Annotated in this window: 50 protein-coding genes, 3 tRNA genes and 1 pseudogene (1 of these 54 running past the window's edge); 32 read left to right on the forward strand and 22 right to left on the reverse strand. The window is 42.8% G+C overall.

What is annotated here, in order from left to right; translation table 11 throughout:
* Nucleotides 1-220, reverse strand: a 220-nt coding sequence (locus C4S61_RS03680; protein WP_146064337.1) for a DUF4372 domain-containing protein, incomplete at its 3' end; no start/stop codon positions are given.
* Here C4S61_RS03680 and C4S61_RS22250 point away from each other — a divergent pair.
* The 4 genes and pseudogenes from C4S61_RS22250 to C4S61_RS03700 form a co-directional block, all read left to right on the forward strand.
* Nucleotides 213-536: pseudogene (locus C4S61_RS22250) on the forward strand (transposase); the annotation flags it as partial. The gene C4S61_RS03680 and the pseudogene C4S61_RS22250 sit on opposite strands and share 8 nt — an antisense overlap.
* A gap of 824 nt (nucleotides 537-1,360) precedes the next feature.
* The gene (locus tag C4S61_RS03690) at nucleotides 1,361-1,948 is read left to right on the forward strand and encodes a putative periplasmic lipoprotein (RefSeq protein WP_103923453.1); all 588 of its coding nucleotides are present in this window, start codon (nucleotides 1,361-1,363) and stop codon (nucleotides 1,946-1,948) included.
* 410 nt (nucleotides 1,949-2,358) lie between these two features.
* Entirely contained in the window at nucleotides 2,359-2,502 is a 144-nt protein-coding gene (locus tag C4S61_RS03695; protein WP_103923454.1) for a LuxR C-terminal-related transcriptional regulator, read from the forward strand.
* Nucleotides 2,503-2,804: 302 nt separating this feature from the next.
* The gene (locus tag C4S61_RS03700) at nucleotides 2,805-4,481 is read left to right on the forward strand and encodes an amidohydrolase family protein (protein ID WP_103923455.1); all 1,677 of its coding nucleotides are present in this window, start codon (nucleotides 2,805-2,807) and stop codon (nucleotides 4,479-4,481) included.
* A gap of 1,036 nt (nucleotides 4,482-5,517) precedes the next feature.
* Here C4S61_RS03700 and C4S61_RS03710 read toward each other — a convergent pair.
* From C4S61_RS03710 to C4S61_RS03720, 3 genes are read right to left on the reverse strand one after another with little or no spacing between them, the layout of a single operon-like run.
* A complete protein-coding gene (locus C4S61_RS03710) occupies nucleotides 5,518-6,036 on the reverse strand; it encodes an acyl-CoA thioesterase (protein ID WP_103923457.1) in 519 nt (172 codons plus the stop codon).
* 3 nt (nucleotides 6,037-6,039) lie between these two features.
* Nucleotides 6,040-6,669, reverse strand: coding sequence for a bifunctional nicotinamidase/pyrazinamidase (gene pncA, locus C4S61_RS03715; protein ID WP_103923458.1), 630 nt, complete (start codon nucleotides 6,667-6,669; stop codon nucleotides 6,040-6,042).
* Complete coding sequence (locus C4S61_RS03720) at nucleotides 6,656-8,143, reverse strand: nicotinate phosphoribosyltransferase (RefSeq protein WP_103923459.1); 1,488 nt, start codon at nucleotides 8,141-8,143, stop codon at nucleotides 6,656-6,658. The genes pncA and C4S61_RS03720 overlap by 14 nt, the downstream gene beginning before the upstream one ends.
* A gap of 313 nt (nucleotides 8,144-8,456) precedes the next feature.
* Here C4S61_RS03720 and C4S61_RS03725 point away from each other — a divergent pair, with 313 nt between their 5' ends.
* Complete coding sequence (locus tag C4S61_RS03725) at nucleotides 8,457-9,200, forward strand: hypothetical protein (protein WP_103923460.1); 744 nt, start codon at nucleotides 8,457-8,459, stop codon at nucleotides 9,198-9,200.
* A gap of 142 nt (nucleotides 9,201-9,342) precedes the next feature.
* Here C4S61_RS03725 and C4S61_RS03730 read toward each other — a convergent pair whose 3' ends face one another.
* Complete coding sequence (locus C4S61_RS03730) at nucleotides 9,343-10,146, reverse strand: DMT family transporter (RefSeq protein WP_103923461.1); 804 nt, start codon at nucleotides 10,144-10,146, stop codon at nucleotides 9,343-9,345.
* A 145-nt stretch (nucleotides 10,147-10,291) separates the two neighbouring features.
* Here C4S61_RS03730 and C4S61_RS03735 point away from each other — a divergent pair, with 145 nt between their 5' ends.
* Complete coding sequence (locus C4S61_RS03735) at nucleotides 10,292-10,741, forward strand: peroxiredoxin (protein ID WP_103923462.1); 450 nt, start codon at nucleotides 10,292-10,294, stop codon at nucleotides 10,739-10,741.
* On the opposite strand, the gene C4S61_RS03740 is transcribed toward C4S61_RS03735, so the two are convergent.
* Nucleotides 10,742-11,398, reverse strand: coding sequence for an ABC transporter ATP-binding protein (locus tag C4S61_RS03740; protein WP_103923463.1), 657 nt, complete (start codon nucleotides 11,396-11,398; stop codon nucleotides 10,742-10,744).
* A gap of 230 nt (nucleotides 11,399-11,628) precedes the next feature.
* Between C4S61_RS03740 and sucC the strand changes: the two genes are divergently transcribed.
* Together sucC and C4S61_RS03750 are read left to right on the forward strand one after the other, a co-directional pair.
* The gene (sucC, locus tag C4S61_RS03745; protein ID WP_103923464.1) at nucleotides 11,629-12,843 is read left to right on the forward strand and encodes an ADP-forming succinate--CoA ligase subunit beta; all 1,215 of its coding nucleotides are present in this window, start codon (nucleotides 11,629-11,631) and stop codon (nucleotides 12,841-12,843) included.
* 11 nt (nucleotides 12,844-12,854) lie between these two features.
* A tRNA-Arg gene (locus C4S61_RS03750) sits at nucleotides 12,855-12,928 on the forward strand.
* A gap of 436 nt (nucleotides 12,929-13,364) precedes the next feature.
* Here C4S61_RS03750 and C4S61_RS03755 read toward each other — a convergent pair.
* Nucleotides 13,365-14,261 carry a DUF3078 domain-containing protein gene (locus tag C4S61_RS03755; protein ID WP_103923465.1) on the reverse strand — a complete coding sequence of 299 codons (897 nt, stop codon included), beginning with the start codon at nucleotides 14,259-14,261 and terminating at the stop codon, nucleotides 13,365-13,367.
* Nucleotides 14,262-14,303: 42 nt separating this feature from the next.
* Here C4S61_RS03755 and C4S61_RS03760 point away from each other — a divergent pair, with 42 nt between their 5' ends.
* Genes C4S61_RS03760 through C4S61_RS03770 form a run of 3 tightly spaced genes read left to right on the forward strand, consistent with a single transcriptional unit; the run spans nucleotide 14,304 to nucleotide 16,631 of the window.
* Nucleotides 14,304-14,582, forward strand: coding sequence for a YidH family protein (locus C4S61_RS03760; RefSeq protein ID WP_103923466.1), 279 nt, complete (start codon nucleotides 14,304-14,306; stop codon nucleotides 14,580-14,582).
* Between the two features lie 3 nt (nucleotides 14,583-14,585).
* The gene (locus C4S61_RS03765) at nucleotides 14,586-16,367 is read left to right on the forward strand and encodes an SLC13 family permease (RefSeq protein ID WP_103923467.1); all 1,782 of its coding nucleotides are present in this window, start codon (nucleotides 14,586-14,588) and stop codon (nucleotides 16,365-16,367) included.
* A gap of 54 nt (nucleotides 16,368-16,421) precedes the next feature.
* Complete coding sequence (locus C4S61_RS03770) at nucleotides 16,422-16,631, forward strand: hypothetical protein (protein ID WP_103923468.1); 210 nt, start codon at nucleotides 16,422-16,424, stop codon at nucleotides 16,629-16,631.
* Between the two features lie 73 nt (nucleotides 16,632-16,704).
* On the opposite strand, the gene ppk1 is transcribed toward C4S61_RS03770, so the two are convergent.
* On the reverse strand, nucleotides 16,705-18,828 hold the full coding sequence (ppk1, locus tag C4S61_RS03775) for a polyphosphate kinase 1 (RefSeq protein ID WP_103923469.1): 2,124 nt from the start codon (nucleotides 18,826-18,828) through the stop codon (nucleotides 16,705-16,707).
* Between the two features lie 84 nt (nucleotides 18,829-18,912).
* Complete coding sequence (gyrB, locus tag C4S61_RS03780) at nucleotides 18,913-20,868, reverse strand: DNA topoisomerase (ATP-hydrolyzing) subunit B (RefSeq protein WP_103923470.1); 1,956 nt, start codon at nucleotides 20,866-20,868, stop codon at nucleotides 18,913-18,915.
* 350 nt (nucleotides 20,869-21,218) lie between these two features.
* On the opposite strand from gyrB, the gene C4S61_RS03790 reads away from it, so the two are divergent.
* Genes C4S61_RS03790 through C4S61_RS03800 form a run of 3 tightly spaced genes read left to right on the forward strand, consistent with a single transcriptional unit; the run spans nucleotide 21,219 to nucleotide 24,030 of the window.
* Nucleotides 21,219-21,968, forward strand: a complete 750-nt coding sequence (locus C4S61_RS03790; protein ID WP_103923472.1) for a bacteriorhodopsin — start codon at nucleotides 21,219-21,221, stop codon at nucleotides 21,966-21,968.
* 54 nt (nucleotides 21,969-22,022) lie between these two features.
* Nucleotides 22,023-23,165, forward strand: a complete 1,143-nt coding sequence (locus C4S61_RS03795; RefSeq protein ID WP_146064338.1) for a lycopene cyclase family protein — start codon at nucleotides 22,023-22,025, stop codon at nucleotides 23,163-23,165.
* Entirely contained in the window at nucleotides 23,152-24,030 is an 879-nt protein-coding gene (locus tag C4S61_RS03800; protein ID WP_103923474.1) for a Brp/Blh family beta-carotene 15,15'-dioxygenase, read from the forward strand. Before C4S61_RS03795 ends, C4S61_RS03800 begins: the two co-directional genes overlap by 14 nt.
* Here C4S61_RS03800 and C4S61_RS03805 read toward each other — a convergent pair.
* From C4S61_RS03805 to C4S61_RS03815, 3 genes are read right to left on the reverse strand one after another with little or no spacing between them, the layout of a single operon-like run.
* Complete coding sequence (locus tag C4S61_RS03805) at nucleotides 24,021-24,407, reverse strand: CoA-binding protein (protein ID WP_103923475.1); 387 nt, start codon at nucleotides 24,405-24,407, stop codon at nucleotides 24,021-24,023. The two genes, C4S61_RS03800 and C4S61_RS03805, sit on opposite strands and share 10 nt — an antisense overlap.
* Nucleotides 24,388-25,353: a GNAT family N-acetyltransferase gene (locus C4S61_RS03810; protein WP_103923476.1), complete on the reverse strand. Its 966-nt coding sequence runs from the start codon at nucleotides 25,351-25,353 to the stop codon at nucleotides 24,388-24,390. The genes C4S61_RS03805 and C4S61_RS03810 overlap by 20 nt, the downstream gene beginning before the upstream one ends.
* Nucleotides 25,346-26,167 carry a 1-acyl-sn-glycerol-3-phosphate acyltransferase gene (locus tag C4S61_RS03815; RefSeq protein WP_103923477.1) on the reverse strand — a complete coding sequence of 274 codons (822 nt, stop codon included), beginning with the start codon at nucleotides 26,165-26,167 and terminating at the stop codon, nucleotides 25,346-25,348. Before C4S61_RS03815 ends, C4S61_RS03810 begins: the two co-directional genes overlap by 8 nt.
* 179 nt (nucleotides 26,168-26,346) lie before the next feature.
* Here C4S61_RS03815 and C4S61_RS03820 point away from each other — a divergent pair, with 179 nt between their 5' ends.
* The 4 genes from C4S61_RS03820 to msrB all read left to right on the forward strand — a co-directional run bounded on the left by C4S61_RS03820 (nucleotide 26,347) and on the right by msrB (nucleotide 30,015).
* Complete coding sequence (locus C4S61_RS03820; RefSeq protein ID WP_103923478.1) at nucleotides 26,347-27,171, forward strand: SDR family NAD(P)-dependent oxidoreductase; 825 nt, start codon at nucleotides 26,347-26,349, stop codon at nucleotides 27,169-27,171.
* 74 nt (nucleotides 27,172-27,245) lie between these two features.
* The gene (locus tag C4S61_RS03825) at nucleotides 27,246-28,142 is read left to right on the forward strand and encodes a class I SAM-dependent methyltransferase (protein ID WP_103923479.1); all 897 of its coding nucleotides are present in this window, start codon (nucleotides 27,246-27,248) and stop codon (nucleotides 28,140-28,142) included.
* Between the two features lie 15 nt (nucleotides 28,143-28,157).
* Nucleotides 28,158-29,339: an aspartate aminotransferase family protein gene (locus C4S61_RS03830; RefSeq protein ID WP_103923480.1), complete on the forward strand. Its 1,182-nt coding sequence runs from the start codon at nucleotides 28,158-28,160 to the stop codon at nucleotides 29,337-29,339.
* A 259-nt stretch (nucleotides 29,340-29,598) separates the two neighbouring features.
* A complete protein-coding gene (gene msrB, locus C4S61_RS03835) occupies nucleotides 29,599-30,015 on the forward strand; it encodes a peptide-methionine (R)-S-oxide reductase MsrB (protein WP_103923481.1) in 417 nt (138 codons plus the stop codon).
* 67 nt (nucleotides 30,016-30,082) lie between these two features.
* On the opposite strand, the gene C4S61_RS03840 is transcribed toward msrB, so the two are convergent.
* The 4 genes from C4S61_RS03840 to C4S61_RS03855 form a co-directional block, all read right to left on the reverse strand.
* Nucleotides 30,083-30,643, reverse strand: a complete 561-nt coding sequence (locus C4S61_RS03840) for a 1-acyl-sn-glycerol-3-phosphate acyltransferase (protein WP_103923482.1) — start codon at nucleotides 30,641-30,643, stop codon at nucleotides 30,083-30,085.
* A complete protein-coding gene (locus C4S61_RS03845; protein ID WP_103923483.1) occupies nucleotides 30,640-31,443 on the reverse strand; it encodes a patatin-like phospholipase family protein in 804 nt (267 codons plus the stop codon). The genes C4S61_RS03840 and C4S61_RS03845 overlap by 4 nt, the downstream gene beginning before the upstream one ends.
* Before the next feature lie 79 nt (nucleotides 31,444-31,522).
* Nucleotides 31,523-32,365, reverse strand: a complete 843-nt coding sequence (locus C4S61_RS03850) for an MBL fold metallo-hydrolase (RefSeq protein WP_103923484.1) — start codon at nucleotides 32,363-32,365, stop codon at nucleotides 31,523-31,525.
* Nucleotides 32,366-32,502: 137 nt separating this feature from the next.
* Nucleotides 32,503-33,450 (reverse strand): acetyl-CoA carboxylase carboxyltransferase subunit alpha, encoded by a 948-nt coding sequence (locus C4S61_RS03855; RefSeq protein WP_103923485.1) that lies wholly within the window; start codon nucleotides 33,448-33,450, stop codon nucleotides 32,503-32,505.
* Between the two features lie 208 nt (nucleotides 33,451-33,658).
* On the opposite strand from C4S61_RS03855, the gene C4S61_RS03860 reads away from it, so the two are divergent.
* Together C4S61_RS03860 and C4S61_RS03865 are read left to right on the forward strand one after the other, a co-directional pair.
* A tRNA-Asp gene (locus C4S61_RS03860) sits at nucleotides 33,659-33,732 on the forward strand.
* Between the two features lie 109 nt (nucleotides 33,733-33,841).
* Nucleotides 33,842-33,915: transfer RNA gene (locus C4S61_RS03865), tRNA-Asp, on the forward strand.
* Between the two features lie 388 nt (nucleotides 33,916-34,303).
* Here C4S61_RS03865 and C4S61_RS03870 read toward each other — a convergent pair.
* A complete protein-coding gene (locus C4S61_RS03870) occupies nucleotides 34,304-35,476 on the reverse strand; it encodes a THUMP domain-containing class I SAM-dependent RNA methyltransferase (protein WP_103923486.1) in 1,173 nt (390 codons plus the stop codon).
* A gap of 171 nt (nucleotides 35,477-35,647) precedes the next feature.
* Here C4S61_RS03870 and C4S61_RS03875 point away from each other — a divergent pair, with 171 nt between their 5' ends.
* The 4 genes from C4S61_RS03875 (at nucleotide 35,648) to C4S61_RS03890 (ending at nucleotide 43,623) form a co-directional block, all read left to right on the forward strand.
* Nucleotides 35,648-37,030, forward strand: coding sequence for a 3-keto-disaccharide hydrolase (locus tag C4S61_RS03875; RefSeq protein ID WP_103923487.1), 1,383 nt, complete (start codon nucleotides 35,648-35,650; stop codon nucleotides 37,028-37,030).
* An 11-nt stretch (nucleotides 37,031-37,041) separates the two neighbouring features.
* On the forward strand, nucleotides 37,042-38,391 hold the full coding sequence (locus C4S61_RS03880; RefSeq protein ID WP_103923488.1) for a Gfo/Idh/MocA family protein: 1,350 nt from the start codon (nucleotides 37,042-37,044) through the stop codon (nucleotides 38,389-38,391).
* A 485-nt stretch (nucleotides 38,392-38,876) separates the two neighbouring features.
* Nucleotides 38,877-41,894, forward strand: coding sequence for a SusC/RagA family TonB-linked outer membrane protein (locus C4S61_RS03885; RefSeq protein ID WP_103923489.1), 3,018 nt, complete (start codon nucleotides 38,877-38,879; stop codon nucleotides 41,892-41,894).
* A gap of 31 nt (nucleotides 41,895-41,925) precedes the next feature.
* On the forward strand, nucleotides 41,926-43,623 hold the full coding sequence (locus C4S61_RS03890; RefSeq protein ID WP_235009790.1) for a RagB/SusD family nutrient uptake outer membrane protein: 1,698 nt from the start codon (nucleotides 41,926-41,928) through the stop codon (nucleotides 43,621-43,623).
* 124 nt (nucleotides 43,624-43,747) lie between these two features.
* Here the strand turns inward: C4S61_RS03890 and C4S61_RS03895 are convergent, their stop codons facing one another.
* A complete protein-coding gene (locus C4S61_RS03895; protein ID WP_103923491.1) occupies nucleotides 43,748-44,773 on the reverse strand; it encodes a LacI family DNA-binding transcriptional regulator in 1,026 nt (341 codons plus the stop codon).
* A gap of 180 nt (nucleotides 44,774-44,953) precedes the next feature.
* On the opposite strand from C4S61_RS03895, the gene uxaC reads away from it, so the two are divergent.
* The 5 genes from uxaC (at nucleotide 44,954) to C4S61_RS03920 (ending at nucleotide 50,108) form a co-directional block, all read left to right on the forward strand.
* Nucleotides 44,954-46,393: a glucuronate isomerase gene (gene uxaC, locus C4S61_RS03900; protein ID WP_103923492.1), complete on the forward strand. Its 1,440-nt coding sequence runs from the start codon at nucleotides 44,954-44,956 to the stop codon at nucleotides 46,391-46,393.
* Nucleotides 46,393-47,214 (forward strand): SDR family oxidoreductase, encoded by an 822-nt coding sequence (locus C4S61_RS03905; RefSeq protein ID WP_103923493.1) that lies wholly within the window; start codon nucleotides 46,393-46,395, stop codon nucleotides 47,212-47,214. The genes uxaC and C4S61_RS03905 overlap by 1 nt, the downstream gene beginning before the upstream one ends.
* A 150-nt stretch (nucleotides 47,215-47,364) precedes the next feature.
* Nucleotides 47,365-48,549, forward strand: coding sequence for a mannonate dehydratase (gene uxuA / locus C4S61_RS03910; protein WP_103923494.1), 1,185 nt, complete (start codon nucleotides 47,365-47,367; stop codon nucleotides 48,547-48,549).
* A 401-nt stretch (nucleotides 48,550-48,950) separates the two neighbouring features.
* Nucleotides 48,951-49,178, forward strand: a complete 228-nt coding sequence (locus C4S61_RS03915; RefSeq protein WP_103923495.1) for a hypothetical protein — start codon at nucleotides 48,951-48,953, stop codon at nucleotides 49,176-49,178.
* A gap of 207 nt (nucleotides 49,179-49,385) precedes the next feature.
* Nucleotides 49,386-50,108 (forward strand): DUF5715 family protein, encoded by a 723-nt coding sequence (locus C4S61_RS03920; RefSeq protein WP_103923496.1) that lies wholly within the window; start codon nucleotides 49,386-49,388, stop codon nucleotides 50,106-50,108.
* Between the two features lie 307 nt (nucleotides 50,109-50,415).
* Here the strand turns inward: C4S61_RS03920 and C4S61_RS03925 are convergent, their stop codons facing one another.
* The 3 genes from C4S61_RS03925 to C4S61_RS03935 all read right to left on the reverse strand — a co-directional run bounded on the left by C4S61_RS03925 (nucleotide 50,416) and on the right by C4S61_RS03935 (nucleotide 53,878).
* Entirely contained in the window at nucleotides 50,416-51,414 is a 999-nt protein-coding gene (locus C4S61_RS03925) for a zinc-binding dehydrogenase (RefSeq protein ID WP_103923497.1), read from the reverse strand.
* A gap of 94 nt (nucleotides 51,415-51,508) precedes the next feature.
* On the reverse strand, nucleotides 51,509-53,095 hold the full coding sequence (dnaB, locus tag C4S61_RS03930; protein ID WP_103923498.1) for a replicative DNA helicase: 1,587 nt from the start codon (nucleotides 53,093-53,095) through the stop codon (nucleotides 51,509-51,511).
* 90 nt (nucleotides 53,096-53,185) lie between these two features.
* Nucleotides 53,186-53,878, reverse strand: a complete 693-nt coding sequence (locus tag C4S61_RS03935; protein WP_146064339.1) for a lycopene cyclase domain-containing protein — start codon at nucleotides 53,876-53,878, stop codon at nucleotides 53,186-53,188.
* A gap of 136 nt (nucleotides 53,879-54,014) precedes the next feature.
* On the opposite strand from C4S61_RS03935, the gene C4S61_RS03940 reads away from it, so the two are divergent.
* Nucleotides 54,015-55,370, forward strand: a complete 1,356-nt coding sequence (locus C4S61_RS03940; protein ID WP_103923500.1) for a UDP-N-acetylmuramate--L-alanine ligase — start codon at nucleotides 54,015-54,017, stop codon at nucleotides 55,368-55,370.
* A gap of 3 nt (nucleotides 55,371-55,373) precedes the next feature.
* Nucleotides 55,374-56,180 carry a 3'-5' exonuclease gene (locus C4S61_RS03945; protein ID WP_103923501.1) on the forward strand — a complete coding sequence of 269 codons (807 nt, stop codon included), beginning with the start codon at nucleotides 55,374-55,376 and terminating at the stop codon, nucleotides 56,178-56,180.
* A gap of 138 nt (nucleotides 56,181-56,318) precedes the next feature.
* Here C4S61_RS03945 and C4S61_RS03950 read toward each other — a convergent pair whose 3' ends face one another.
* Nucleotides 56,319-57,110 carry a M48 family metallopeptidase gene (locus C4S61_RS03950; RefSeq protein ID WP_456151142.1) on the reverse strand — a complete coding sequence of 264 codons (792 nt, stop codon included), beginning with the start codon at nucleotides 57,108-57,110 and terminating at the stop codon, nucleotides 56,319-56,321.
* Between the two features lie 90 nt (nucleotides 57,111-57,200).
* Here C4S61_RS03950 and C4S61_RS03955 point away from each other — a divergent pair, with 90 nt between their 5' ends.
* Nucleotides 57,201-57,671 carry the 5' portion of a DUF4442 domain-containing protein gene (locus C4S61_RS03955; protein WP_103923503.1) on the forward strand. Its footprint extends 36 nt past the window's final position, so the window shows 471 of its 507 coding nt (coding positions 1-471); its start codon is at nucleotides 57,201-57,203; its stop codon lies beyond the right edge, outside the window.

Below are 57,671 nucleotides of genomic sequence, written 5' to 3' on the forward strand. Positions count from 1 at the left end.
CAATCAGGGAAATGTTTTTGCAGACTTCTCTCAGACTACCGTTGCGGGTCAAAACCGCATAGAACATGCAGATAAAATGATCGATCGACTTGAGTTTCTTGTAATACCTGTCTGCGTTTTGCTGCTCTACAACCTCATTAAAAACTTCCATCGGGATCAGCGATAAAAGCTGGGCAATAATCGGATGGCCGGACAAAAAAATATGCTTACTTTGCTTCATATTGTTATTTCTTGGTCGAAACAACAATAGAAAAAAGATGGGACAGCTCCAAAAAGCTTCCCATCTTTCATTTTGGTACTATTCCAAGATTAAATTATTTTGGACTCTCGCGTTCTCGGACGACAGTAAAAACAAGTTAACAATTGAGAAATTCGAATGGCAGGATGAATATTTTGCAGTTTCAGTTTCTGAATCTATGGTGGATAAAACACGTGATTACATCAAAAATCAAGAGGAGCATCATCAGAAAAAGACTTTTCAAGATGAAAATGAGGAGTTTATTTCAAAATATGGATTTCAGATATTAAAAGGATGATTGGGCTAAAGCCAATGTGATGGATTGGATTATTTTTGCCTCCAGCTGAAGCAGGAGGCAATTCAAATAATTTCCGATTGAAATGGAATTTTCTTGAATAAGAATGTGGCTTTAGCCCATTCCAAAAATGGGCAACCCCTTATTCTCTGGGCTTTAGCCACAAAATATTTCAGCTTTAGCAAGAATCAATTCAATCAGATTCAAATTGAAGGAAAATTTCATTGATTAGGAATGCGCCTTTAGCCCATTCCTACTAAATTAGGATAATAGAGCCTTAACAATTAAAGGACTTTTTCAATGGCCTCCTTAAATGCTCTGGCTTTTTTTATTTCCGCCTGTTTTAAACCTTGGATTGTGTCCTCACAGACCAATCAAAAGTTGTAGTCTGCGTAATCTCAGACGCCTTTGTTTATTTCCGTACAGCCGCTTTGGCTTGTGTCCCTAAGTTGCCTTGGTCTGTGTCCTCACAGACCAATCTAAATCACAGGAATCGAAAATTGGGCTAAAGCCCCAATTCTTCTATAATTTTTTGCGGAATGAACTAAAGCCACATTCCTATTGATGATAAATTCTCGCTATTGTTTTTGTCTTCACAACACACGTCCCTATTCTACCACCGGGGACTTTGACTCCACAAACAAATGGTGGTAAAAAGATCCCCACATTCAAGAATTTAGTTTCGGAAAGAATTTCAATTCGTTGGGGAAGTATTCGCTGTACTTCGTCCTAAAGCATGAGTCAGGATAAACGTTTTTTTTTAAATAGAAACAAGGATTCACAACTAGTGGTCCTATAACTTATTTCATAAACTAAAATTCACAACAATGAAAAAGCTTTTAATGCTATTCCTATCGATTCTTTTTCTGTCATCCTGCGGAATGGAGAGCATAATTGATATGGAACCCAATCAACTATTGGATGAAAGTGTTTCAGCCACATTTCTCAACAGCAATCTCGAAGGAAAAACAGTCATCGGGCAGGATGCCTTAAATCCGGAGACGTTAAATGAAGAGAAACGGCAAGTAACGGATCAGTACCAACTCTTAGGCACAGCAGCCAATGGGCTAGCAACAGGATTCATCCTCAAGGAAGGTCTTCCTGTTACACTTACAGCTTCCGGTCTGGTAGGGTTCTACTTTGCGGGTCTTGGAGATCCTGCGACACCAAATGGACGTCCTGAACTCGGACCAACAAATGGCTTTCCACTGATTTCTTTGATAGCTAAAGTTGGAGACGGTCCCTTGCAATTAATCGGTTCCGGTCCTACACAGCTTGTAGGCAGTGGGGAATTGGTTTTATTCGTCAACGATAACTTTTTCGGAGATAATGTAGGATCTTGGACAGTGGATGTTAGCTATGAATGCTTTCCCGGATATGGTTTTGGCGATCAGAACCACTACCACTGCAAGTAATTCGGCGGATTGATCCATGGATTGAAACAGAAAGCCCCGATATAGCTGTTTGAATCGTGGGCTTTCTTGATTTTTTGCGGAGCGATTTATGTCTAGCACACCAATGTGGTCTGTGTCCTCACAGACCACTTACCTATTCGACTTTGGTGGTATATAATTCCTTTTCCAAACAAAGAAACCTCATCTGAAAAAGCAAAAATTGAAACCTGTTTATCGGGAGGTGATTCGACCCACTCCCTAACCAAACCTCGGCGGAATTCGATGCCTGAATCTTTCCTCCTTCATTTGCGGGATTTGACCCGAAAGTCCATTTTTTCCAAATTAGGATCAGCTACCTTACTCACTGTTTATTACTTTCAATCCACCAACAACCAAATCCTTTGCTCAGGGAATACAGTCGATGCTCGGTGATGAGACATTTAGCTGAGAAGCTGTTTTTAATTGAACTGACAGTCAACACGCATCGGAGAAAAATCATGCAAAAACTGGAAATGAAAAACTCAGCCCAGTTGGTGGCCTACATCGAAAAAATCAAATTACTGGACATCAATTGAAGTAGTGGTATAAAAATTTTACTGTTAGGATTACACCAAAGACTCCTACCCTAAAGTTTCTCTATTCCAAAAAATTCCTATCTTAGTATGCGTTGATTTTTAACGCATTAGATTATTTTGGTTTGCATTTTTCGTAACGCCATGTCCTCATTACCATTCTTTTTCCAAAAGGAAGTTCCTGTATTCCGGGCCTCCCAGATCCGGGGCTACAGGTCTGATCTTAATCCACGCTGCAATAACAGAAAAATCAAAAACGCTTCCCATCGCCATCCGAATATATCTTTTTACCAAACGCTTTTACCATGAGCTACTTCTTTGATTCCCATCTACACCTGACGTTGAAAAACCAGTTTTCCAAAAACGGAAACACCACCACTCCCTGGAAAGCCATCACCAAAAATGACCTGAAAGAAGGACTCCCAGATTTGCTGAAGATTTTTGCCCTCGGCTTGATCGATAAGATGTTCAGCTCCCAGTCTTCCCCCGACCTCTTGATCGAGTCCAATTACAAAGTGGTGGTCATGCCACTTTTTGCTCCGGACATTGATTTGGTCAAGGCGCTGAGCAGCAAAAAGGTATTTATGAAGTTGTTGGAAAAATTTCAGCATACCCGCTTTGGAGAAGTACTGAGCCACGCACGCTATCAGGACCTATTGAAAGAAAAGAACGCCTTTTCCATCGTGGAGAATGACTTGAATCTCCTGCCGGCAAACGATCCTTACCAGCCGGGACGAAAAATTGTGTTTCTCACAGCCAAAAGCCAATGGAACGAAGGAGCGGCAAACACCCTCCATGTCGTCTGTTCCGTCGAAGGAATCCATTCCCTTCGCAGCAATTTGGACGAAAAGAATCCTGCGGTGATTTTGGAGGATATCGGTAAAAATCTGAAAAAACTCCAAAACCGAAACATCAAAGTACTGATGGCCAACCTGACCCATATCGACAGGATGAACGGTGCTTTTTGCAATCAGGCTTATGCCATGGATGGCATGCGGGTAAACAAATTTGATGAAAAAGACCTCCGCCCGATTCATCATGGGTTGACCCCTTTCGGCAAAAAGCTGGTGATGCTGCTGGAGCAGGAAAAAATCTGCACGGATATCAAGCACATGAGTCCTGATGCCCGATTTGAGCTATACCACTACCGATCAGCCAATGGAATTACCAGTCCGCTCGTTTCCTCCCATTCGGGAATTTGTGGAATTCCTTTCAGATCTGACTCGGAAAGCTTTGCCTCCTACATTTACTCCTCAGTCAGAGAAGGCGACTCCTATCGGATCAAAGTTGGCAAACCCGCCAAATACACGTTTGCTAATTTTCCATCCCCCGGATTCAATGCCACCACAATCAACCTTTTTGATGAAGACATCAAAGCCATCTATGATTCCGATGGACTCTTGGGCATCTCCCTCGATGAGCGGGTGATCGGCTATACTAAAGCCCGAAGACTGAATCAGGACACCTACTCTGATAATATCGGTACCATCCAAATCGCCGGACGAGGTACGAAAAAAATCCTGACCGATACAGATTTCATCTCCAAGGAAGAAAATCTGGCCCTGGGTCTGTTTAATTGTACCAAAGGAAAACTGCTGCATCGATGCGCGGACGGAGATGAACTGGTAGACTTGATCCAAGGAAATTCGACAGATATTGCTCCCCATCAATTCCACCATTTCCTGAATCAAATCCTGCACTGCGTCAAGCTGGGAAAAGACTTTGGCGGCGTTGCCGGAGTGGAAAAGATGCTGACCAAAATCCTGTGTGTAGGTTCTGATTTTGACGGATTGATAGAGGCCATCGACTGGTGTACGAGTTGCCAAGAGATCGATTTCCTTAGAAAAAGATTTGTCAGTGATTTTGAAAAAGCCATCGTCGCAAATGGGCTTTTTCTGCCTCAAAACTGGAGTATTGACCGAATTGCCGACCGGATATTTTATGAAAACGGAAGGAACTTTGTCCTGAAAAGATTAAACTAAGGAGTCATATTAAAAGCCTGTACCAAAATGCCAATTCTTGGACTTCTTCGGTCTTCCGTATTCGGTCTCCCAGACCCAAAATCAAGAGTCTATTCCTCTACTGGCAGAATAGCGTATGATCAGATTAGAGATTTTAATGCTTAAAGGTAGTGCACTTCAAATGAAGGTGTAAAAACAAAAAACCCCGATGGATTAGACCGGGGTTGGGGTGACGTGAACAACTTTTCACTATTCCTTTTATTTGCCAATGGGGAATTGGATTTCGATACAGAAAGGAAAACTGTACCGGCTAGTTAAAAACTGAGCGAACTCATTCTCGCCCAATCAATTTTTTTTAATTCTTCAAATCGGAAATATTCTTCTTTCAATCAGGATTTTGAAACAGTATCACCGAATAAAATATCGAGAATAAGGCCAAAATTACTTGTGTTGCCTGCAATATTCTTTAATGATCCGGCTGGAATTCCAAGTGGATTAATTCAATTGAAACCTGTGGATTCAGCGCGTTTGCTGAATTATCCCGAAAGGTTCTTTCTTTTTATCAGAATTCCCAACTATCCAAATTAAGTACCTGAATAGGTAAATAATGTGCAGAAATGAAAAAATTGGATCCGACCGGGTTTCCATTTATCGGGAAAATTTCCTTCTTCAGTTTTAATTACCAAGCTGTCAGTGGCACAAAACAATGCCTTCTAAAAAAAACGACCTGGACGATGAGTGCTTGTTCGGGTTCCAGAACCTTCGGAAAATCCGGTTTTTTTTTTGAATGGAAAATCCTATTGTATCCCTAGAGCTATGAACGCATGAACAAAATCGTGCCTGATGGGATTCCCAAAACTGACCTTCGAAACGTACAGGTTTCCAAGCAAATCTGGACAGCGGCGGGGATTTCGGCAGAAATCGACTTAGCTTTACAACTTTAGGAAAAAACAATTGGAACCCAACTGACAACGGAAACAGCCAAATCCATGGAATACTTGCCTTACCTTAATTCAAAATGATCATAAAGTAAAGTTTGAGAAATAGCGCCCAAAACCTACTTTCCTTTTTCCAAATCTAACTTTAGCTGCTTCACCCGATCCCGAATATTCGAGGTAGAAACATCCAATCCAAGCGAAGTGGCCTTCAAAAAATCCTTTACCGCTCCCGTATGATCAGTCGATTTTCCTTCAGCCAACGTCACATAGCGCATGGTCGACCACAGGACCGTCTTCAGTTGGGTTTTCGAGTCATCGGTCATGTAATATTCCACGACGATAGAATTGTGATTGTGCCAAAGTACACGACTCATGATTCGAACCCATTCCCCGACCATGGCAGGCTTGACATAGCTGATATTATGGTTGTACACCACCCAGGCCGCTTTGTAGGTTTTGATCAAGTCGATGATTTCTAATCCGTATAATTTCGGAACCTGGTCTTCTCTGGCATTAAAAAAGTAATCGAAATACTTTGCGTTGTTCAGGTGGCGCAAGGGATCGCAATCCTGAAACCGGATGACTACCCGGCTTTCAGTTTCGGTTGGGTATTGTTTGCTTGGGTTATAATCAAACATGGCTTACAGTTCATTGCTGGTTAGCACCTTGATTCCTGCAGCTTTCATTTCTTTGATAGCCGCTTCCCCATCACTCGGTTGTAGATTGACCGCCCGGGTAGCATCTGCGATCAGTATCGTCTCAAAACCGAAGTTCTTGGCATCCAGTGCGGTAAATTTGACACAATAGTCCAAGGCTAAACCGCACACAAAAACCCGAGTAATCCCATTGGATTTTAAATAATCACCGAGTCCGGTATCTCCTCTCCGGGCATTGTCAAAGAATCCTGAATAAGAATCCACATCGGGGTTTTTACCTTTTTGGAAAATGGCTTTCCATTGACTTTGATTTAAGTCAGGATGAAAATCGGCGCCTCTACTACTCTGAACACAATGAACCGGCCAGAGAATCTGTGTCAAACCGGCCAATTCGATGAATTCTCCGGGAAGCTTCCCGGGATGATTTGATGCAAAACTTCCGTGATTTGCAGGATGAAAGTCTTGTGTAGCGATCACATGACGGAACTTTTTCTGCAATTCATTAATAATAGGCACCACCCGATCTCCTCCGGTTACGGCCAAGGCACCTCCCGGAATAAAATCGTTCTGAACATCCACGATCAGCAATGCAGTATGGTCGTTAATCCATTCCATTGTCAAATTTTTTTGCTTTCAAAACCAACTCCATTCGTAATTGGTGCAGATTTTCTTCCAAACCTACCGGATACAGGTGAGGATTGACCAGTCGCTTATGTGTTTTGTCGAGGGATTCGAGTTGATTTCCTGCACGATTTTTAATTTCAGCCAAGCTCGGAATGGTATAGACCAACTTGCCCATTTTAAAAATTGGTTTCAACAATACTTCCTCTTGATAAAAAGCGGGCATCAGCCGTTTTCTCCGAGTCGCGTCATTAGGATCGATGATGATAACGCCTTTGGGATCGATCTCCTTATCTTCCAAATAAATCATATCGGCAACAGCTTTTCCCCGACTGAAGTAACGCTTCACATTATGGAAACCGGGAATATTGATTTTGAGAGACTGCTGAGACAATTTCACTTTTGGTTCCCATGTTCCGTCTTCCTGCTTGATCGCCGAGAGCTTATAGACGGCTCCCAGTGCAGGTTGATCATAGGCTGTGACAAGTTTCGTCCCGACACCCCACACATTGATATCAGCCTCCTGGGATTTGAGAGAGGAAATGATGTGTTCGTCCAGATCATTGGAGGCTACAATTTTCGCATCAGGAAAACCCGCTTCGTCGAGAAGCAGTCGTGCTTTGGTACTGTAATAAGCCAAGTCGCCGGAATCTATCCGAATACCAATCATTTCTTTTCCTTTGCTACGCAAAATCTCCCCGACTTTGATCGCATTTTTCACTCCATTCAGCGTGTCATAGGTATCTACCAAGAAAACACATTGATCAGGAAAGGCATCAGCAAAGGCTTGAAAGGCCTCCAATTCCGTTTCGAAGGACATAATCCAGCTGTGCGCATGAGTCCCTGCTACAGGAATCCCAAAAAGTTTTCCCGCCATGACATTGGAAGTGGAGGTGCAGCCACCGATAAAAGCAGCCCGACTTGCAGACAAAGCCCCATCAATGCCTTGAGCCCGTCGTAATCCAAATTCCAATACAGGTTCCCCTTGCGCTGCGATATTGATTCGGGCAGCTTTGGTGGCAATCAACGTTTGGAAGTTGATGATATTTAAAAGTGTGGTTTCCAACAATTGACACTGGATCAAAGGACCTCTGACCCGGACAAGTGGAGCATTTGGAAAAACGACTGTCCCCTCTTCCACTGCATCGATGTCACAGGTAAAATTGAGGTTCTGAAGGTATTCCAAGAAGACGGGCTCAAATACCGGACTACCGTCCTTGTTTTTCATGACCTCCAGGTAGTCTAAATCTGCCCTTTCAAACTTAAAGTTTTTACAAAAATCAATCACATAATCCAGGCCTGCAGCGAGGGTAAATCCACCCTGAAAGGGATTTTTTCGAAAAAAAAGATTAAAAACAGCCTCCTGCTCCCCTTTTCCCGACTTCCAATAAGCATACGCCATGGTAAGTTGGTAGAAATCAGTCAGAAGAACGAGATTACTTTGATAGAGGTCTTTGGTGATTTTCATAAATCGATCTAAAACAAAACTAAAGGTAACTTGATCTACTTATCTGAGCAAGAAATCGGCATTTTGTAGAAGAATTAAAATACGCTTTGTATACTCTATCACTTTCATTGATCTGAAGATTTCCTTTTAACTGTTTAAACCAGAATGGATTCGATTGGGTAGGAAATATTCTCCAAGCACCACTCTGCAATTCAGCGGGGATAAAGGGCAACGTTGGCCGTCGATCTAACTTTGAATCAGTAGTTTTTTTTTTCAACACTTGGAAAAGTTTGTACTGTTTTTGTTCGTTGTAAAGGACAACCAATTAACTATTATGAAAACAACACACAAAATTTACACTACGGCATTGGTACTGTCAGGAGTACTTTTTGCCTCCTGCTCAGAAAATATGGATCCTGAAATGATCGGTGAAGGTGACGTTCGGATAGGAATGAGCGTAAAGCTCAAAAATGACGGAAATTCCGGAGCCAGAATAATGAATTCCGGAATTAATGTTGAAAGTGGATTTCTTCAAATCAAAGAAATTGATCTGGAGACTGAGGGCTTTGATGAAAACGGAAACGAATTCAAACGGGAAATGGAACTGAAGTTCAAAGAAGTTGAAAAAATTGATTTTAATGCGTTTGATTCAGGTGTTGACTTTTTCATCAATATTCCAACAGGAAACTATGAAGAAATCGAATTTGAAATTGACTTGATTGATAACAAAAACGAACCAAGTATTCAATTGGATGGAACCTACACTTACGAAGATGGAAGTACGGTACCGTTGAAATTTCAGGTATTTGGAGAAGATGATGATGCTATTGATTTTGAGGTTGAGCTGGAGGCTGATGAGGACGATGATTTATTTTTCCTTAATGGGATAAATAATCCTTTGGCACTTTTTGAAATTGATGCACGAGGCTGGTTTGGGAATGTCAACACCTTAGAGTTGGAAAATGCGGAGCTTACGGATGGAATCCTCCTGATCAGCAAAAACGTCAACCGATCCATTTACCAGAAAGTGGAATCACGAATCAACGATTCCTCAGATATTGAATTAAAAATGAATTAGGTACTTGAAGGTATTAACAAATTATTGAAGCTGTCTCAGACGACTATTTCTTTATACCATACAGAAAGTACCGCTGATGTGATAAAGTAGGCAGGAGGCAGCTTCATTTTTTTTTGAAATTCTTACTTCCCTGATGATCGCATTATTTCACTCTTAAATTCAACAAAATCCCTACCAGCACCAAGGCCATTCCGATATAAGACGCCAAAGGAAAGGTCTCTCCAAACAAAAAGAATCCAAAAATCAATGCATAAAGAACCCCCATGTAACTCAAGCTGGACACTCGGGACAGATTACCCGTCTGATAGGCCACAGTCATAAAATACTGTGCACTCTGCGTACAGAAGCCGATCCAAAGCAACATCACCCAATCCCACCCTTGTGGCATCACCCAATCAAAATACATAATGATCGATGCCACAGGTAAAGTGACCAATGGAAAGTAAAACACGATAACCAAAGGATGTTCCGAAGTCTTGAGTTTCCGGATCATGTTATAAGCAACTCCCGCCGCCAATCCGGATACAATACCCATTACGGCACTCAAAGGATCTATCCTGGGGTCTACTCCCTGAATGATCAAAACCCCTGCAAAAGCCATGGCAAAATACAGAAACTGAATCGGCCTTACCTTTTCCTTTAGTATAAAAATACCCAGTAGGGTTGTAAAAATCGGAGACAAATACTGCATGGTCACCGCACTCGCCAACGGTATCCGCTGAAGGGTGTAGAAAAACAAAATCAGGCTGATCGACCCCACTATTCCTCTGATAATCAAACTTGCCTTATTGTTCCCAAATACGGAAATAGCTTTGTTTCTTAGCACCACAAAAGTGAAAATCAAACTGAAAACAGATCGAAACCAGACGATCTCTATCGCGGGAATGTGCGGGATAAACTTCACCGAGACATTCATCATCGCAAAAAAAATCCCTGCCAAAAGCATGGACTGAACACTGGTAATTTTCACTTCAGCTGGTGTTTGAATTTATTTTTGCAAAGCTAAACCTCCGAACAATAGTTCATGAACTCAAAATTTTATTTGGACTAAACCAATTGAACTTGAATTGGGTTAAAAAGAAAAATTAATCATGGCACTTTCCCTTGGAGCAAACGCTCCGGATTTTACGCTTCCAGCTACCTCATCCAAAAAAATTTCCCTTTCCAAAGATCTGGCAGGAAAGGCAGTGATACTCTATTTCTACCCAAAAGACTTCACCGGAGTGTGTACCGCAGAGGCCTGTGAATTCAGAGATCAGTTTGAAGCATTTCGTGAGTTGGATGTACCTGTTTTTGGAATAAGTCGCGATGACATTCCCACCCACGAAAAATTTAAAAAAGCGCATCGGCTTCCTTTTGAACTACTTTCAGATGAAAGTGGAAAAGTCTGTAAAGCATACGATGCCCTGATTCCATTGATCAAAATGCCAAAGCGAGTGACTTATCTATTGGATCAGGATCACAAAATTACGGGGGTCTTTTCCGATATGTTTGAATCCAAAGGCCATATTGAAAGCATGCTCAAAAAGCTAAAGCGTTGATTATCCTGACACAATTAATCCGTCCTTCATCAAAACTTTGCGGTCAGCCATTTCCGCCAGTTCTTCATTGTGGGTGACAATCACAAATGCCTGCCTGAGCTCATCCCGCAGCCTGAAAAACAATTCATGAAGTCCTTTGGCATTGGCTGTGTCCAGATTTCCACTGGGCTCATCGGCAAAAACCACCGACGGATTATTAATCAATGCACGGGCTACTGCCACACGCTGCTGTTCGCCTCCCGAAAGCATGGAAGGCTTATGATCCAATCGGTGACTGATTCCCAAGATTTCGGCAAGTTCAGCTGATTTTCTTTTGAGTTCAACTTCATTGGTTCCTTTGATGAAACCGGGAATCTGAATGTTTTCCTGAGCGGTGAACTCGGGCAACAGATTATGAAATTGAAAAATAAATCCGATCTGACTGTTTCGGAAATCAGCCAATTTATCGCCCTTTAGGGCTAAAAGATTTTTACCGTCCATACTGAGTTCTCCTTTATCAGGCTGATCCAGCGTACCCAAAATGTGCAAGAGCGTACTTTTTCCAGCTCCGGAAGAGCCTACGATAGAAACAATTTCGGAAGAGGAGATTTGAAGATCTACGCCTTTCAATACGTGAAGGCTTCCGTAGGATTTATGGATCCCTTTGGCAATCAGCATAGTAATATTTTTTGAATTTTTAAAAGTAAAACAAATCCCTCAATTCCAGTTATTAAAGCCATTTCTTCTGGAAAATTGAAAATTCCCGACTTGATTTATCCACCTCATCACCTTATCTTCGTCCAAAATTTCAGAGGAATGCGATTGAGCAGGATTGAAAAGTCAACTGTCGGAAAAAACGGCAGGAGTTCAAGATTCCAGCGGACTTTTGATCAGAAAAACATATTGATATGAATATTCACGAATATCAGGCTAAAGAAGTATTAAAAGGTTACGGAGTTAAAATTCAGGAAGGCTATGTAGCAGATTCTCCTGAGGCTGCTCACGAAGCTGCCGTAAAACTCAACGCTCAAACCGGTACTTCCTGGTATGTGATCAAAGCGCAGGTTCACGCAGGTGGACGGGGCAAAGGTGAAGTTAAAGAAACCGGTTCCCGAGGAGTGGTTTTGGCAAAAAAACTGGATGATGTAAAAGAAAAAGCTGCCGCAATTCTTGGCGGTACCTTGGTTACAATCCAAACTGGCGCTGAAGGTAAAAAAGTTAACAAAGTCCTGGTCGCTGAGGATGTATACTATCCCGGAGCTTCCGAACCAAAAGAATATTACATGTCCATCCTTCTGGACAGGGCTACAGGGTCAAACGTGATCATGGCTTCTACCGAAGGCGGAATGGATATCGAAGAAGTAGCGGAACATCATCCTGAGAAAATCATCAAGGAATGGATCGACCCAAAAGTTGGCCTTCAAGGATTTCAGGCTAGAAAAGTTGCTTTCAAATTGGGTCTCTCCGGTACAGCATTCAAAGAAATGGTGAAATTCATCACTTCGCTTTACAATGCTTATGTCGGTACAGATTCCTCTCAGTTTGAAATCAATCCGGTGTTGAAAACTTCTGACGACAAGATTTTAGCGGTAGATGCCAAGGTAAACATCGATGATAATGCCCTTTTTCGTCATCCAAAATTGGCTGAATTGAGAGATTTGGCTGAAGAAGATCCTTTGGAAGTGGAAGCTGGTAAGTCAGGACTTAACTATGTGAAACTTGACGGAAACGTAGGTTGCATGGTAAATGGCGCGGGACTAGCGATGGCAACGATGGATATGATCAAGCTTTCCGGCGGTGATCCTGCCAACTTCCTGGACGTGGGGGGAGGAGCAAATGCAACTACAGTAGAGGCTGGTTTTAGAATCATTCTTCAGGATCCAAACGTTAAAGCAATACTGATCAACGTTTTCGGCGGAATCGTTAGATGTGACAGAATTGCAAACGGTGTCGTAGAAGCTTATAAATCAATTGGAGATATCAAAATCCCGATTATCGTTAGACTTCAGGGAACCAATGCTGAAGAAGGTGCTAAGATCATTGACGAGTCAGGATTGAAAGTGCAGTCTGCCATTACATTGAAAGAAGCTGCTGAAAAGGTACAAGCTGTACTGGAAGGCTAAAAATAAAATACGCACTCGTAGTTCAACTGGATAGAATATCGGATTTCGGCTCCGAGGGTTGAGGGTTCGAATCCTTCCGAGTGTACAAAGCTCAGGCGCAAGTCTGGGCTTTTTTTGTTTCTTGGAAATTAGGGTTGATCCGGAGGTTTAACCCGAAATATTTAATCTGGATATACGGAACTTTGCCAGTAGCTAACTTCAAAGTTCAAATGAACTAATAAATGCCAATTCTTGGACTTTTTCGGTCTTCCCTCTTCGGTCTCCCAGCCCAAAATCAAGGGTAGATTCGTCTACTGGCAGAATAGCGAATAATCAGATTATTTAACGATGGAAAAATAGTAGGAATTGGTAAAACCGATATGAGAATAGTATTATTCCAGGATTGTAAAATAAAAAAGCAGGAGAAAATCTCCTGCCCTTTATTTGAAAACTAAACCAACTATTATTTAACTACCACAATGAATCCAAAAATAATACAATTCTGTTTAAATCAAAATCCAGAAGAATAATTTGTGTTTTTTTTATTTGGGATCAGGAAAATTTCCACGTTTATAGACTAATCCAATCCCTAGACCCTGGCTAAATTGGATTTTTTCGTCCTGATCCAAGTCATATAGTGCAAGTGCAGTCAAGGTAACACTGATCGCATTGGAAACCTTGGCAGCCAATATCAAATCCAATCTATGGTCTATAGCATCAAAAGCGAGGGTCTCATAATTCGCATACAGTTGATAGCGTGCTTTGAACGAAATATTCTCTGACAGCTGTTTGTTCCAATCAGCCAGTAGACTGAAAGCTAGCCATTCGGTACGGACTGTCTGACCAATAGGAACGCCGTAATTTTGGGGAACATTCAAATACAACTCCCGATCCGTCACAAATGTAAATCGGGGCGAAAAAGGGGCCAATCGAAGGCTGAATTCCTCATTTGGTTTATATTCCATACCTAGGGCAAAGGTGAGAAAAGCTGGATTGGCAAACTTTGAGATCAAGGTGCGGTCAGTATCCGTAAAGGTATAGCCTGGAGCAAACTGGGACAGGAAATTACCTGAAAAGAAATAATTCCATTTTTCGCTGGCCTTCAAGCCTACTTTCGAATCAAGGAAGATTCGGTCGTTGGATTTCCGTTCGTCCTGCCCTTGATTTTTTACCACGCCATACAGTAAATCGAGTGTATTGTCCCAAGACCAATTACCCTTTGCATAATTTGCCCTGCCAATCAGACCCGCGCTGAAAGCAACTGAATTCACTCCACCGCCTGTCCAGTTGCCACTGAATGAAGCCTGATTAAGGGCAAAAGTCCCCTCAATTGATTTTAACCAATAGCTCGTATCCGCCTCGGCTACGCCGACAGAATCCTGCGCTGAAGTAATTCCAATTGTGATAAAAAAAAGAAAAATTGTAAATACGTTCTTCATAAGTTTAGATTTTAAAATCAATGCTTCAAAAATAAGAATAGAATGACGGAAAAAAACTTTGAACAGGAACTTATAGTCCGTGACTACCTCGCCCGCCAACGCACGTCTCTTGCAAATGAACGAACCCTCTTGGCTTACATCAGAACCTCACTTTATTTTTTGGTTTCAGGTACGGCATTATTTGAAGTTAATAAACTCGCGCACCTCAGCCAACTTGGTTACTTGAGCTTTGGACTGAGTTTTGCATTTTTGGTTACCGGCTTGATCAGTTACTTTAGGCTCAAAAAAAAGTTAAAAAAGGGAGATTACCTTAGCATGTAGTCTATGACTCAAGATATCTGGATTGTCTATGGGATTATCTCCTTGGCAGTCATCTTATTTTTTACTGAAAAATTTACAATTGATACAGTAGCCATCGGGGTGATGGTGCTCTTCATGTTGTTTGGAATTTTGGACTTGGATGAAGGCTTGGCTGGTTTCTCCAATTCCGCCACCATCACCGTAGCTTCGATGTTTGTGATATCCCAGGCAATTTTCAGGACTGGAATACTCAATCAATTTAGCAACTACCTAAGCAATCAGGCCGAAAAAAGCGAATCCAGGCTAATTCTGAGTCTCATGATCAGTGCAGGATTACTTTCTGCCGTGATCAACGATACGGCCGTGGTCGCGCTGTTGATGCCCTCAGTCATCCATATATCCAAAAAAAATCAGATCTCTTCTTCCAAATTATTGATGCCGCTCTCCTTTGGAGCTTTGATGGGAGGTATCTGTACACTTTTGGGGACAAGTACCAACATCCTGGTAAGCGGAATCGCTGAAAAGTCCGGATTACCCGCTTTTGGAGTTTTTGAAATGAGTAAGATGGGGCTGGTCTTTTTAGCAGCCGGAATACTCTATATGCTAACTCTTGGAAAGTGGCTTCTTCCGAAACGTAAGGCGAAATCGGGGCTTTCGGAATTACTCGATTTGGGGAATTATGTGGTGGAAGTCACCATTACCGAAGATTACGAAAACCTAGAAGAACCCATACTAAAACAAAAACTCTTCAAAGACGGCAGCATTAAGGCATTGCAAATCGTGCGTGAAAATGGCACCAAAGTCAAAGTTTATCCTAATACCCCGGTCACACAGGGAGACGTGATTCGCATCATCTGCGATCAAGAAAATTTGAGTAAACTCAAAAAAGTAAAAGGAATAGAAATCAAAGCTGAGTTGGATTGGAAAGAGGAAAGCGTAACTGACGAAGAGGAGAAGCTTTTTGAAGCCGTCATTACGCCACATTCTTATTTGATCAACAAAAGCATCAAATCAATCAACTTCAGGCATCTTTTTGATCAGGTTTTGGTAGTGGGAATCAGGCATCGGGCAGGTCTATTTGACACTTTGCTTTCCAAAGCCACACTGAAACCCGGCGATATCCTTTTACTCCGCGCCAGTGAGGAGTCCATTCAATCGGTGGATAAATCTGAGGATTTACTCCTTATTTCAGCCAGAAAAGTGGTCAACTTGAATAAAACACAAGTCATAATGACGCTCAGTACCCTAGCTTTGGTGATAGGGCTGGCTGCTTTTGGGGTTTTCCCGATTACCCTTACCGCTGTGGCAGGGGCCATTTTTATGATCATACTTCGGTCGATCAGCCCGGATGAAGCATACAAGGCGATTGACTGGAAAGTAATTTTCATGCTGGCGGGTGTATTGTCTATGGGATCAGCATTGGAAAAAACCGGAGGAGCCGCACTTATCGGAGAGGGGGTTGTGACTGTTTTTGGATCTTTTGGTCCCAGAGCAGTCTTGAGTGCGATTTTCGGATTGACTTTTCTTTTGACCAATGTGATGTCAAATAATGCCTCTGCGGCGCTTTTGGCCCCGATTGCAATCAGCATTGCAGCAGGTCTTAATGTAGACTCCAGGCCCTTCCTGATGGCCGTGACTTTTGCTGCAAGCCTGAGCTTCATGACCCCTATGGGATACCAAACCAATACGATGATCTACAATCCGGGAAATTATCGATTCACGGACTTTCTGAAAGTAGGTACACCTTTAAACATACTGTTTTGGATTCTTGCTACCTTTGGTATTCCCATCTTCTTTCCGTTTTAGTTGGGAATCGCTTATATGAGTTTTCAAAAATTTAACCCAAAACCCCAAGCACTTATGAGAACAGTAGGAATTGTTTTGATTGTAGTAGGTTTAATCATGTTATTTGTCCCCGGACTGGATTTTACAACTCGGGAAAAAGTAATCGACGCCGGACCGATCCAGGTGACGGCAGACAAAAAGAATGAGGTCAACTGGCCCACTTATGCAGGGGGAATCGTAGCCGCAGCTGGGCTTGTTCTGGTAGTAGTGGGAAGAAAGAAGTAGAATTTTAAAAACCTAAAAATAAAAGCCCCCGAAAATCAGCTTTCGGGGGCTTTTTAGATTTATTCAGTCGCTGTCATTCTACCAACTTAACCCGGAGTACCTCTTCAACTTGCAGCCTAAAAAACTCCTTGTGAATATTAAATTCCTGTTCGTTTTCAGCAGGGCGCTTGGCTTTGTAACTGCCATCCTCCTGCATCACATAGGAATTTACATTATCCTTCAGGTTATAGGCTATGATGTTCATCAATTGCTTTTCAAGCAAAGGTGCTTCAACTTTAAACAGGGACTCTAGTCTTTTGTCGAAACTTCTCACCATCATGTCCGCACTGCCGGAATAGGTTCGGGTATTTCCATTATTGTGAAAATGATAAATCCTGCTGTGCTCCAGAAAATCACCGACCAGTGATAAAACCTCGATATTTTCACTCAGACCTACCCTTCCTGGCCTCAGACAACAGATTCCTCTGACGATTAATTTGATTGTTACCTTTGACTGGGAAGCGCGGTAAAGTGCGTAAATAATCTCTGAGTCCTCAAGTGAATTTACCTTAATAAAAATCCCGGCTGGAAGACCATTTCGAGCATTTTCAGCTTCTTCTTCGATATACGCAATCAATTGATTCCTCATGTCCCGTGGAGCAGTAATGAGGTTTTTGTAGGTATTCGGCACAGAGTGACCAGTGATTACATTAAAGAATTCGGACACATCATTTGCCAGAGTTTCATTTGTAGTCATTAAACCGATGTCTGTGTAAAGCCGTGCGGTATCTTCGTTGTAATTTCCGGAGCCCAAATGAACATAACGCGTGATTTCCGAATCATCTTTCTTGACAATTAAGAGCAGCTTGGTGTGGGTCTTGAGATTAGAGATTCCATAGATGACAAAGCAACCTGCCTTCTGCAGTTTTTTGGCCTCCCTGATATTGTTTTCCTCATCAAATCTTGCTTTCACCTCAAACAGCACGGATACGTGTTTCCCGTTTTCTGCGGCTTTAAGGAGTGTTTTTGTGATTCTGCTTTCCTTAGCCAATCGGTAAATGGTCATTTTGATTGCCATCACGTCCGGATCATCTGCGGCTTTTTCGATCAGATCAAGAATCGAGTCAATGTTATTGTAAGGATGGTGCAGCAGAATGTCCTTTTCCTTCAAAATTTCAAAAATATCCGCTCTGCCATCCTCTGGATAAGAAAGGGGTTTGACTGGTTCGGGAATCTGAGGAAGTCTGTCTCGAAAGCGCTTGCTTCCCACTAACTGCCAAAATCCGGTAAAATCGATCATACTTGCCCGATTGACCAAGAATACAGAGTCAAATTTGAGATTCCAGCGCTCCAGCAGGGAATTTAACATCCACTTGGAGTAGCCTTCTTCAACTTCGATTCTAACCACCCTTCCGGTCTTTCGTTCCATCAATTTCCGCTTCACTTCCTCAAGGAAATTAGCATCCATGTCTTCACTTTCCTCCAAAGTGAAATCTCCATTTCGGGTGATCCTAAAAAGGCTGATCGATTCAATCTCCACATTCCGGAAGAGGGATATGATGTTTTCACGGATCACTTCTTCGATAGGAATAAGCAAAAGGGAATTCTCTCGCTCGATTTCGAAAAATCTGGGAATATTGGCAGGAATCTGCACAAAACTCATTTTGCGCATATCTTTTCGCTCTCCGGGACTGGTGGTGACCACGCCAAACACCAAAAGCTTATTCATCAGGATGGGGAAAGTCCGATAGCCGTCGTAGACCATTGGAGTCAGCATCGGATATATTGCTTTCAGAAAATACTGCTTCACAATTTCCTGTTCGCTTTCAGTCAGCTTAGATACATTACACAGAGAGATGCCTTCCTGATGCAATTCAGGAAGGACTACTTTGGTGAAATGGTTATGCTGATCCAAATGAAATTGCTGGCAGTCCTTCATGAGTTTTTCCTTAAAAGGATCCTCACGAAGGCCGGAATAATCTACCCGCTCCTTTTCGTAATCCAAATAATTATATAGGGAGCCGACCCGGATCATAAAAAATTCATCCAGGTTGGAAGCGGTGATCGCCAAAAACTTAAGCTTTTCAAAGATGCCCCTTTCCACCTTTTTGGACTGATCCAGCACACGCTCGTTGAATTTAACCCAACTTAAATCCCTGCTGATGAGATCGCTTTTTTGTATTATGGAATCATATTTATCTCCAACTGCCAATTTCATATCATTCAAAATTCAATTAAAACTGCCTGATCTACTGATTTATTGTTTTTGATCAAAAAAAGGAATCTGATTAGCCCCTGAATTTTAAGTGTCGATTTTTGCGTACTTCGCATTCTTCTCGATAAAATCCCTCCTCGGAGCAACCTCATCTCCCATTAGCATACTGAACAAATGGTCTGCAGCAGCGGCCGAGTCTATATTCACTTGTTTGATCGTGCGCACACTTGGATCCATCGTAGTGGTCCAAAGCTGCTCCGGATTCATTTCCCCAAGACCCTTGTATCGCTGAATTCCCACGCTGTCTTCTCTGCCGTCTTTTGCCATTTCTGCAGTAAGGATTTTTCGTTCCTCTTCGGTCCAGCAGTAGCGTTCATCTTTTCCTCGCTTCAGAAGGTATAAAGGAGGCAAAGCGATGTAGACATATCCTTTTTCGATGAGTGTCTTCATGTATCGGAAGAACAGGGTCAAAATCAGCGTTCTGATGTGTGATCCGTCGATGTCCGCATCCGTCATGATGATGATTTTGTGGTATCTCAGACCACTCAGGTCCAGCTCTTTGTCATCATTGGCTGTACCAAACTTCACCCCAAGGGCAGTAAGGATATTCTTAATTTCCTCATTGTCGTAGATTTTATGCTCATGGGCTTTCTCCACATTGAGGATCTTTCCCTTCAGCGGTAAAATTGCCTGAAAATCACGATCCCGTCCCTGCTTGGCAGATCCGCCTGCAGAGTCCCCTTCGACCAGATACAATTCACATACCGTCGGGTCGGAATTAGCACAATCAGCAAGCTTTCCGGGAAGTCCACCACCACCGAGTACATTTTTACGCTGGACCATTTCTCTTGCTTTTCGAGCTGCATGACGCGCCTGAGCTGCAAGAATTACTTTTCCTACGATGATCTTGGCTTCTTTGGGATGCTCTTCCAACCAACTTTGAAGTGTCTCTGAAACCGCACTATCCACTGCTCCGACCACGTCAGAATTTCCAAGCTTGGTTTTAGTCTGACCTTCAAACTGAGGCTCCTGAACTTTCACAGAAATGACAGCTGTTAATCCTTCACGGAAATCATCACCTGAAACTTCAAGCTTAAGTTTATCGAGCATGCCCGATTTGTCTGCATAAGATTTCAGGGTTCGAGTCAATGCTCTCCTGAAGCCGGTCACGTGTGTTCCCCCTTCGTAGGTATTGATTGTATTGACGTAGGAAACGACATTTTCAGAATATGAATTATTATAATTCATTGCCACCTGAACAGGAACTCCGCTTTGATCGGACTCGATGTAGATTGGATAATCTATGATTTTTTCCCGGGTTTCGTCCAAGTATTGAACGAACTCTACCAACCCGCCTTTTGAGAAAAACTCATCGCATTTTGGTTTACCGTCTTCAAATTCTCTAAGGTCCGTCAGCGTGATTCTGATTCCTGCATTGAGGAAAGACATCTCCCTCAGGCGGTTTGCAATGGTTTCGTATTTGAATTCAGTGATCGTAAAGATGCTTGAATCCGGTTTGAAATGGATGGTGGTTCCTCTTTTGTCAGTCGGACCAATTTGTCTTGCGGGGTATTGAGGAACCCCGATTTTGAATTCCTGTTCGAAAATCACTCCATTTCTATAGATAGTAGCTTTCAAATCACTGGAAAGCGCATTGACGCAAGAAACACCCACGCCATGCAGACCACCGGAGACTTTGTAAGAATCCTTGTCAAACTTACCACCGGCGTGCAATACCGTCAACACTACTTCCAGCGCTGACTTCTTCTCTTTGGGGTGCATTTCGGTAGGAATCCCACGTCCGTTATCTTCTACAGTGACTGAATTATCCTCATGGACAGTCACATGAATGGTATCGCAATGACCGGCAAGCGCTTCATCGATCGAGTTATCTACTACTTCCCAGATTAGGTGATGAAGCCCCCTAATGCCAATATCGCCAATATACATTGCAGGTCTCTTTCGAACTGCCTCCAGACCTTCTAAAACCTGGATATTATCCGCTGAATATTCAGCAGAATTTTTAGCTTTTTCTTCACTCATATTTTTTGGAGAAAACCCTCAAATCGGGCTTAAAAAGGTGATTTTGTGTTCAAAATTACAATCTGCAAGATAGGTAAAAAATGTGACTTGTGCGCAGTTTTTTGTTTCAACAAACGCAAAATCAACGAATGCTTTAAAAAGATTGATGTCAAAATTATATTCCGAATTATTAAAATTTACAAAAATTATTTTTTGCAGTTCATTTCTTATAACTATCCATATAAACCTGATTATCAACCATTCGTTTTGTTTTGTTTAATCTAAAGTATTTTTTGTTAAACAAATTTTCTATTTAGTTTCTTTAAAGAGATGATTATTAACCAATTCTTAAACTCAAAAATTTCACCTTTATGAACCTCACTTTAGCAGCGGAGCTAGTCGGACTAGACCGCATCATTAACAGTGACCCAGTAGCCATTACCTTCTTCATTGGCTACATGGCGATGTTTGCTTCTTCAGTATTCTTCTTTGTAGAAAGAGGATCTGTAGATGGTAAATGGAAGCTGTCCTTGTTAGTCTCCGGACTTATCACCGGGATTGCTGCAGTCCATTATTATTACATGCGTGACTTCTACATGCAAACTGGTTCCAGTCCAACAGCATTCAGATATGTGGATTGGACGCTTACAGTACCTTTGATGTGTGTGGAATTCTACTTATTGACCAAACCATTTGGAGCAAAAGGGGGAACGCTTTTCAAATTGATCGTAGCTTCTCTGCTAATGCTGGTCACTGGTTACATCGGTGAAACATCCGGTATCGACAATAATATTATGTGGGGTATAATTTCCACTTTGGGTTATTTGTATATCGTATATGAGGTGTTTGCCGGTGACGTAGCCAAATTGGCCAAAGATTCCAACAGTCCAGCACTTGGGAATGCAATGTTTCTCTTGAAAATCTTCATCACGCTAGGATGGTCTATCTATCCCATCGGCTACATGGTATTGCCAGGAAACTTGTTGTCAGGCGCATTTGAGGTAAGCTCAATCGACTTGTTTTACAACTTGGCTGATGCGATAAACAAAATCGGCTTTGGTCTGGTAATTTATTCAGTTGCGGTAGCTGAAACTGCAAAAGGAAAAAAAGTAACAGCATAATTAAAAACAGGCTGTCTGTCATTGGTTTGGCGGACAGCCTATTTTTTTACACTCATGGAGAGCTACGATTATATCTTTGCCGGTGCTGGCTGTGCTGGTTTGAGTCTGCTTCATTACCTTTTGGAAAGTGAGCTGAAGGATTCAAAAATCCTCCTCATCGATCCAAAGATCAATGAAATACCAGATAAAACGTGGTGCTACTGGGCTGAAAACCCTTTGGAAATCCACCCGACAGAACACATCCACTCATGGAACAATCTTAGCTTTATCTCCAACAAATCCAAAATCACCACTAACTTGGGTAATTTGAATTATTACCATCTCAACTCCCTTGACTTTTACCGCTCCATATTCAAAAAACTGGAAAATCATCCTCAAATAAAACTTGTCCAGGATGAGGTTATCGAATTAGCGGAAGCCAAAGATACCGTCATCGTCAAAACAAAAAATCAAGGCTTTCTGCAGGCAAACCAAGTATTTGATTCAAGATTGAATGAAAATGACTTTAAGTCAAATTCCTCCTTGAAACAGGTCTTTTCCGGATGGAGGATAAAAACAGAAAGTGAACTATTTGATCCTGAAAGTCTGATATTAATGGAGTTTCCTGAGGGAAATTCGCCGGAATTTGAGTTTTTCTATATTCTTCCCTTTTCTAAAACAGAAGCACTCATCGAGTACACCCTCTATTCCAAAGAAGCTGTTTCCGATAAAAAATTAAAGACTTCGCTGGAAAATTACCTGACCAAAAACCTTGGTCATACCCCATTTGAAATCACTTTTCAAGAGTCAGGAATCATTCCAATGAGTACTCGCCTGAAAACTCCCAAGGCACAAAAAAAAGTATTGAAAATCGGTACTGCTGCCGGATGGACAAAAGCTTCCACGGGGTATACCTTCCATACCATTCAATCGAACTGCAAAAAAATTGTGAAAGCACTTGAACAGGGAGATATTCTTAAGCTTCAAATCAAGAGATCAGCCCGATTTGCATTTTATGACAATATACTTCTGAATGTTGCCCACAAGTGGCCTGAAAGACTTCAAGGCATATTCCTAGACCTGTTTACCTCCTCATCCGCCGATGTGGTATTACGATTTCTCAATGAAGAGACAAGTCTCACAGAAGAACTCAAATTACTCGGGAAGCTTCGATTTTCAATTTTCATCAAAAGCCTCATGAGTTATGAAACGCATTGAGAACGTTGCCAAAGCTTTTGGTCTTCTTATTTGTCTCGGTTTTATGATTTCGCCCGAAAACAATGTGACGGTTCAGTTTTCACTTGTTGTAATTATCCTGCTCTCTGTCGGAATACCTCACGGTGCTATTGATCACTTGATCTCCAATCCACAAATTGACAAAAATGGGCTAGTGAAATTTCTAATCATTTACCTTTCTCTGATCGCTGCCTACTTGACATTTTGGTATTTTCTTCCTGTGCTAGCACTGATCGCATTTCTGATCATGTCAGCTTATCACTTCGGGCAATCCCACTTTTTGACAGAACCTACCCTCAAGAGTTATTCATGGCTGCTTTACCTCAGCCGTGGTGGATACTTTTTATTTGCCATACTTTTGGGAGACTGGGAGGCTACCAAATTGATTTTGAATCCGTTGGTCAATCTGGACTATTTAAATCACTCACGCCTTTTTATTTTAGCTGCATTTCTAGTCTCGACCTTGCTTATTCAATCCGTTTTTGGTCCTAAATTCAAAAAAAATCACTTGCTTGAACTTCTCGTTTTGGGACCAATACTGTATTTGAGCCCTTTGATGGTAGGTTTTGTTGTCTATTTTGGGTTTTGGCATGCACTGCCCAGCATGATGACTGAATACAAATTTCTCAGGTCATTCGAGGCCTACAGTTCGATCAAAAAGTTCACGTATCAATTACTCCCTTTTTCATTGATCAGTTTCATTGGGATTGGATTGATTTTATTTTTTGGCTTGGAGTTTCTAGACGAATCCAACTTGATTTTACTTTTCTTCGTGATGATTTCCCTGATATCATTTCCACATATCCTGTATATGGATCACTTTCTGAAAAAACAAGTTCAAAACTGACCGGTACTCAACATGACCAGGTTACAGGCAGGTAGTACTTCAATTCCCTCGCTACTTGCTTTTTTGAAAAACTCCGGATTTTCAGTTCCCGGGTTGAAGATGATTCGTTTGGGATTAAGTCCAATGAGGTAATCCATCCATTCTGCCTGATGTGAGGGGCCAATGTAAAGTGTGATCGTATGAATGTCATCCAATTGGGGTTTGGAATTCAGATCGAGAATTGGCTTTCCAAATACCTCTCCTTTTTTGATTCCGATCGGGATAAAATCCAGTTGTCTATCAGCAAACATTTTTGCTGCAGCGAAGGCATATCGGGAAGGATTTGAAGTAGCCCCAACGATCAGTGTTTTTCTCGGATCAACTTTTCTTTCTTCCATAAATCCTATCCCGCACAAAGGTATCCATGTGCCTGTGCTTTTTACTCTCGTAGATATCTGCCAGCGTGATCATGATTCCTGTCTCTTCTACTCCACCAAACTCGCCATTCAATGCCGTTCCAAAAGTCCGCATTGTCGGAGATAGATTCATATAGGTATTGATCAGAGGAGGAATGTTCTCGCCCAGGGCTCTGATTCTTCCATTGAGATACTTGTACCCTTCCTTGTAATCGAGGTTTTCAAAAGGATTCGGAAGGTTCTGTATTCCAGTTTCATAAGTCAATTTAAGATTGAGCTTAGGAGTGACAAGTAAATCATTATCAGGAAAATAATGATTCATAAAAAAAAGCAAAAGATCACGGCCTTCCCGATTATAATGTGGGTACATGGTCACTTTGCCAAAGAGGTATTTCACCTCAGGATTGAGCAATACGACAGCACCCAAGCCATCCCAAAGATTATCCAAACTGAAGATTCCTTTGCGGTTGTCCAGGCTTGGTTGATACTGTGGCTGAACAAAAGAGCGACCCAATTCCAGTGTGTAAGGAATGTAATCTTTGATGAATTTCTCCGAAAAGTCAAAAAGATGAGTCGTGGAAAGATTGATGGATCCGTCAGGATTAATCGCGTTTTTGCACATAATCACCCGATAACCGGCCACGATCTCTTCATCCTCAGGATTCCATGTGATCAACTGATCATAGCATTTTTCGCAGGTGTCATTATCGTCGAGATCCACTTCCATGCCCGTACCTCCTCCGGCTGCACGAAAGGTAAGTTCCCGCAGGCGTCCGATTTCCCGCACCACATTGGGCGCATTGTGTTGATTGACCAGGTAGACAAGATTATCTCCGTTGTTGGTGTACCTGATAAATCGGTCAGTGCTCAACTCGCTTTTGATCAGCTTTCGATCCACTGCCGGTATAATAGGCAGAACTCTAGTCATTTGCTTCTCCGAGTTGATACACCAATTCTTTCATATACGCTGCCCATTGGACATCACTTTTTCTAGAATTAAAATATTGGTAAGAAACGGGATTACCTACTCTGATTACCACCTTTTTCCCTCTTTGCTTATACATTTCATCCACCAGCCAAAACATTTCAACATTGGCTTTCACACCGATTTTCTTTCGCCAGTAGGCAAGATTATAAAAAAACTCAGAATTCTTCCCTCCGATATGGCAAGGAAGTACCTCCAATTTGTATTTTTTAGCCTTTGAGATAAAGCTTTTCTTCCAGGTAAGATCTTTCACCTGACCTTCTTGCTTTCGTGATACGAGACCTGCCGGGAAAATCAAAACCGGATGCTGGTTTGCAAAAGCCTCCTCGATTCTAAGATTTGCATTGACCGAGTTTTTTCCCAGTGTATTGACCGGAACAAAGATGGGCTGGAAGTTATCAAAACTCATCAGAAGATCATTGACCAAAAACCGGATATCCGGTCTTAATTTACCTATCGCATACATCAATGCGATTCCATCCATTCCTCCCAGCGGATGATTTGCAGCCAGAATAAACCCACCTGATTCCGGAATATTTTCCCCTCCAATCAACTGAACGTCCATCTCAAACTCCGCAATCAACGCATTGACAAAGTCAAGCCCCTTCAAGTCTATGTGCTTATTGAGCACCGAATTGAGCCAGGCCTCATGGGTTACCTTCTTGATATAGTTCAAAGCAAACCCCGGCATCCACCTTAGAAGTTTTGGATTTTTGGAGTGAATGGCTTTTTCGATATCAATAAATTTCTTTGTCATCGGGCAAAAAAATTGTGCTTTTCGGTTAAAATTCGATGCAAAAATTAAAATTTTTACAACGGTTCATTCCAAAAGTACAAAAATAAAGTCTTCGCTTTTCTTACTATTCGGAGTATAAAATTAGATTCCTGAAAACCAACTCCCTATAAATTGAGTAGTCTATTTAAACTATACACCACATGAATTTAGTATTGACAGGAAGTACCTCGGGGATTGGTTGGGAGACATTGAAAGAATTGTTGCCTGAATTCAAAAAAGTCATTCTACCGGTCAGAAATAGGGATAAGGCAAAGAAAATGATTGAGGGTTTACCTGATAAAAATAAAATTCACCTTGTGTCCGTTGACCTCAGTGAGATGAAATCAGTAGTCACCGGCGCCAATGAAATCTTAGGCTTGGCCGATCAAATTGATGTCCTCATCAACAATGCCGGTGGAATGTACCCGGCAAAAAAACTGACTTCTGAAGGACTTGACCTGACATTTGCCACAAATCACCTCGGACATTTTTTGTTGACTAAGTGTCTCATGCCCGCTTTGAAAAAAGGAAAGGCAAAAATCATCAATGTCAGTTCAGAAGCACATCGGATCTCAGGTGATCCAAGTGCAGATCTCAGCCTCAAAAAATCAGCGAATACAGTAGCTGCATATAGCAAAGTGAAGCTGTATAACATTCTCTTCACCAATGAGTTGAAAAACAGGTTTGAATCTTATGGAATAAGTGCTTACTCCCTGCATCCGGGGGCGGTGAGAACGGCTTTTGGCGCTGAGACTTCCGGTATTGCAAAAGGTATAATTCGCCTTACCCAGCTCTTTTTCATCAGTCCAAAATCCGGAGCACAAACCACCATCTTTCTTGCAAAAACTCCTGCTTCCAAACTCAGAAATGGAAGTTACTACGTCCGCAAAAAACCAAAGTCCCCCACCTCCACTGCCTTGAATAAAGAGTTGGCTGCGAAACTTTGGGAATACAGTGAGACAGTTTTGAGTGAGCTCAAAGTTTAAGAATTTACGATGGAAATGGCCGGATGATCTCCCGGTTTCCTCAGACTCTTGGGCAAAAAAACTAAATTGCGCCAATGATAGAAACCATCCTCTCACTTTGCCCCGGACCGTGGGCAGACTATGAATTGATCGATACCGGAGGCTTCGAAAAACTGGAGCGATTTGGGAAATATATTCTTAGCAGACCCGAACCTCAGGCCATTTGGGACAAGACACTTCCCGAATCTGAGTGGAGAAAATTGGCGCATGCGCATTTTGCCAAGGAAAAAAACAATCCCGAAAAAGGTCAATGGCAACAAATCAAACCCATGCCCCACAACTGGTCAATCGATTATGAAAATCAGGATGGGTTAAAAATGAAATTAAACCTGGCTCAGACTTCGTTTAAACATATCGGACTTTTTCCGGAACAAGCTGTGAATTGGGATTATCTGTATCAAAAAATCAAAGCTTTTCCCGGAGAAAAACCAAAAGTCCTAAACCTCTTTGCTTACACCGGTGCAGCCAGTGTGGCTTGCAGAGCTGCCGGCGCTGAGGTGACACACCTTGACTCGGTCAAGCAAGTCGTCACTTGGTCCAAGCATAACATGGAGTCCTCAGGACTGGATGGGATTCGTTGGATGGTTGATGACGCGATGAAATTCGTCAAGCGTGAGGCTAGAAGAGGAAATACCTATCAGGGAATCATTCTCGATCCTCCGGCGTATGGTCGCGGGCCTGAGGGAGAAAAATGGATTCTCGAGGAACAAATCAACGAAATGCTGAAAACTTGTGCGGAGATTTTAGATCCAAAGAATCATTTTCTCCTACTCAATATGTATTCCCTGAGTTTCTCATCACTTATTGCTGCCAATTTGATTCGGTCCAATTTCGGTCAAGTAAAAAATCCGGAGCAAGGAGAGTTGTATTTGGAAGAAAAACAGGGAAAGAAGCTTCCTTTGGGGATATTCTTCCGTTTTTCAAGTTTTTGACCAGAGTTTAAAAAAATGAACAACCGCCAACTTTTTCTTTCTCATCTGGCTCAGACTACTGACTTTCCCTTACTGATCGAAGTGGAAAAAGCGGAGGGAATTTATCTATTTGGACCAAACGGAGAGCAATACATTGACCTGATTTCAGGAATCGGAGTAAGTAATGTGGGTCATCGCCACCCCAAAGTCCTGATGGCTATCCAAGAACAGCTGGATAAATACCTTCACTTGATGGTGTATGGGGAATATGTGCAGACACCTCAGACGCTATTGGCAAAGGCGCTTTGCGACACACTACCCTCCCATCTGGACAATGTATACTTGGTAAACAGCGGTTCGGAAGCCATAGAAGGTGCACTCAAACTAGCCAAGCGCTACACCAATAGAAGGGAATTAATTTCTTGTGTGGATGCTTACCATGGATCCAGTCATGGCGCGCTGAGTGTGGGTGGAAATGAAGTATTCAAACGGGCATATCGTCCTTTACTGCCTGGAATCAGTCACATTTATTATGGGAGTTTTTCGGATTTGGAAAAAATCACCCATCAAACCGCGGCAGTTGTTATCGAAACCATTCAGGGTGAAGCCGGAATCCGGGTTGCTTGTCCGGAGTATTTTCAGGCTTTGAGAAAACGCTGTGATGAAACAGGCACTCTTTTAATTTTGGACGAAATCCAGGCAGGATTTGGCCGAACAGGGAGATTTTGGGCTTTCGAGCATTTTGAGATCATCCCGGATATGGTCGTGTGTGCAAAAGGAATGGGTGGTGGAATGCCAATCGGCGCATTTATAGCCAACAAGGAAGTAATGGGGGCTTTCAAAAATAATCCCTTATTAGGTCATATCACCACCTTTGGTGGGCATCCTGTGAGCGCGGCAGCATCCTTAGCCACAATTAAAATCCTTCAAGAAGAAAAACTCATTGATCAAGTGGAAGTAAAAGCTGAGCTGTTTAAAAGCTTGCTCCTTCACCCAAAAATCAAAGGTTTCCGAAATAAAGGATTGATGATAGCTGTGGAATTTGAATCATTTGATGTCCTCAAGCCTATCATAGATCGTGCGATCGAATTGGGAGTGATTACGGATTGGTTCTTATTTTGCGACGACTCGATGCGGATAGCTCCGCCCTTGATTATTTCTGAAGATCAAATCAGAGCAGCCTGCTCAATAATACTACAAGCGATTGATGAAACTTGATTTTTTGAAAATGGAGCAAAGTCTTGGGCATTCCCTTTGGAGTGAGTAAGGAACTTTGCTAAAGCCGATGGATAAATGAATCTAAATCGATGGAATACCCAGTTTTAGAGGATTTCCTGTAAAATCTTAGGCATATACACCATCACTCAGCCCATCGTAATCTGATGCTCAGGCAGGAAATTGATACAGCACCAAATTGGGTTTTTCGAAAAACAGAAAAGGGTAAACTTTACCGGGAAAAAATGGGTTTCTGATAGGTATGAAAAAGAAAGAGCAAAAAAACTTCGAAGTCCAAAAATCCGAATCTGAATGGGAAGAGATTTTGGATCCCCAATCCTATCATGTATTAAGGAAAAAAGGAACCGAGAGGCCTTTTACCGGTCAGTATTATTTGAATAAGGAAACGGGAATCTATGAATGTAAAGCCTGTGGAAATGAGATTTTTCACTCCTCGGATAAGTACGACAGTGGCTGCGGCTGGCCCAGCTTTACCAAACCAGTAAAGCCTGAGGCGATTGAAGTCAATATGGATTACAGCCATTTTATGATCCGGGAGGAGATCCTCTGCGGCAAATGTGGCGGTCACTTAGGTCACCGTTTTCCTGACGGACCCAAAGATCAGGGAGGAATCCGCTATTGTATCAATTCTATAAGTTTGGATTTTAAGAAAGAATAAGAGGCTTGGAAGGTAGGAGGTTTGGAAAATGGAAGACTTCAGATTTCTGATTTTAGAATTCAGACTTTCAAATAATCCCTTTCTCAGGATGTCTGCCTGTCACAGTTCTACCAAAGGCTTTTAACTCTTCTATTTGCCCATCCATATCGCCGTTTGGATAGAGGCAAGGTCCTATTCCTGCTTCCTTTTTCTTGTAATCCAAGTAACCCACCACAATCGGGACATTGGCTCCAAGTGCGATATGATAAAATCCTGATTTCCATTTTTTTACGGCACTTCGTGTTCCCTCCGGAGTCACCATCACCACGAGTTCATCCCGTCCGTTGAGCATATTGATCATTGCTTCGGTATAGGTCTGCTGGCGTCCTCCCGGAATTCGCTTACGATCGATGGCAATGGCACCCAATCCGCGCAATAACCAACCTAATGGACCGACCATTGCTTCCTTTTTTATAGTAAATCGAACCGGAATATCCATGAGAAAAAACCCAGCCCGTGCGTACAGGATATCCCAATTGGAAGTGTGCGGAATGGCGATTAAAACGGCTTTTTTCAATCCTTCCGGCCATTTGTTATTCAATGACCAACCTGAAATCCAGAATATAAATCTGGAAAGAAGCTTCATCATAGGGATAAATGTTTTGCACTTGGATTTGCTAAGTCTAAAATTGCAGGATTTTCTTCAATCACTTTCATGGTTTGATCATATCCGGCCTGAAACAATTCAGGGGCCTTTTTGATGTCAAATACACCAAACCTTCCTAATCCCGGAGCTTCAATAAAATAATCACATTTTGCTTTCCGGCTGTAGACGTTGTAATTCATTGCCATGATTACTGTCCGCTCGATCAGTTTTTTCATGTTTCTAATATTACTCTCCTCCGGTAGGTGATTACAATTGACCCCGATCACAAAGTCACAAATCCCTTCCAAAGGCTCGACTGGCAAATTATTGAGCACTCCTCCATCGACCAGGTACTTTTTATCAATCACAATCGGTTCAAACATCCCCGGAATACTGCTGGAGGCCATAATAGGCTTTATCAATTCGCCCTCGTCAAAGTACACGACCTTTCCCCGCTGGATGTCAGTAGCTGCTATGGCGAGTGGAATTTTGAGCTGCGCAAAATCATTGTGAGGGAGGTAAATCTTGTAAAGATTGCCCACACTTTCCATTTTCAAAATTCCGTTCCATGAAATGGCGGGACGCATAAACTTAAAATAATTCGTCTCGACAATAATTTTGAGGATTTCCTCCGGATGATAACCTTGGCAATACATCGCACCAACGATCGCTCCGGCTGAAGTTCCTGAAAGTTTCGCGGGGACAATCCCTATTTCATCCAGGGCCTTTAAAACCCCCAGATGCGAAATCCCCCGTATTCCCCCTCCTGAAAGCGCAATACCGACTTTCAATTTAGATTTCATAAGATTATGATCTGTTTTTTAAAGGCCATATGGAATCTCGATTAACTAAATAAGTATAGCATTAGGTAGTATTTCAGACTTACTCGATTTCAGCGAGTCTGAAAGTTTGATCTAGACGAACTCCTTTGTCTGTCATTTTCACGGTACAGCATTCATTGACGGGATCATGCTGGAGAAAGAGAACGTACTCCTCACGGGCGGCTTCCTCCAGAAATGCCTGCTTTTCGCTCATTGTCAGTAAGGGTCTTGTATCATATCCCATAACGTAGGGTAAGGGAATGTGCCCAACTGAGGGAAGCAAATCAGCCATGAAAACAAGGGTTTTTCCTTTGTATTGAATTTTGGGCAGCATCTGCTTGTCTGTATGACCATCGGCTGTAATAAAGTCAAAGCCGGGAAAAAGATTTTTCTGACCTAAATTCAAAAACTGCAATTGTCCCAGTTCCTGCATCGGAATAATGTTCTCTGTAAGGAATGAAGCCTTCTCTCTTGGATTAGGGACAGTTGCCCAATTCCAATGATCCTCATTTGACCAGTAGGTCGCCCGGGGAAAAGTCATTTCATATTGCCCGTGTGAACCATAGCTCACTCCCCCTCCACAATGATCAAAATGCAAGTGAGTGAGAAAATTATCAGTGATTTGGTGAAAACTGACGCCAAGTCGATGAAGATTTCCTTTCAGAGAATCATCCCCATGAAGGTAATAATGAGCCAAAAATTTTGAGTCTTGTTTGTCCCCGATACCATTATCGATCAGTACCAAGCGATTCCCATCCACTACCAAAAGACTCCTCATGGCCCAGGTACACAGGTTATTTTCGTCAGCAGGATTGGTTCGTGTCCAAAGGGTCTTTGGTACCACTCCAAACATGGCTCCGCCATCCAACTTAAAAAATCCGGTATTAACACTGTATAATTCCATTTTAGGCTCAGTTCTTTAGGGTTTAAAAACCAAAAGCAACCTTTCCCAGGGTGGATAGATTGCTTTTGGTTTATTCATTGGATTTGCGTTTCCGCAATCTCTCCAGATAGCTATCGGGATATCAAATTTTCAAATTATTACTCAACGACTACTCCCATGGAGCAGAATTTCTCAATTCGGCTTTCGATTCGTTTTTCGGGTTTTTGCTTGTCCAGCTCCTTCAGGGAATTAAGAATTGCTTCTTTGATGGTTTTACTCATCCATTTCAGATCCCGATGAGCACCTCCTAGTGGCTCAGGTATAATATCATCGATCAGCCCGTTGCCTTTCATATCTCTTGCAGTCAGCTTAAGTGCTTCTGCAGCTTGTTCTTTGTAATCCCAAGATCTCCAAAGAATTGAAGAACAGGACTCAGGAGAGATTACAGAGTACCAAGTATTTTCCAACATGAAGACGCGGTCTCCAATTGCAATTCCCAGAGCTCCACCAGAAGCCCCTTCTCCGATAATAATACAAATCACAGGAACCTTCAGCATGAACATCTCTTTCAGGTTTCTGGCAATCGCTTCTCCCTGACCACGCTCCTCGGCTTCCAAACCGGGAAATGCACCGGGGGTATCAATCAAGGTAACAATGGGTTTGCCAAATTTCTCCGCCATTTTCATCAAACGAAGCGCTTTGCGATATCCTTCCGGATTCGCCATTCCAAAGTTACGTTCCTGACGTTGCTTGGTGTTTCGCCCTTTTTGCTGACCGATAAACATGACTGTCCGACCTTCTATGTCACCTAAACCGCCTACCATAGCTTTGTCGTCTTTTACACTTCGGTCACCATGTAGCTCAATAAAATCGTTGGTAATCTCGTAAATGTAATCCAGAGCATAGGGTCGGTCTGCATGTCTGGAGAGCTGGACTCGCTGCCAGCGGGTGAGGTTTTCGAAAGTCTCTTTTTTCAAAGCAAGAATTTTATCTTCCAAAGACTCAATATCACTGGTCAGATCTATATTTCGACCTTTTGCCAAGTCTTTCATCTCTTGAAGTTTTTGCTCTAAATCAGCAATGGGTTTCTCGAATTCTAATACCATTTTGTTGATTTTTTTGGAGTGACAAAGATAAGGATTATCCCATAGTGACAAAGTTCTGATCTTGGAGTAAACGGCATCCTCTTATTTAAAAATTATTTAACTGAATCATAACCAGATAGAATGAGTAATGAAATTTATTAAAATCTTGTCTTGCAGAAAAAGATCAATTCCATACCTTTGCACCACTTCAAACGAGAGGGAATAAAACGGAGTGGTAGTTCAGCTGGTTAGAATGCCTGCCTGTCACGCAGGAGGTCGCGGGTTCGAGTCCCGTCCATTCCGCATACGATCAAATAAAAGCTAAACCATTAACGAGGGGTAGTTCAGCTGGTAAGAACGATCCGATTTATCGGCAAAGTCGCTGGTCAGAGTTATTGAATCAAAAAAAATTGGAGTGGTAGTTCAGCTGGTTAGAATGCCTGCCTGTCACGCAGGAGGTCGCGGGTTCGAGTCCCGTCCATTCCGCTTAAAGCCCTGGAAAAATCCGGGGCTTTTTTGTTTTTAATCCAGGCTTGGGTTCGAGTTCTCCCATTGCTTGGGATTAGCTTTCCATTCTGCTTAGAGAAAACTGGTCCCCTTTTTTTGTTCCGGTAAACCTAAAAATCAAATTACACTTTCATCAACCAAAACATGCAGGTTTGGATGAAGCCAAAGCATTGAGGCAGGTAACTGCGTCGATATTTCTACCCTCAACAGCTTATGAAAGGCTTTTTTTTTTCGAACCGGCAATAAACAGGAGAATCTTTTTTGAATTCAACATCTCCCCCACTCCCATGTTCATTCCAAAGGCGGAGCCTGAGGCAGTCAATGTTCTATACTCCCACTGGCCTAATTTGGCTCCAAACTGACCACTTTATTTGACCCTTGGTTCCCGGCTGCCTTCAAAAAGCTCATATTTCAACAATCGACAATCGATCGTTCCGTTCCAGAATTCAATTCTCCGGCTGGCTTTAAGTCCCACTTTTTTTGCCAACTCGAGATTTCCCGTAAAAATATAACCTCGGTAACCGGCACATTTCTGTTTCATAAAGTCACCCATCCGCTTGTAGGTGATTTCCAATTCATCGTTTTCCCCCAGTCGCTCACCATATTCCGGATTAAACATGATGACTCCACGCGGCTTTTCGGGAATTTCAGTTTCGGCAAAATCACAGGTTTGGAATTCAATCATGTGATCCACGCCTGCAAAAGCCGCATTTTCCTGCGCAAACGATATCGCTTGCAGTGAGATGTCGGAAGCAATGATTTTCACTTCGGTTGCCTCCACGATTTTTCCTTCGAGTTTTTTCTTTTTGGCCAAAAAAGCTTCTTCCTGATAGCCTAATAGATGTTGAAACGCATAATGATCCCGGAAAAGTCCAGGATAGCGTCTGGTTGCCATAAGTGCCGCTTCGATCGCCAAAGTTCCCGAGCCACACATCGGGTTAATGAAAGGCACTCTAGTATTCCACTCCGTCGCATAAATTGTGGCTGCAGCCAAGGCTTCCATCATCGGGGCTTTACCCGGAATTTTCCGGTAACCATGCTTAGCCAAAGTCTCCCCCGAAGTATTCAGATAGACCGAAGCTTGAGTCTGTTTCCAATACACCTGAATCACCAAGCCTGAAAAATCTGACCCGGAATCCGGCCTTCTACCCTTCAACTCCCGAAAACGATCCACGATCGCATCTTTTACTTTGACATTCACAATCAAAGGAGTGGTAATTGACTCGTTTTCAGCAACTGAATTTACAGAAAAATAGCCGTCCACATCCAAATACTCTTCCCAAGGAATGGATTTGAACTTACGATAGATATCATCTGCATTTTGGAGATAAAACGACTTAAGCTCATAGAGCACATGAGAAGCTGTACGTAGATGCAGGTTAAGATCCATGCAGTCTTCCAAGCTCGCCTGGAGTTCGAGGCCCGTTCTGATGACTGATGTCGGCACAAAACCCAGTTCACGAACTTCCTGCTCCAGGTAACTGACCGAGCGATCCTTGCAGGTGATAAATACTTTTCCTTTTTGGTTGAAATCAAGCATGCGCAAAAGTAAGAAAGTAGGTTGGGAGTTTTCCGATAAAAAGCGTCAAACCACCATTTGTCCTATTTTAATGAGAATTACTCGCAATCGATTCCGTAGATTAGACTTTAGATCTATTGTCCCTACTGGCTTTTATCTGGAATTTTAAAATCAACCCAAAACAAAAAATCGATGAACTATTCATTAAGAAAGAATCTCTTCTTTCTCTCCGGTATCGCCCTATTCAGCTGTGCACAGGAACCTAAATCCGAAGATAATTGGACCGAACTATTCAACGGAAAAGATCTAAGCGGATGGAAAGCAGTAGCTGGAACAGCCCCATTTGAAGTGGTGGGCGAGGAAATAATCGGAACGTCGGTTGCTGGCTCACCCAACACATTTCTGATCACTGAGGCTACTTACGGAGATTTTATCCTTGAGCTCGATCTCAAGATCGAAGATCTGACAAGCAACTCTGGCGTGATGGCTCGGGGTCAATTCGATCCTGCTGCCCGTGAAGGTAAAGGACTCGTATTTGGATATCAGATCGAGGCTGACCCGACGGATAGAGCATGGTCAGGCGGAATCTATGACGAAGCCCGAAGAGGTTGGCTGTATCCTCTGGAACTAAACCCTGATGCAAAATCAGCTTTTAAGATGGGGGAATACAATCACTATCGAATCGAAGCAATCGGGAATGAACTCAAAACATGGATCAACGGTCAGGAAGTCGCTTATTTAGTAGATGACATGGACAAAACCGGATTTATCGGTCTTCAGGTACACAGTATCCGGGATTCTACTCATGCTGGACGAAAGACTTATTTTAAGAATGTAAAAGTCCAAACCGAAAACCTGATTTCTCAACCTTTCAATAAGGATTTATTTGTAGTCAACAATAACCTGAATAAGTTGACAGACTATGAAATCGCCAAGGGCTGGAGACTGTTGTTCAACGGTCAAAACAGTGAAGGCTGGAAAGGTGCTTACAAAGAAACATTCCCAGAATCCGGGTGGAGTGTGAGTGACGGAGTGCTTACCATTGCCAAAACAGACGGCAGCGAATCTCAAAATGCAGGTGACATTGTGACCACAGAGAAATTCTCAGCCTTTGACCTTGCATTCGAATTTAAGTTGACCGAAGGGGCAAACAGCGGTTTGAAATATTTCGTGACACTTTCTGAAGGCAACAAAGGTTCGGCAATAGGTCTGGAATACCAGATTCTGGACGATGAAAAGCATCCTGATGCCAAAATGGGAATTGAAGGAAACCGAACCCTAGCTTCACTTTATGACTTGATCAAAGCTGATAAGCAACCGCGGTTTATGAAACCAATCGGCGAATGGAACAAAGGCCGAGTGGTGGTCTATCCTGACAATCGTGTGGAGCACTACCTGAATGGGGTCAAAGTATTGGAATATGTCAGAGGATCTCAGGAATACAAAAACTTAGTTGCCGGAAGCAAGTACAAAATCTGGGAAAACTTCGGCGAAGCTCCTGAAGGACACATTCTTCTTCAGGATCATGGCGATGAAGTAAGCTTCAAAAACATCAAAATCAAGACGCTTAACTAATAGCTGGAATTATGAATAAGCACAACAGAAGAGAATTTATCAAGAAAAGCACAGCTGCGACTTTGGGCCTGTCTGCTTTGGGAGCAGTGGGTTTTTCACCCAAATCATACGCTAAAATTATAGGAGCAAATGAGCGGCTGAATGTAGCCATTGCCGGCCTGGGAAGAAGACTGGGGGCATTTTATGAGCCTATTGGATTGGCATCCAGTAATGTAAACTTGCTTTACCTCTGCGATGCCATGCAATCCCAGATGCCTAAAGCAGCAAAAAACTTCGAGAAATACATCGACTATGTACCCAAGCAGGAACAGAATATCATGAAAGTATTGGATGACAGGGAAGTCGATGTGTTGATCAATGCGACTCCGGATCATTGGCATGCGCCGGGTACTTGGCTTGCCTTGGAGCGTGGAAAGCACGTCTATGTGGAGAAGCCCTGCTCCCACAATCCTCGTGAGGGTGAACTGCTGATTGCACTGCAAAAAAAATACAATAAAGTAGTGCAAATGGGTAATCAGCAGCGTTCTGCTCCAGAAAGCCGTGAAATCATCGCCGCGATTCATAATGGAGCGATTGGAAAGGCCTTCATGGCCAAAGCTTTCTATAGCAATAATCGCGGAGTAGTTCCTAATCCAAAAGCACAGGCAGCACCTGCCGGTTTGGATTGGGAGCTTTTTCAAGGTCCCGCTCCGCGAAAGCCCTACATGCACGATACTTGGGATTACAACTGGCATTGGTACGGCTGGGACTACGGCACTGCAGAAACTGGAAACAATGCCACCCACGAGCTTGATATAGCGCGATGGGCACTTCAAGTGGATTATCCGAGTGAAGTGATAGTTGTCGCTGGTAAAATGCACTATCCCGAAGATGGCTGGACGATGTATGACACCATGGACGCGACCTTCAAATTTGGTGATAATAAAGTTATTCAATGGGATGGAAAAAGCAGAAACAGCTACAAGACCTACGGCTCGGACCGGGGAACCATCATTTATGGTACTGAAGGTTCAGTCTATGTGGACCGAGGCGGATACAGACAATTTGACCGAAGTGGAAAACTGGTGAAAGAGAATATGGGAGGCGGCACAGAAGGAGGAACCCAACTCGGGGGCGGTGGAGATATGAGTACCACCCACGTGGTCAACTTCTTCAATGCTGTTCGCGGTCTTGAGAAACAAAATTCCAACATCGAGGAAGGAGCTGTTTCTACACTTCTTTGTCATCTGGCAAATATTAGCAGCCGAACCGGAGAGACTTTGGTCTGCGATCCTAAGAATGGACACATCCAAAATTCCGAAAAGGCAAAAGCTCTCTGGACAAGGGAATATGAAAAAGGCTGGGAGCCTCCTAAAATCTAAATTCATAAACAAAAAATTGGTTTTCTTAATTTCAGACACCTGCTTTTGATTCAAGAGCAGGTGTTTTTTTGATTACCTCTTTCCACCATTGATTCCTCGATTTAGGTAGTGGTGTTTTCCAATTTTCACCCTAAAATCAAGTCCGGTATCTTTTACTTAAAATTGAATTGATTAATCAATTCAACCCTCTCAATATCAATCGTCTAGCTACGATTCAAAAATTGGAAATAGATTCCCGGAAAAATAAATTCTTTGTAAAGAATTCCTACTAAAATATTCGATTCTGGAATTCACCTTTACCTACCTCTCATTCCGAAATCCGCTCGCAATCGATTCCGTAAATACAGCTTTCAATAGGTTGATCATCCTTATCCTTCTGTCTACCTTTTAAGTAGGAAATCGGATGAATTTTTCCACTCATCATCCACGAAAGAGCAAAACATGTTGAAACCAATTCTATCTTATAACAATAACCCCTTTTACTTATGCGTACAAAATTTTACACCTGCCTATCGGTGGTGTTGATGCTGTTGCTTAGTGTTGGATACACGCAGGCACAGAATGTCCAAGTGACTGGGACCGTTTCGGATGAAACAGGCTCACCCCTACCGGGTGTGACTATTCTCCTTAAGGGTACCACTTCAGGCACCACCACAGATTTAGATGGAAAGTATTCCATCTCCGGCCCAGCTACAGGCGTGCTGGTTTTCTCATTTATTGGCTATAATCCAATAGAAGAAACCATCGGCAACAGAAGCCAAATCAATGTAAACCTCAGTCCTGACCTTTCAGATTTGGAAGAAGTGGTAGTAGTAGGTTATGGCACAGTAAAAAAGAGTCAGCTCACGGGAGCTATCTCTTCTGTAGGAAATAAAGAAATCCAGGAACTTCCGATCACGGATGCCCGCCAGGCACTTCAAGGACGTGCAGCAGGCGTGGATGTCACACAAGCTGGTTCAAAGCCAGGCTCTGCACCACAAGTACGTATTCGTGGTCGTAGATCCTTTAACGCCTCCAATGAACCTTTGTACGTGATAGATGGAATTCCTACAGTGGGTGGAATTGAAGACATCAACCCTCAGGACATTACATCCATGGAGGTCTTGAAAGATGCGTCTGCCACGGCAATTTATGGTTCCAGAGGATCTAACGGCGTAGTATTGATCACTACCAAAAGAGGCAACGTAGGTAAAACCGTAGTTTCATTCGACTCATATTATGGCTCTAATAAAGAATTGGGCAGGATTGAAGTTTTTGACGGTCCGGCCTTTGCTGAATACAAAAGAGAATCCCGAAGAGCGACCGGGAATTATCCTGAAGGACCAGCCACACCGGAAGCCGATGCTAAAATCTTTGAACCAATCGAACTGGAGGGTATTGCCTCGGGTCGTAGCATCGACTACCCCGCGGGTTTGATGCAGACTGGTAATATCCAAAGTCATCAAATTGGAGTAAGTGGAGGAAGTGAAAAAACCACCTTTTTCATTTCAGCAAACTATTTTAAAGATGTGGGTGTGATCATTAATCAAGACTTTACCCGCTATACCTTCAGGGTGAATTTGGATCACGCAATCACCAGTAAAATCAAAGTCGGTACTTCTACCCTATTCACCCGAAGTGACCGAAACGGAGAGAATTTCAATCCGTTGGGTGGTGCCTTAGCAGAAAACCCACTTGGAAAGCCTTACGATGACGACGGTAATTTGATTTTTCTTCCTACTTCAGATGGTCTGAGAACAAACCCGTTTGCTGAGATCGTGCCAGGCGCACAAGTAGATGAAACCAGAAGATATCGCGCCTTTACCAGCTTTTATGGAAATTGGGATATAGCAAAAGGATTGACGTATCGTGTCGTATTTGGACCTGATTTGAACATCCGAAGATCGGGAAGATTCACAGGTTCCCAGACCAATGCAAGACGAGGCGGACCTCCTACCGGAAGTGTGGATGATCGCTTCCAGTTCAACTATACACTGGAAAACATCCTGTCCTACACTAAAACAGTAAATCAGGTACACACCTTCAATTTGACTGCCTTGCAGTCTTTCCAACAGGATAGATTTGAGCAGACAACGATCAGTGTACAAGACATCCCGGCACCATCCCAACTTTATCACAGATTGGGAGATGCGGCTCAGATTACCGGTGCAAATACAAACTTGGTAGAATGGTCCCTGCTTTCCTATATGGCAAGATTAAACTATGATTACAAAGGAAAATACCTCTTGACAGGTACTGTCCGAGCAGACGGTAGCTCCCGATTCGGTGAAAATAACAAGTTTGGCTACTTCCCTTCTGTAGCATTCGGCTGGAACATGCATCAGGAATCTTTCCTGAAAAATTCATCCAAAGTCGATTTGATGAAGTTCAGAGTGAGTTATGGATCCATCGGTAACCAGGCGATCAATCCCTACCAAACTCAGGCTTTACTCGGACGGACCTCCTATGCGTGGGATAATACCGCCGCGTTCGGTTACAGACCAAATACCATCGGTAATCCGGATTTGAGATGGGAAACATCCACCACGTTCAATACGGGCCTAGACTTCTCCTTTTTCAAAGGAAGGGTGATGGGTAGTGTGGAATATTACATTACCAATACTTCTGACCTCCTCGCCCCTCAGCCACTTCCGAACTCAACTGGTTTTGGCGGATTTATCACCAACATCGGTAAAACTCAAAACCGAGGTGTGGAACTTTCGCTTTCCACCTTGAATATTGAGAAGGGTGATTTCACTTGGTCTACTGACATCATTTTCACCAGAAACAGAGAGGAAATCGTATCTCTGCCAAACGGTGACGATATCGCAGCGGGCAGATTTATTGGCAAGCCTTTGACGATCTTTTATGACTTGAAGAAAATCGGGATCTGGCAGACCAGTGAGTTGGACCAAGCAACAAGCTTTGGAGATAAGCCGGGAGAAATCAAAATCGAAGACCTTAATGGAGACGGAAGAATTAACTCGCTTGACCGTCAGTTCTTGGGTTCCGCAGTTCCTGATTTTGCATTGGGTATTACCAACAGATTTGCTTACAAAGGTTTTGACCTTTCTTTCTTCGTGTTCGGACGATTTGGTTCGATGATTCGATCCCAGTTTCACCAAAGTAACAATAACCTCTTTGGTCGATACAACAACTTAGCTGTAGACTACTGGACCCCAACCAATCCTACCAACGCCTATCCAAGACCGAACGAAAACCAAGAGTTTCCGAAATACAACACGTCCATGTCTCTATTTGATGGCACATTTGTAAAGGTTAGAAACATCAATATTGGTTACACCGTAGGTGATGTGGCTTTGAAAAAGCTAGGATTTAGCAGCCTAAGAATATTCAGCAGCATCCAGAATCCGTTCATATTCTCTGAATACCGTTCAGTTCATAAGGGTATTGACCCAGAGACATTCACAGATGGAGAGCAAGGTGTGAATGCCGGTGAAGTGAGTGGAAACATCTCTCCGCCTGTGGTTCAGTACACGTTTGGTGTCAACGTGAAGTTTTAATCTAAAAGCTAATTGAACGATGAAAAAATCAATGAATACATATCAAATCAAATCCTGGATCAAAACAAGTGCTTTAGCAGTGACGCTTTCGCTTGCGTTTTCATGCCAGGATGCGCTTCAGGAAGATGTAATCTCGCAAATCGGGAATGATTACCTAAATACTGCTAAAGGTCTCGAAGATGGAGTAAATGCAGCATATACCTCATTAAGAGTATGGTATGGTTCCGAACGTGGCAATAATTTCACAGAATTCGGTACGGATATCTATACCAATGGTGCGGACGGTTCTTGGAAATTCATGAATACCTATACCAATCAATTTGATTCCCAGAATGGTCACGTTCGAGAACTATGGGACGAATTGTACCGAGGTATCAACACCTGTAATGCAGTAATTGATCGGTCGGTAAACGTGACAGGAATAAGTGAGGCGGTCAAAAAGCAACGGATAGCCGAAGTCAAATTTATCCGGGCGCATCACTATTTCTTGTTGGTTCAGTTATTTGGTCCGGTAGACTTGCAGTTAACTGAAAACAAGGTGCCAAACAAAGTGGTCACAAGGGCTCCCGTAGCTGCCGTTTATGATGCAATTATTAATGACCTACAAACAGCTATTCCTGATTTGGAAGCGGTAAAAGCTTCTAATCAGTATGGAAGAGCCACAAGACCCGCCGCTCAGCATTTATTAGCGAAAGTCTTCATCACGAGAGCAACTTCTGAGGCTGGTCAAGCCAGTGATTATGCAAGCGCAGAACCACTCTTGAAAAGTGTGATCAATGATTACGGATTCATCCTTTTACCTAACTATGCTCAAATTCATCAGTTTGGAAATGAGCGGAATGACGAAATAGTTTTTGCTATTCAGTATACTCGTGATCCGTTGACCAATCAACAAGCAAATACTCCAGCAAATCCATCCGCTAACAACGGAAACAACTCCCACTTGTATTTTCTGATGGAGTATGACGTTCAGCCGGGAATGCGTAGAGACACACAAAACGGGCGTCCGTTCAAGCGATATCGAATGACTCCTTACGCGATCAACACCGTATTTGGAGATCGGGTAAATGACAGCAGATACAAAGCTTCCTTTATTGACGTGTATTATGCCAACAGACCGGGAACTTACAATACAAACTTTGACCTCTCCAAGCCATCCGTGACATTCGCACTTGGGGACACTGCGATCTACATCCCTGGTTTTGAAATGTCCCTAGCGGAAAGAGCCACCAAAAAATATCAGGTTTTGGTTCCCAGCCGCTATGATGAAAGACTCTTCCCACCATTGAAAAAACACTTGGATCCGGGAAGGGCTGATTTGACACAAGAGCAAGGTGGTCGTGATTACCCTGCTATGCGATTGGGAGAAACCTATTTACTCCTTGCAGAGTCGCTTTTGCGTCAGGGAAAAGTAGCGGAGGCAACAGATGCTATGAATGCAGTCAGACGAAGAGCAGCATTCCCTGGAAAGCAAGCGGCAATGGAAATCACCCCTGCTCAAATGACCATGGAATTCCTGATGGAAGAACGAGCAAGAGAATTGACTGGAGAGCAAGTTAGATGGTTGGATCTGAAGCGATGGAATGTATTGGTTGAGCGAGTAAAACTGCACAATGCACAGGCTGCTCCAAATATCAAAGATTTCCACGTGCTGAGGCCAATTCCTCAGAATCAGATCGATAGAGCTGAGGGTGGTGCATCCGGATTCCCTCAGAATCCAGGATACTAAGTTGAATTTTGCAGTACAAACCAGTCGGGTTTTCGAAACCTGACTGGTCCTCTCAGAAAAATAAGGTCAAAAAAACAGCTCCGAATTTCGGAGCTGTTTTTGGTTATTAAGAAAACCAAACAAATTAAACTGCAATTGTCGAAGACCTGATAATGATTTTTGAAGGAATGCTGATGACCTGGTTTGGAAGATCAGGTTGACGCGGCTTGGTCAGCTTTTTCATAAGCAGCTTAGCGCATTCCTCTCCAATTTCAAAAGTCGGTTGCGTAATGGTGGTAAGTGAAGGTGTCAACAAACCTGCTATGCTCAAATTGGAAAAGAAACTGATAATCTTAAGATCCTGTGGGATTTTGATGTCAGTTCGTTTTACTGCATGATAGGTGGCCAAGGCCAATTTTTCTACTGACGAAAACAAACCATCCGGTCTATCCTCTGAAGTCAACATCGCACGGATAGCCTCAATGTTTTTTTCTTCGTCGTGTGCACAGGTCACCTGAAGCGAGGGTGTGGGCGACAACCCTGCGGCTTGGAGTGCATCCAAATACCCCCGATATCTTTCTTTGGTGATGGAAAGCTCTTTGGAAAGCATCAAAAAGGCAATTTTCCTACACCCCTGCTGAATAAGATGTTTAGTTCCCTCATAGGAACTTTCATAATCATTCGTGATAAACTTGGTCGTCGGGATCTCGGAGCATATCCGGTCAAAAAATATCAGCGGAAATCCACGTTCGTGAAGTTTTGCCAAGTGAGAAATATCGCTGGTCTGACTGGAAACAGACATGACAATGGCATCTGCCCTACCGTTCATCAGAAGGCTGACGATTTTCTTTTCCCGCTCTACATCTTCATGGGTACTATAGACCAGCAGGTGATAGCCATGCTGTTGGGTGACTTCCTCGATACCATCAACGACCTTGGCGAAAAAACTACTCATGCGCTCAGGCATGATCACTGCAATGGTCTTGCTCTTATTTTCTCTCAGACTTCTGGCAAAAGGATTGGGCTGATAGTTAAGTTTTTCGGCCATAAATACAACCTTTTTTTTGGTCGCTTCACTAATTTCATAGCTATCGTTCAATGCACGGGAAACGGTGGATGGTGCTAGCTTCAACTCCGCGGCAAGTTCTTTTAAATTGACTCCGGTACTCATGGGTATTTTGGGTTTGAAGTGCTTTCTATGTGTTGAATAAATTCAACAGTTTAAAAATAAGGAAATTATTCCACTTAAATAATTTCGCAAACGTTTCCGTATTTTAATGCTACTCGGGCACTTTTTCAGGGTAAATTTAAGATAGCATTACTAACCAAAAAACCCAGACCGACCTGCGATATGCTTCATACCCAAACCGCAAATTCCTTCCTGACTGAAGATTTTTTGTTGCAATCAGACTATGCCAAAATTCTCTATCACGACTATGCCAAAAATCTCCCGATAATCGATTATCACAATCACCTCCCTCCTGCCGAAATCGCAGCTAATCGGCAGTTTGAGAACATTTCAAAAGTCTGGCTGGCAGGAGATCATTACAAATGGAGGGCTATGCGGACACTTGGAGTCCATGAAAAATTCATCACCGGTGAGGCTTCTGATCTTGAAAAATTTCAAAAATGGTCCTTTACCGTTCCTTACACCATGCGGAATCCCCTGTATCATTGGTCCCACATGGAAATGAGGCGTTACTTTGGGATCGATGAGTTACTTTCTACTGAAAATGCCACCGCAGTTTATCATCATACGTCTGAAATGCTGGAACACTCCGATTTTCGTGCGCAAGGACTCTTGGAGCGGATGAATGTAGAGGTAGTATGCTCCACCGACGATCCTTGTGATACCTTGGAAAATCACAAAACTTACTTCTTGTCAAAGAAACAGGTCAAACTTTACCCCGCATTCAGACCGGATAAATCTTTCGCCATCGAAAATGGGGAATCCTTCAAAACCTATCTTCAAAATCTGGGATCTGTCGTCGGATTCGAGATCAATTCATTTGACAAACTGATAGAAGCATTATCACAACGGGTTGATTATTTCCATTCGAGAGGATGTCGCCTTTCTGATCACGGGCTGGAAAATCTTGTTTTTTCCAAAGATGAGCAGCTTTCATCTGATAGTATTTTGCTGAAAGTGCTCCGTGGAAATGCCCTTTCCAAAGAAGAGATCGACCACTTCAAGTTCAAAACACTCCAAAAGCTCTGTAAAATGTATCACGCCAAAGGCTGGGTGCAGCAGTTTCACCTTGGAGCACTCCGAAACACCAATTCACGAATGCTAAGCACCCTGGGTCCGGATACCGGATTTGACTCAATTGGGGACTTTGATCAGGCAAGTGCATTGGGAGCCTTCCTAAATCACCTGGATTCCACCGATCAGTTGACAAAAACGGTGATTTACAACCTCAACCCGCGAGACAATGAAGTATTTGCAACCATGATCGGCAACTTCAATGACGGATCGGTCAAAGGAAAAATCCAATTCGGCTCGGGCTGGTGGTATCTCGATCAAAAAGACGGGATGGAAAAGCAAATCAATACCCTCTCCAACATGGGTTTGGTGAGTTGCTTTATCGGTATGCTGACCGATTCCCGAAGTTTCCTCTCCTTTCCCCGTCATGAATATTTCCGAAGGATCCTTTGCAATATTTTTGGAAAAGATGTCCAAAACGGTGAGCTTCCTTGGGATGAAAAATGGCTTGGCAAGCTCATCACAGACATCTGTTACCAAAACGCAAAAGATTTCTTTAACTTCTCACCTAATAACTACAAAATCTAATGTCACTTATCAACCTTTTTTCCCTAAAAGGAAAAAAAATCGCCTACTCAGGAGCAACCGGTGTATTGGGAAAGACCATGGCCGTGCATTTAGCTGAGCAAGGAGCCGAAGTTTTAATCCTAGGTCGTACACCTGAAAAGGTCAATGAGTTGGTGAACAAGATCAATTCAGCAGGAGGAAAAGCTTCTGGATATTTCGCCGATGTGACGGACGAAGAATCACTACAAAAAGCTGCCATAACTATCGAATCCCAACATGGACACATCGATGTCCTGATTAATTCCGCAGGTGGAAATATGCCGGGGGCGATAATCCGACCTGATCAAAATTTCCTTGATTTGGACACAGACTCCTTGAGAAAAGTCCTGGATCTGAATTATTTAGGAACAGTTCTCCCTACCAAAGCTTTACTTCCACTAATGCTGAAGATGGGGAAAGGAAACATCCTTAATATCAGCTCAATGGCCGCTTCCCGTCCCATGACCCGAGTGATGGGCTATGCCTCTGCCAAAGCTGCCATCGACAATCTTACCAAATGGCTTTCTGTAGAATTGGCTCATAAACATGGACCGGATTTCAGAGTCAATGCCATCGCTCCAGGCTTTTTCTTGACTGAGCAAAACCGTACCCTATTGACTGAGGCAGACGGAAGTCTAACCCAAAGAGGAAAGCAGATCAAAACTCATACACCGATGAACCGCTTCGGAAAGCCTGAGGACTTACTCGGTGCTTTGCAGTGGCTTTGCAGCGATGCTTCAGCATTTGTCACAGGCACCATTATCCCTGTGGATGGCGGATTCAGCGCGTATTCGGGTGTTTAAAAAAGTGAATTGTTAATGGTTAAAAGTTAATAGTTGCGGGAATTACCCCTTAACTTTTTACCAATAACTTAATTCTAAATAACTAATAACTCAATAACTAATAACTCAATAACTAATAACTCAATAACTAGTAATTAAATACCAAATTTCATGAGCTACAGAATGGAACAAACCATGCGCTGGTATGGTCCAAAAGACCCAGTAAGTCTGAGAGACATCCTGCAGTCCGGTGCCACAGGTATCGTCACCGCGCTTCATCACATTCCAAACGGGGAAGTTTGGAGCCGTGAAGAAATCAAAATCCGTAAAAATATGATTGAGGAGGCTGGATTGACTTGGTCCGTTGTCGAATCAGTTCCTGTACATGAGGTGATCAAAACCCGGACAGGCAACTTCGAACAAATCATTGAAAACTATAAAGAAACGCTTCGCAATCTTGCTGCCGAGGGCATTTACACCGTTTGCTACAACTTTATGCCAATCTTGGACTGGACCCGGACCAATCTGGAACATGTCCTACCAAACGGTGCCAAGGCTTTGTTTTATGAAAAAAAGGCAGTTCAGGCGTTTGATTTGTTTATTCTTCAGCGGCCAGAGGCATTTGAGGAATATTCCGAATCCGAAATTCAGGAGCTGAAAGAATACTACGAAGCATTGTCCTCCGAGGCCAGGCAATTGATTATCGACAACATCCTGAAAGGCCTTCCCGGCTCGGAGATCGGTTATACCATGGATGAATTCCGGTCAATGCTCAAAACCTACGAAGGGATCGATGCACAGAAATTGGGAGAGCATCTCCGCCTTTTTCTGGATGCAGTTACTCCTGTTGCAGAGGAAGTGGGAGTTTACCTTTGCATTCACCCGGATGATCCTCCATTTTCGCTCTATGGACTTCCAAGAGTCGTCAGCACGGCTGCTGATGCGCGTAGAATACTTTCCCAGACGCCAAGTCATCACAATGGATTGACATTCTGCACAGGATCGTTTGGTGTCAGAGCAGACAATGACCTTCCGGCCATGGTTAGGGAGTTCGGTGATCGGATTCACTTTATTCACTTACGAAGCACCAAAAGAGACGAAGCAGGTAACTTCTACGAAGACAATCATCTCGAAGGAAATGTACCGATGGTTGCGGTGATTGATGAGATCTTGAAAGTGCAGGAAAAGCGGGGCAAAAGCCTTCCGATGCGTCCTGACCACGGTCATCAGATGCTGGATGATCTGCACAAAAAGACCAATCCGGGCTACTCGGCCATCGGTAGACTCAAAGGACTGGCCGAAATCCGCGGAGTGGAAGAAGCTTTGCTTTGGGTGAAAAAAAGTAGTAAGACCTAAGTATCCAGAGTTGAGATGCAAGAGTTGAGATGCAAGAAACAAGATTGCAAGTCGTGAATAGTAAGAGAAAACAACAGCAGTTTTGAGAAGGCCTTATCTTTTTCATTCTAAATCCACTTGAATCTCATTTCAGGTGGATTTTTTCATTTAGGTGCAAAGAAAAAAGTGTTTTTTTACACTCTGTAAAAGTTTCAATTCAGCCCTTATCGCTCTACCATCTTTCGCAAAGACTCTTCGATCAAACCTAAATATCTTAAAAATAATCTGCTTTTATCCGCGACCTTTTCAGCGAATATCAGCGGGAAAATTATCTCCGAAAAATCTTAATCAGCAATGAAAATTCAGTGCTAATCTGTGGGATAAAACGAATTATCTGATATTTATCCAAAGCTCAAATTCACATGCCCCGATTCTTCTCCAAACGTGACCTTCATTTCCAATTTTTTGAAAACCAAAGCTGCCTGGAATTAACCTCAATCCCCTACTTTGCGGATCATTCAGAGGAGACGTTTAAGCTTGTTTTGGTTTCTGGAGCGCAGATCTCCGAGAAGCCACTTCGTCCACTGCTGATCGAGCGCTTTCACTCTAATACCTATCCAACAATTGCGATGAGGAATGAGTGGTTTTGAAAATTTTCCACAGATGTAAATTTGAGTATTGACTACTACTGATTAGTCTTTTCTCCATATCCAAGTATTTTTCCACTCCTCAAAAAATCCACTTCAATTTCTTGAAAAAGCAGGATGATGCGCTTTATGGTTTAATGTTTGCTAAACAAGCTTTAATTCACCCATAATTTAAGTCCTCACCTAGTACTTGCTAGCATTGATTTCCCAATGAAGAAACTTCCATTAATTCTCCTTGCCGTATTTTTTGTACTATTTTCTTTAGGCGCACTGGCGGCAGGAAACTATTTACCAGCACTGACAAAACAATTAAAAGAAACTTATTCCGCCCTAACCACTTCACACGAACCTTCGAAACCTTTAGCGAAATATCAACCGATCATCGTAGAATTGCCCAGTCCTGATCTTGATATCGCTGCACCGACCCGGGAAATAACCAAGGAATATGACAATCATCTTGTCGCTGGAGAAAGTAACGGATTTGGCCTGATCGAGAGTGAGGATCATTTTGGGCAACTTATCCAGGAAAACAGGTTAGTCCTAGTGAGCGAGGGAAAAGGATATCGGGTAGATAGGCTTACACACAGCTACCCTTACATCACACCAAGATCCAAGACCGTTCTCAAGGAGTTGGGTCAAGCCTTTCAGACTCTCGCCAAAAATGAAAGTTTTTTTACTATCACATCCGTCACTCGGACCCCTGAACAGCAGCAAAGCCTAAGAAAACGAAATAGAAATGCCACAGCAGGTATAAGTTCGCATTCTTACGGTGTATCGTTTGACATCTCTTACATCCGCTTTATTGGAAAAAAAGGCGGTAACCGAGCTGCACAAAAAGAGCTGGAAACTGTGCTGAATGAATTTCAGGCCGCTAACAAAATCTTTTTTATCAAGGAGCGAAAGCAGAGTTGCTACCATGTGACGGTGAGGTGATTTTTTTTCGGGTTGGAAAACGGGAGACCGAAACATCGGGAAATGATCAAATTTCAAGGATTCCACTTACTACTCACGTATTACTTTTTACTCTCTTTTTTCTTTGTTTCTTGTTTCTCGGATCTTGCTTCTAATCTTTTAAATGAACAATTCCCAAGGATTTGCAAACTGCCAACTACACACTGACTTCTGCCTACTTTTCCTCCAGCCTTCCGTCTGCTGTCTTCCGGCCGGTCTTAAAGAGATAATTCGTTTACCGGCAGTATAGCATAAATTCATCTTTAGTTATTTTAACTAAACAGATAAATCAAGGAATAAGGACAATTTTACCCAACTGATCTCCCATTTTCATTCGGTCAAATGCTTTTTCGGTTTCATTCAATGAAAACACCTGATCAATCACGGGGTGGATTTGATGTTCTTCTACCAATGCCAGCATTCCCAAAAAATCCCGGTCGGATCCCATGGTGGACCCGATGATTTTCAACTGATTCCAAAATACCTTTCTGGCTTCTATTTTTCCCGGATTCCCCATCGTGGCGCCATAAAAAACAATTTTCCCTCCTGGACGACAGACTGAAATCAGTTGATTCAGCGTGTCTCCTGCTGCACCATCAATAATCACATCAAAACCTCCTGTCGCTTTAAGGGCTGCTTCAGTCCAATCCATTTGGAGGTAATTAAATAAAAAGTCCGCTCCCTCACGTTTAGCTTTTTCCAGTTTGGAATTCCGGCTGCTGCTGACAGAAAGAATCGCTCTTTTTGCTTTGGCAAACTGTGCTGCAAATTGGGCAACTCCTCCCCCTATGCCTGTCACCAGGACTTGATCACCGGCTTGAACTTCACCATGATAAACCAATGCCCGGTAGGCTGTAACGCCAGCCAGCGGCAAAGCTCCCGCTTCTTCCCAACTGAGATGTGCAGGTTTGTCGTGCAATCGATCCACGGGAACAGCGCAAAATTCTGCAAAAGTGCCATTTCCAGGCATTCCCAGGATTTTAAATTCTCTGGACTGCGCTTTTTGATTTGAACCCCAATTCATTCCAGGGTGAATGATAACTTCCTTTCCAAGCCAAGAAGAATCAGCTTCATCAAACACCTTCTCGACAATTCCTGCTCCATCCGATCCCAAAATAACGCCATCCGAGAGATTTGGGTAAAGCCCCTGCCTACACCATTCATCCCGATGATTTAAAGCGGCAGCCTTGATTCGGATCAAAGCCTCCCCAGGTTTTAATTCGGGATCTGTGATTTTGGTTAAAATGATTTTAGAATCAAGCTGACGATTTAGAACTATTCCTAACATGTGTTTTTAATTGTTTTTTGATGTCCTATGGAATACCCTTATACAATCAATCCCCCTGGTATTAAACCTTTCCTAATGGATAGGTCATAGAATTTTAAAAAACTGCGGGTCCGTTATCACTTTTGAAAATATCGTCGATATCATCCTCATTTGCTCTGCTGGAGAGTTTTATAGTCTGACCGGAATCAAATGAGGAATTACCCGAAGCGATTGAAGTAAACTTCTGATAATTGATAGCTTCTACTGCCTGGTTAGCTGGATAATTTATGCCGGAATCCAAATCGGTAAACTTGGTGTATTTGCCAATAAACCGAAGTTTGACATTTTCCAACGATCCATTTCTATGCTTGGCTATAATAACTTCCCCTACTCCGGCTGTGGAAGCTCCACCCTCATCTTCTGTAATTCCATAATATTCAGGACGATAAAGAAACATTACCATATCTGCATCTTGCTCGATCGCTCCTGATTCCCGAAGGTCGGAAAGCTGTGGTCGCTTATCTCCACCACGTGTCTCCACTGCTCTGGAAAGCTGAGACAAAGCAATAACAGGTATAGCCAATTCCTTGGCAATTTTCTTCAATGACCGCGAAATACTCGCAATTTCCTGCTCTCGGTTACCGCCTTGTCCACCACTTTTAGAGTCACCCGACATCAATTGCAGGTAATCGACAACCACCAACTGTATATCGTGCTGTGCTTTCAATTTTCGGCATTTTGCACGCAACTCGAGGATCGTTAGCGCTGGAGAATCGTCCACATAAAGCGGTGCTTTGGAAAGTTTTGCAGTCTTATGGACAAGCTGAGCCCACTCATGGTCTGCAAGTGATCCCTTTTTGATTTTCTCGGAGTCAAGCTCTGCCTCCGATGAAATCAGGCGGTTGACTAATTGAACGGAGGACATTTCCAGTGAAAAAATAGCTACCGGACGGTTGTGATCCACCGAAGCATTTCTCAAAACAGAAAGTACAAATGCCGTCTTTCCCATCGCAGGCCGGGCGGCGATGATGACCAAGTCCGATTTTTGCCAACCCGAAGTAACCCGATCCAACGCTGTAAAGCCGGAAGGAACCCCTGTAAGTCCATCCTTTTGATTCTTTCTTGCCTCCAACTCGATGATCGCTTCACGCATGATGGATCGCATATCCGAGTAGTTTTTCCGGATATTCTTTTCAGAAATCTCAAAAAGCGACTGCTCCATTTTATCCAGAAGTTCAAAAACGTCGGTGGTATCCTCAAAAGCTTCTTTTTGAATTTCACTCGAAATCCTAATCAACTCTCGCTTGATGGATTGCTCGGTGATAATCCGGGCGTGATATTCAATATTGGCAGCAGAAGCGACTTTCGAAGTCAGCTCTGTTACATAAAAAGCACCTCCAGCAATTTCCAAAGCTCCATTTTTGCGAAGCTGAGAAGTCACCGTCAAGAGATCAATCGGCTGGCTCTCTGAAAAAAGATCCAAGATTGCCTGAAAAATGACCTTGTGGGAATCCTTGTAGAAACTTTCAACCTTAAGAATATCGATCACATTTGTCAACGCGTCCTTTTCGAGCATCAAGGCTCCAAGCACTGCCTCTTCCAAATCGACTGCCTGAGGAGGAACTTTACCCAAAAAGTTGGTAGGGTTATCGTATGAGGGCTTTTTTCGGGTGATTCTAGGTTGGTTGGTATTTTCGGTCATAGAGCAAATGTATCGGCTGGAAAGCAGGAGTTTTGAACAAGTTTTCCAAAACTTATCAACATCCCATCTTAGGCAAAAATTACGCCTTGATTAGCTGCCGGTTTTGTAATAAACTCCGTTGCGGTAACCTCGAAACATGGAGCAAAGTATAGCCCAACTTGAGTGCCATAGAATTTCCGATAAAGGAATTCCAAGGATTTTCCACCCTAAAACCGGCTTGTCCAGCATCCCGTAAGTTTCCCAAAAATGAGGAAATAGCAGCTGAAAATTAATGTAATAAATCAGCAAGGTAATGAACAGTGTGGCCAAACCTGACACCAGGGAAAGGTAAATCAAATCTGGTCTTTGTATCCAAATATAACTAGATAAAGCAATGAATGTCAGAAAGGTAACATATCCTGAATGAACCTTGAGTATAATACTAAAGAGTGTAAGACTAGCACAACCGATAAGCCAGAGAAAAAAGAAATCTCTGTTCTTTGCTTTGGTTTGCCGATCGAAATCAATCTCCTTTCTGGTAAACGATGAATGGATATATCCACCTACTCCAAAGAGGGCAAATCCAATGATGTAATCCTCAATGCCCACAATCCCGACTCCAAAAATTGTAGGTGGTCTCCAGTAGTCCTGAAAGTACCACACCTCGGCAATCACTCCCATGATTCCACCCACGGCCCCTACTCTGATCATCCCCCTTTTCCATGGGTTCTTGACAAAAACCACCAGCCATGCCAGCATGTACAGCAGTGAAAGGGTCAAATACGCAAATTTGTCGTCCAACATGGATGTAAAAATCAGTGCGCGAAAATAGCCAAAACATTTCCACTCAAAAAAACTGAGAAATGAAAATCGCACCTCATCGCTGCTCCCACATTTTATTTTTAAGTTTGATGAGAAATTTTCTCACTGATTTTTATTTATGAAAAAATACCACTTCATCGCTGTCGGTGGAGCTGTGATGCACAATCTAGCCCTGGCCCTTGTCAAAAAAGGGGATCATGTCACAGGTTCCGATGATGAAATCTACGAACCCTCCCGAACTCGACTCGCAAAGGCGGGAATCTTACCTGCCGAATACGGTTGGTTTCCAGAAAAAATAACTTCAGCTCTCGATGGAATCATCCTTGGGATGCATGCCCGAATCGATAATCCCGAACTGATCAAGGCTCAGGAATTAGGCATTCCGGTCTATTCTTTTCCGGAGTTTATTTATAACCAAAGCCAGGACAAAAAGCGCGTGGTGATCGCAGGCTCACACGGAAAGACTTCCATTACCGCGATCATTCTTCATGTCCTAAAGGATCTGAATATTGACTTTGATTACCTCGTTGGAGCTCAGATCGAAGGATTTGATTTGATGGTAAAGCTATCGGATGCGCCTGTCATCGTGATCGAAGGGGATGAATACCTGACCTCTCCGCTAGATCGGAGGCCAAAGTTTTTTCATTACCATCATGACATTGTCCTGGTGAGCGGTATTGCTTGGGATCACTTCAATGTATTTCCTGATTTTAATGTGTATAAAGATCAATTTCTAAAGCTAATGAACCAAACTCCCCCAACCGGAGAATTGATCTATTGTGAGGTAGATCCGCTGGTGAAAGAGGCGGCCGAAAAATCAAGTATGTCAGGGCGAAAGACACCTTATCAGGCTCATCCCGCAGAGGTGATGCACGGAAAAACATTCCTGAAAACAGACAAGGGTCTGGTGCAAATTGGAATCTTCGGAGATCACAACCTCCAAAATCTTCAAGGCGCCATGGAAGTTTGTCGGGTTTTGGGTGTAACCAAAAGGCAGTTTTACGAGTCAATTCCCAAATTCAAAGGTGCGGCCAAGCGGCAGGAAATCCTCGCTGAAAATGAATCCGGAATTCTCTTCAGAGACTTTGCACACGCTCCTTCAAAACTAAAAGCAACCGTAAACGCAGTTAAAAACCAGTTTCCAGACCGAAGACTCATCGCCGTTCAGGAACTACATACTTATTCCTCGCTGAATAAGGAATTTCTACCCAATTACGCTGATTGCATGAAAGAGACAGATGTGGCCATCATCTATTTGAACCCTCATGCAGCCGCACTCAAAAAGCTGGAGCTGATGGATCAAGACACCCTTCGTGAAGGATTTAAACGACCGGATTTAATGCTTTTTACCGAAAGTCAGGCATTAAAAGACTACCTTTTGGCTCAGAATTATTCCAATACTAACCTGCTTCTGATGAGTTCGGGAAATTATGACAACCTCGATCTCGAACCGTTAAAAGCAAAATTCAATTAACCAATGAAACTTAATCTCAGAAATTCCATTTCCTTTTTTGATCTGGAAGCCACGGGCACCAATGTGGGTACTGATCGAATCGTGGAAATATCAATAGTCAAACTCCACCCCGATCAGGGTAGAGAAATCTATACCAAAAAAGTAAACCCGGGAATACCAATTCCATTGGAAGCTTCCTTAATCCACGGGATTTATGACAAGGATGTCAAAAATGAACCTACATTCAAAGACATCGCAAAGGAAATCCAGGCCTTTATTGGCAAATCCGATCTGGGTGGTTTCAATGTGCTGAAATACGACATTCCGCTGTTGGTAGAGGAATTCCTACGGGCAGGGATTGATTTTGACATCGAAAACCGTAACCTACTCGATGCTCAGAAGATTTTCTTCATGATGGAAAAGCGTAATCTTACCGCTGCCTATAAATTTTACTGCGGCAGGACGTTGGAAAATGCGCACAGTGCCGAAGCCGATACGCTTGCGACTTTGGACGTATTCGAAGCCCAGGTAGAGCGCTACCAAGGAGAAGAAATGGAAGATCTCCAAGGAAACAAGGTTGGGATTTTTCAGAACGACATGAAAAAAATCCACGACATGGTCAACGAAAAGATGGTGGATCTAGCTGGTCGTTTTGTATTCAATTCTCAAGGTCAGGAGATTTTCAACTTTGGCAAGCACAAGGGAAAAACCATCGAACAGACGCTTAAAGAAGAACCGGGGTATTACGAATGGATGATGAAAGGGGATTTTCCTCTCGATACTAAAAGAAAATTGACTCAGGTTAAGTTGCGTGGTTTCAACAATCGCTAAGATTAACTTAGGACTTTAACAACTATAAAAAGGTAAGGGTTAAAAGTTAATCGTTAATAGTGAGTTCACTTAACGCTTAACCTTTAACCCTTAACAATTTTCATTTCTCGTAAGCTGAAAACTTCAACTGCAAACTGATCACTTCTTATAATACTGCAGAGCCTTCGGCATGTTGGCATTCAATCGCTCAATTCTACGGTCTGGACCCGGGTGAGTGGACAAAAATTCAGGAGGAGCTCCACCACCGGCAGCAGCCATTCTTTGCCAAAAAGCCGGAGCTTGCCGAGGATCGTAGCCTGCCATTGCCATGAAGATCAATCCCATCTCATCGGCTTCCAATTCGTGCTTTCTCGAAAAACTCAACATTCCCAATTGGGATCCGGCTCCCACACCCTGAAGCAAGATTTGCTGCATCATCGTGGGATTTTGACCCATTGCCGCGGAGGCACCACCTAGTAGTCCATTCAATAGCATGCCATTTGACATTCGCTCCCTTGCATGAGATGCCACAGCATGGGCAATTTCATGCCCCATCACTACTGCTATTCCCGCCTCATCTTTCGTGATAGGTAAAATTCCGGTATAGAAAGCTACTTTTCCGCCAGGCATGCACCAGGCATTAATCTGATCACTTTCGAGCAGGTTAAACTCCCATGCAAAATCATTTACCAAATCCTGATAGCCTTCCGAAACCAGGTAAGATTCCACAGCCTTAGCCATTTTTTGACCTACTTTGACCACCATTTGCCCATTTGATGTTTTGGTCAGGTTTTTTTCTGCCGCGATTGCTTTTTTATATTCTTCATTGACCAATGGCTGAATCTCCTCATTGGAAATAACCGCCAAGGACCGACGGCCCGTCAAAGGAACGGTGGTACAGGCATACGCCAAAAGTCCGGCACTAAAAATTAAGATTATTTTTTTCATGATTGATTCGTTTCTTGTTTGATCAAATTCAAAAACAATACCAAGCTAAACCTATACAAGGAATTTTAGTACTTTGGTTCAAATTCAAAAAAAATGGAAACTCAACTCACCACTCCAACGCTTTCGCGGGCGGCACTTGCCTATCAGCGAAAGATGACCAATCCATTCATTTTTTGGCTTGCCATGTTGATAAAATTACCTTCAGCGGTTTTTTGGAGACTAAAAATTAAGACGCTCAACACTGAAAAATGTGAGGTGACGATTCCCTATTTCTGGAGATCACAAAACCCCTTTAAGTCGATTTATTTCGCGGCTTTGGCAGGCGCTGCAGAACTGAGCACAGGGGCTCTTTGTCAGTTGGCTTTGGCCGGAAAAGGTCAATTCAGCATGTTGGTGGTGGATTTCCGCGCCGAATACTCCAAAAAAGCCAATTCTAAAATCACCTTTTCGTGCAATCAGGGGGAAGAATTATTTTCTTTGATCAATTCCTTGAAAGTTGGTGAAGCAACACAGCTTACCATGATTTCGACTGGAAAAAACACATCAGATGAATTAGTCGCAAAA

Source organism: Algoriphagus boritolerans DSM 17298 = JCM 18970 (assembly GCF_900108085.1).
Taxonomy (GTDB): Bacteria; Bacteroidota; Bacteroidia; order Cytophagales; family Cyclobacteriaceae; genus Algoriphagus; species Algoriphagus boritolerans.

Coding starts and splice junctions, on each gene's coding strand:
- C4S61_RS03875 (WP_103923487.1), top strand. CDS start 35,648: ATGAACTATTCATTAAGAAAGAATCTCTTCTTTCTCTCCGGTATCGCC.
- C4S61_RS03845 (WP_103923483.1), bottom strand. CDS start 31,443: ATGAAATCTAAATTGAAAGTCGGTATTGCGCTTTCAGGAGGGGGAATA.
- C4S61_RS03795 (WP_146064338.1), top strand. CDS start 22,023: ATGGAGAGCTACGATTATATCTTTGCCGGTGCTGGCTGTGCTGGTTTG.
- sucC (WP_103923464.1), top strand. CDS start 11,629: ATGAATATTCACGAATATCAGGCTAAAGAAGTATTAAAAGGTTACGGA.
- uxuA (WP_103923494.1), top strand. CDS start 47,365: ATGAGCTACAGAATGGAACAAACCATGCGCTGGTATGGTCCAAAAGAC.
- C4S61_RS03815 (WP_103923477.1), bottom strand. CDS start 26,167: ATGACAAAGAAATTTATTGATATCGAAAAAGCCATTCACTCCAAAAAT.
- C4S61_RS03935 (WP_146064339.1), bottom strand. CDS start 53,878: ATGTTGGACGACAAATTTGCGTATTTGACCCTTTCACTGCTGTACATG.
- C4S61_RS03885 (WP_103923489.1), top strand. CDS start 38,877: ATGCGTACAAAATTTTACACCTGCCTATCGGTGGTGTTGATGCTGTTG.
- C4S61_RS03905 (WP_103923493.1), top strand. CDS start 46,393: ATGTCACTTATCAACCTTTTTTCCCTAAAAGGAAAAAAAATCGCCTAC.
- C4S61_RS03940 (WP_103923500.1), top strand. CDS start 54,015: ATGAAAAAATACCACTTCATCGCTGTCGGTGGAGCTGTGATGCACAAT.
- C4S61_RS03915 (WP_103923495.1), top strand. CDS start 48,951: ATGCCCCGATTCTTCTCCAAACGTGACCTTCATTTCCAATTTTTTGAA.
- C4S61_RS03820 (WP_103923478.1), top strand. CDS start 26,347: ATGAATTTAGTATTGACAGGAAGTACCTCGGGGATTGGTTGGGAGACA.
- C4S61_RS03730 (WP_103923461.1), bottom strand. CDS start 10,146: ATGCTTTTGGCAGGGATTTTTTTTGCGATGATGAATGTCTCGGTGAAG.
- C4S61_RS03870 (WP_103923486.1), bottom strand. CDS start 35,476: ATGCTTGATTTCAACCAAAAAGGAAAAGTATTTATCACCTGCAAGGAT.
- C4S61_RS03690 (WP_103923453.1), top strand. CDS start 1,361: ATGAAAAAGCTTTTAATGCTATTCCTATCGATTCTTTTTCTGTCATCC.
- C4S61_RS03830 (WP_103923480.1), top strand. CDS start 28,158: ATGAACAACCGCCAACTTTTTCTTTCTCATCTGGCTCAGACTACTGAC.
- C4S61_RS03790 (WP_103923472.1), top strand. CDS start 21,219: ATGAACCTCACTTTAGCAGCGGAGCTAGTCGGACTAGACCGCATCATT.
- C4S61_RS03895 (WP_103923491.1), bottom strand. CDS start 44,773: ATGAGTACCGGAGTCAATTTAAAAGAACTTGCCGCGGAGTTGAAGCTA.
- C4S61_RS03755 (WP_103923465.1), bottom strand. CDS start 14,261: ATGAAGAACGTATTTACAATTTTTCTTTTTTTTATCACAATTGGAATT.
- dnaB (WP_103923498.1), bottom strand. CDS start 53,095: ATGACCGAAAATACCAACCAACCTAGAATCACCCGAAAAAAGCCCTCA.
- C4S61_RS03890 (WP_235009790.1), top strand. CDS start 41,926: ATGAATACATATCAAATCAAATCCTGGATCAAAACAAGTGCTTTAGCA.
- C4S61_RS03700 (WP_103923455.1), top strand. CDS start 2,805: ATGAGCTACTTCTTTGATTCCCATCTACACCTGACGTTGAAAAACCAG.
- C4S61_RS03710 (WP_103923457.1), bottom strand. CDS start 6,036: ATGTTTGATTATAACCCAAGCAAACAATACCCAACCGAAACTGAAAGC.
- msrB (WP_103923481.1), top strand. CDS start 29,599: ATGAAAAAGAAAGAGCAAAAAAACTTCGAAGTCCAAAAATCCGAATCT.
- C4S61_RS03770 (WP_103923468.1), top strand. CDS start 16,422: ATGAGAACAGTAGGAATTGTTTTGATTGTAGTAGGTTTAATCATGTTA.
- C4S61_RS03740 (WP_103923463.1), bottom strand. CDS start 11,398: ATGCTGATTGCCAAAGGGATCCATAAATCCTACGGAAGCCTTCACGTA.
- pncA (WP_103923458.1), bottom strand. CDS start 6,669: ATGGAATGGATTAACGACCATACTGCATTGCTGATCGTGGATGTTCAG.
- C4S61_RS03735 (WP_103923462.1), top strand. CDS start 10,292: ATGGCACTTTCCCTTGGAGCAAACGCTCCGGATTTTACGCTTCCAGCT.
- C4S61_RS03840 (WP_103923482.1), bottom strand. CDS start 30,643: ATGATGAAGCTTCTTTCCAGATTTATATTCTGGATTTCAGGTTGGTCA.
- C4S61_RS03880 (WP_103923488.1), top strand. CDS start 37,042: ATGAATAAGCACAACAGAAGAGAATTTATCAAGAAAAGCACAGCTGCG.
- C4S61_RS03725 (WP_103923460.1), top strand. CDS start 8,457: ATGAAAACAACACACAAAATTTACACTACGGCATTGGTACTGTCAGGA.
- C4S61_RS03720 (WP_103923459.1), bottom strand. CDS start 8,143: ATGAAAATCACCAAAGACCTCTATCAAAGTAATCTCGTTCTTCTGACT.
- C4S61_RS03825 (WP_103923479.1), top strand. CDS start 27,246: ATGATAGAAACCATCCTCTCACTTTGCCCCGGACCGTGGGCAGACTAT.
- C4S61_RS03925 (WP_103923497.1), bottom strand. CDS start 51,414: ATGTTAGGAATAGTTCTAAATCGTCAGCTTGATTCTAAAATCATTTTA.
- C4S61_RS03760 (WP_103923466.1), top strand. CDS start 14,304: ATGACGGAAAAAAACTTTGAACAGGAACTTATAGTCCGTGACTACCTC.
- C4S61_RS03855 (WP_103923485.1), bottom strand. CDS start 33,450: ATGGTATTAGAATTCGAGAAACCCATTGCTGATTTAGAGCAAAAACTT.
- C4S61_RS03810 (WP_103923476.1), bottom strand. CDS start 25,353: ATGACTAGAGTTCTGCCTATTATACCGGCAGTGGATCGAAAGCTGATC.
- C4S61_RS03800 (WP_103923474.1), top strand. CDS start 23,152: ATGAAACGCATTGAGAACGTTGCCAAAGCTTTTGGTCTTCTTATTTGT.
- ppk1 (WP_103923469.1), bottom strand. CDS start 18,828: ATGAAATTGGCAGTTGGAGATAAATATGATTCCATAATACAAAAAAGC.
- C4S61_RS03765 (WP_103923467.1), top strand. CDS start 14,586: ATGACTCAAGATATCTGGATTGTCTATGGGATTATCTCCTTGGCAGTC.
- uxaC (WP_103923492.1), top strand. CDS start 44,954: ATGCTTCATACCCAAACCGCAAATTCCTTCCTGACTGAAGATTTTTTG.
- C4S61_RS03945 (WP_103923501.1), top strand. CDS start 55,374: ATGAAACTTAATCTCAGAAATTCCATTTCCTTTTTTGATCTGGAAGCC.
- C4S61_RS03920 (WP_103923496.1), top strand. CDS start 49,386: ATGAAGAAACTTCCATTAATTCTCCTTGCCGTATTTTTTGTACTATTT.
- C4S61_RS03695 (WP_103923454.1), top strand. CDS start 2,359: ATGAGACATTTAGCTGAGAAGCTGTTTTTAATTGAACTGACAGTCAAC.
- gyrB (WP_103923470.1), bottom strand. CDS start 20,868: ATGAGTGAAGAAAAAGCTAAAAATTCTGCTGAATATTCAGCGGATAAT.
- C4S61_RS03805 (WP_103923475.1), bottom strand. CDS start 24,407: ATGGAAGAAAGAAAAGTTGATCCGAGAAAAACACTGATCGTTGGGGCT.
- C4S61_RS03850 (WP_103923484.1), bottom strand. CDS start 32,365: ATGGAATTATACAGTGTTAATACCGGATTTTTTAAGTTGGATGGCGGA.